A 56,895-nucleotide genomic window follows, 5' to 3' on the forward strand; every position below is an offset into this window, starting at 1 on the left:
CCGGAGCGAGGTTCCCGGGCGAAATCCGGGTGCCCTTCTTTGGGTCCTTTCTTGGGCAAGCAAGAAAGGACCTCGCGGCGCGCTGGCGAGTCAGCGCAAGGCAGTATGTGGACCGGAGCCACCGTAAACACCGGATGCAGAACCAGGACCAGCCACCACAGGGCAGGCGGCCGGACGAAGGCACCTTAAACTCCGGAGGCCGAACCAGGGCCAGCCACAAAAAGGCAAGCAGCCGAATCGGAAGCTACTGCACACCCGCGGCGGAACCGGTGCCAGCCGGTCCGCGGTGAGTAAAACCCCGATAGCGGTCAGGCCGGGCGGTGGGGACAGGCGTGGTCGTTACAGTCGCCGTACAGGACCAGGGCATGATCCTTGATGGAAAAACCGTGGTGCTGGGCCACCTCGCGCTGGCGCCGCTCGATCGTCTCGTCGAAAAACTCCTCGACCCGCCCGCACTGGTTGCACACGATATGGTCATGGTGGCCACCACGCTCCAGCTCGAACACCGCCTGATTGCCCTCCAGGTGCAGACGACAGACCAGCCCGGCCGCCTCGAACTGGGTCAGCACGCGATACACCGTGGCCAGGCCGATCTCCTCGCCGGATTCGAGCAGCTCGCGATAGATCGCCTCGGCCGTCAGATGCCGGGTCTCCGAAGTCTCGAGGATCTCGAGGATCTTCATCCGCGGCAGCGTGACCTTGAGTCCCGCCTTCTTGAGATTACTGGTTTCCATTGCCTGTTTTCCCGGTCCGATCCGCTTGAGAGCGGCGGGACGCTTTGGTGTACCATGCGCGTTCACGGCCCACCAGACGCCGAGGACCGCCCGCTCAGATGATCAAGATTCTCATTTCTATCGCCGTGGCCGCAAGCCTGCTGAGCGCCTGCGGCGGCCTCAACCAGTTCCGTCTGGATGTACAACAGGGCAACGTGATCGACCCCGTCCAGGTGGCGCAGATCCAGCCCGGCATGACGCCGCAGCAGGTCCGCTTCCTGATGGGGTCGCCCCAGCTGGAGCCCGCCTTCCGCGCCGATGAGCGCTGGGACTACGTCTACTACCGCCGCCCGGGCTTCGGGGCGACCGAGCGCCAGCGGGTCACAGTGCATTTTGCGAACGGCGTGGTCAGCCACGTGGATGCCGACATCCCGCAGCCGGTCGCGCTGGACGAGCACCCGGTGGACATGGACAACGACTGACGCTCGCCCGCATCCCCGAAGTGCCGCGGGCTCACAGGGCTCTCGCTATTCCTCCGCGTTCTCCGGCCCTGCGTCCTTCTTCGATTCGCCCCCGGCTTCCGCATCGCCCTTGCCCGGCTTCTTCTTGCGCCCCTTTCCGGCGCGCTGGCGGCGCACCTCCTTCGGGTCCGCGATCAGCGGACGGTAGATCTCGATACGGTCACGCGGCCGCAGCACGGTGTCGCGCCGGGTAATCTTGCCGAAGATCCCGACCTTCGCATTCTCCAGATCAATCTCCGGAAACTGCAGCTCGATCTCGGACTGGCGCAGCGCGGTATCCACCGTGGTGCCCTCGGGCACCACCAGTGGCAGGATCACCTGGCGGTCGGGCCGCGCATAGGCCACCTCCACGCGGATCATGCCGTCCGCGGCGGCCGGGGCCACGGGACTATCCGGCACCGTGGACCTCGCGCGCGCGCTGGACAAAGGCATCGACCAGCGAATTGGCAATCTGGTTGAACACCGGCCCGATCGCGAAGGCCATGATGCGGTTGGCGAACTCGAATTCCAGCTCCAGGGCGATACGGGTCTTGCCGCCCTCCACCTGGCTGAAGGTCCAGGTCCCGTGCAGTCGCCGGAACGGCCCGGAGACCAGGCGCATGTCGATGCTCTCCGGGCGTTTCAGGGTATTGCGGGTGGTAAATGACTTGTGCAACGCGCCCTTGGCCAGTTCGATCGTGCCTTCCACCTCGTGCTCGCCGCGCGGGCGCGCCGACGCACTGCGACAGCCCGGCAGGAATTCCGGATAGGCATCGACGTCGTTCACGAGATTGAACATCTGCTCCTGGGTGTAGGGCACATCCGCGTAGCGGCGAATCCTCGAGGCCATCAAATCAACTCCACCGCACGCAGGAAGACAAACAGGATCGCGACCGGAGCAACGAAGCGCACCAGGAAGTACCAGACCTGATACAGAGCCGGGTGCTTCATGCGCAGCTCGGACTGCACCGAGCGCTCGGTCATCCGCCAGCCCACGAAGATCGCGATCAGGAAGCCGCCCAGCGGCAGCAGGATGTTGGCCGTCACGTAGTCCAGCAGGTCCAGGATGCCCATGTCGAACAGGGTGTAGTCGGACCAGACGTTCAGCGACAGCAGCGCGCCAATCCCCAGGAACCAGGCCCCGATGGCGATCATCGCGGTCGCCATCACCCGGGTCAGACCCATGTTCTCGACCAGGAAGGCGACCGCCGGCTCGATGATGGAGATCGCCGAGGTCCAGGCCGCGAACACCAGCAGCACGAAGAACATGGTGCCGAAGTACAGTCCGCCCGGCATATCGGCGAACGCCAGCGGCAGGGTCACGAAGATCAGCCCCGGCCCCTGCTCGGCCGACAGCCCGGCCCCGAGCACGATGGGGAAGATCGCCAGCCCGGCCATGATCGCCACCAGGGTATCCGCCCCGACCACCGCCGCCGAGGTGCGCGCGATGGACGCCTCACTCTGCAGGTAGCTGCCGTAGATCATGATCGCGCCCATCCCGAGACTGAGCGTGAAGAAGGCCTGGCCCATCGCCAGCAGCACCGCGTTCGCCGACAGCGCGGAGAAATCGGGATACAGCAGGAACTGCAGGCCGGCGAAGAACTGCCCCTCGACCATTGCATAGCCGACCATCACCACCAGCATCACGAACAGCAGTGGCATCAGGATCGTCACCGCCTTCTCCAGGCCCGACTGCACCCCGCGCGCGACCACCATCGCCGTCATCACCATGAAGATGGTGTGCCAGGCCAGCAGCGCCTCCGGGTCCGCCAGCATGTTGCCGAACATCGACTCCGATCCGTCCGCGTCCAGCCCGAGGAAGCCGCCGGTGCCCGACTTGAAGACGTACGACAGCGACCAGCCGGCCACCACGCTGTAGAAGGACAGGATCAGGAACCCGGCGAGCACCCCGATCCAGCCGATCATCCCCCAGGCGCGCGTGAGCCCCTCCTCGCGCGCCAGGGCGGACATCGTGTTGATCGGGCTCTGGCGCCCGCGCCGCCCCAGCAGGATCTCCGCCATCATCACCGGCAGGCCGATCAGCAGGATGCAGCCCAGATACACCAGCACGAAGGCCCCGCCGCCGTTCTCGCCGGCGATATAGGGGAAGCGCCAGATATTGCCGAGGCCGACGGCCGAACCGGTGGCCGCCAGGATGAAGGCCAGGCGGGTCGTCCATTGCCCGTGGATCGAGGTCGTGGCAGGCATCAGTGGCTCCTTTGTGAGCGGAGACGGAAGGCGTGTGCGCGGCCATCGCGCCCGGGCAGCGCCCGGGCCCGGGCGCACAGCGCGTCGCCGAGTCCGCCGGAATTGTGGGGCAGCGGGTCCTCAGGCTCAACTTTCACCACGGATGCAGGCCCATGCCGACTGCTTCGCCGCGCCGCCTGCAGTACACTGCGCGGGTTATGGGAAAGAAGAAGAAACAAGGCGGCGACAACTCCAGCACCATCGCGCTCAACCGCAAGGCGCGCCACGATTTCTTTATCGAGGACCGCCTGGAGGCGGGGCTGGAGCTGGAGGGCTGGGAGGTCAAGTCCATGCGCGCCGGGCGCGCGCAGCTGAGCGAGGCCTACGTGCTGCTGCGCAACGGCGAGGCCTTCCTGTTCGGGGCCCACGTCACCCCGCTGCCCACTGCCTCCACCCATATCAACCCCGACCCCAGCCGCACGCGCAAGCTCCTGCTCCACCGCTCCGAGATCAACCGCCTGGTCGGCGCGGTGGAACGCAAGGGCTACACCCTGGTACCGATGGCCCTGTACTGGAAGCGTGGCCGCGCCAAGCTCGAGATCGGGCTGGCCAAGGGCAAGAAGGAATTCGACAAGCGCGCCGCCAAGAAGGACAAGGACTGGGAGCGCGAGCGGGCGCGGATTTTGAAGCACAACTAACGCCGCGGCACCCCGCCCGCCGTCCCCGTTCCGGCTCGCGCCGGTCGCCCCGGCCCCGTCCCTCGCCGTTTACGGTCCCTTCGTCCGGCCGCCTGCCTCGTGGTGGCTGGTCCTGGTTCGTCCTCCGGTGTTTACGTGCCTTCGGTCCGTCGCCTGCCATGTGGTGGCTGGCCCCGGTTCGGCATCGGGTGTTTACGGTGGCTTCTGTCCACATACTGCCCGGCGCTGACTCGCCAGCGCGCCCCGAGTGACTTCTTTGCTCGTGCAAAGAAGTCACCAAGAAACACGCCCGACTGCCGCGACCCCGGCCCGCTGTGCGGGCCGGGGTTTCCCTCGCTCCGAGGATTTTCGCGGGCGGCGCTGAACTCGCTACGCCTGCGGCTCCGCTCAGACATCCAGCGCCTTTTCTCCCGCGAAAACCCTCTCCACTCGGCGCGACGACAACGGGGGGATCAAGGTCAAGACAACGGCCATCCACAGGTTCGTGGTAATGGAAGAAGGCTGGGTCTTCGGACATCCTGGGCACGCTCGGCCGTTGGCCGTTGCGTGCCGCGCCCGCGAGCGGGCGCCTGGGGGGCTTTCAGGCGGCAGGGCTGTTGTGGTGTCGTGGGGCTGGAATACCTTCTGTCTTGACCTTCTCCTCCCGTATGGAGCCCCTCGTGGAGGGCGTGATGGGCCGGGAGAAGGCGCTGGATGTCTGAGCGGAGCCGCAGGCGCAGCGAGTTCAGCGCCGCCGGCCCAGCACGTCCGGAGCGAGGTTCCCGGGCGGAATCCGGGTGCCCTTCTTTGGGTACTTTCTTGGGCAAGCAAGAAAGTGCCTCGGGGCGCGCTGGCGAGTCAGCGCCGGGCAGTATGCGGACAGAAGCCACCGTAAACACCCGATGCTGAACCAGGCCTAGCCACAACAGGGCAGGCGGCCGAGCGAAGGCACCAGAAGGCCGGAAAAGCTCCGCCGCCGGACGACGGAATCAGGCGTTGGCGCGCCAGCGGCAGGTGCCGCCGGCTGCCTCGTCGAGGGTCTGCAGGAGCGCCTCGTGCGCCGCCTGCTCCTCCGGCGTCGGCTCGATCACCGGAAGCGGCTTGCCCGAACGCCGCGCCTGGACGGGCCCGGCCGCGGCGTCGCCGTCACCCCCGGCATCCAGCGTCAGCGCCACCTGCCCCCCGGTCATCGCCAGATAGACATCCGCCAGCAGCTCGGCATCGAGCAGCGCCCCGTGCAGGGTGCGCCCGGAACCGTCCACCTCGTAGCGCTTGCACAGCGCATCCAGGGAGTTGCGCGCCCCGGGATGCATGCGCCGCGCCATCACCAGCGAATCCAGTACGGTGCAGACCTCGGCCACCTCGGTCGCCGGCGCCGCATCACCCAGCAGACGCAGTTCATGGTTGATGAAGCCGACATCGAACGGCGCGTTGTGGATGATCAGTTCCGCACCACGGATGAAATCGACGAACTCACCGGCCACGTCGGCAAAGCGTGGCTTGTCGGCGAGGAATTCGTTGGTGATCCCGTGGACCTCGACAGCGCCGGCGTCGATCTCGCGGTCCGGCTGCAGGTACTCGTGGAGCTTGCGCCCGGTCGGACGGCGGTTGTCCAGCTCCAGACAGCCGATCTCGATGATGCGGTGGCCGTCGGCAGGCTCCAGGCCCGTGGTCTCGGTATCCAGCACGATCTGGCGCATCGCGTTACCCCTCAGTTCTCGATCGGTTCACCGGCCAGCAGGGCGTCGATGCCCGCATTGGCCAGTTCATCGGCACGTTCGTTCTCCGGATGGCCGCTGTGGCCGCGCACCCAGTACCACTCGATATCGTGACGCTGGGCCTGCGCGTCCAGCGCCTCCCACAGGTCGCGGTTCTTGACCGGGGATCCGCTGGCGGACTTCCAGTTGCGCCGTTTCCACCCGGGCAGCCACTCGGTCACGCCCTGCTTCACATACTTGGAATCCGTGACCAGTTCCACCTTGCAGGAGCGTTTCAGGGCCTCCAGCGCGCGGATGGCGGCGGTCAGTTCCATGCGGTTGTTGGTGGTCTCCGCCTCGGCGCCGTAGAGCTCGCGCTCGCGCCCACCGAAGCGCAGGATCGCGCCCCAGCCGCCGGGACCGGGATTGCCGCGGCAGGCCCCGTCGGTATAGATGTACACACGTTCGTCAGCCATGCGTTCGGCGGGCTCCGGAATGATCGGTGCGCGAGGATACCAGCCCCGGCCGCATCGCGGGGTTGGGCATCGCAAAGCGGAACCGCTGTGCCGGGCGCAGGGGCATGTCCACACGTTTGTGGGCGACGGTCAGGATCATGCTGGCCAGCGGTGGCAGGCCGCGCAGGGTCCAGGCGTCCATGGTCGCCAGGCGCTTTTGCCAGGCGGCGGGCAGCCCCGGCGGGAGCAGGCTCAGGCTCCACTGATCGAGGACCTCCAGATCCGCCGCCTCCAGTAGCTCGCGATACTGGCGCCGGCGCAGTCCCTCGGGCACCGGTGAGGCGCGCACGCCGTTGCGCCCAACGTGCTGCAGGCGGTTGCCCTCCAGCAGAAACACGCGCCCCTCGGGTTCCAGCACGCGGGCCGCCTCGGCCACAACCGCCTCCGGATGGTCGCTCTGCGCGCAGGGATGGGCCAGCACGATGCGCCGGGCGCAGTCGGACTCCAGCGGCCAGGCCTCCGGATCCATGCGCAACACCGGATGCGTCGAGGCAATGCGGACCAGCGGCGCCTGCAGGGCGTCGCTGTCCTCCAGGATCGGCACCGGGGCCAGCTCCACGGCCAGGTCGCCGGGGCCCGGGTCACCGTAGCGACGAATGCGTTCCAGAAAGCGCTCGCGGACCCTGCGCCCCTGGGGCTGGGCGTACCAGTGCGCCAACCAGTTCAGGAACGGGTCTTGGTGATCCCCCATCTCTGGTTTATCCTCCAGCGCCATGAAACTACGCCTCCACTCGCGGCTGACCACCGCCATGACCCTGGGCCTGACGGCACTCTTCGCCTCTGCCTGTAGCCTACACGACTCCGAGCGCACGCTGGATACCTCGGCGGCGGATCAGCCCATCGTGGAACCGCGCACCACCGAGGATGTGCAGGCCGCGATGGAACGCCAGAGCCGCGACGCCGCACAGCGCGCCGCCGAGACGGATGACCTGTGGGAGCGCGCGCGCCTGGGCTTCGGCTTCAACGATGCGCTGGACCACGAACGAGTGGAGCGCTACATCCAGCACTACCGCGACCACCCGCGGATCATCGAACACAGCACCCGGCGGGCGGAGCCCTTCGCCTACTTCATCCTGTCGGAGATCGAGGCGCGCGACATGCCTGCCGAGCTCCTGCTGTTACCGATCGTCGAGAGCGGCTTCGTCGCCCAGGCGACCTCGCGCAGCCGCGCGGCCGGGATCTGGCAGTTCATGCCGGCCACCGGCGACTACTTCGACCTCGCGCGCGACCACTGGTACGACGGGCGCCGCGATGTCTACAAGTCCACGCTGGCCGCGCTGGATTACCTCCAGGCCCTGCACCGCCGGTTCGACGACTGGTACCTGGCCCTAGCCGCCTACAACTACGGCCAGGGCAACATCCAGCGCGCGATCGACCGCAACGCCGCACGCGGCGAGCCCACCGACTACTGGAGCCTGGACCTGCCCGCCGAGCCCACCGCCTACATCCCGCGGCTGCTGGCCCTGCGCCACCTGTTCCTGGACCCGGACAGCCACGACATCGCCATCACGCCCATTGCCAACGAGCCGGCCCTGGAGATGATCGAACCCGGTCGCCAGGCGGACTTCTCGCTGATCGCGGAACTCGCCGACCTGGACACCGAGACCCTGAAGCAGCTCAACCCGGGCTATCACCGGCACGCCACCCACCCCGGCGGCGCGCAGCACCTGTTCGTCCCGCGCGAGGCCCTTCCGGTCCTCGAGACCGCGCTGGAGACACGCGATGACGAACCTCTGATCCGGTTCCGGGAGTACACCGTGCGCATGGGCGACAACCTGGGCCGGATTGCCGAACGCACCGGCACCCGGGTGGCGGTGCTGCGCGACATGAACAACCTGAACGGCGACCTGATCCGCGCCGGGCAGACGCTGCGCCTGCCAGCCAGCGCCTCCGGCGAGGACACCCCGGTACAAGTCGCCGGCGACAACGGCCAGCCCGCCGAGGATTACGAGGTCCAGCCGGGTGACAGCCTGTGGCATATCAGCCAGCGCACCGGCATGTCCATCGGGGCGCTGCGCGCCGCCAACGGTCTGGAGCCAGACGCGATCCTGCGCCCGGGCGACACGCTGAAGGTCGTGCGCGCCGATCCGGAGCGTGGCCCCGATGGCCGGCGCGTCGAGTACGAGGTCCGCCCCGGCGACTCCCTGTCGACCATCGCCCGTCGCCACCAGGTCAGCATCGGGGATCTGCGCCGCTGGAACGGGCTGAACGGCGACGGCATCCGCGCCGGCGAGACCCTGACCCTGTACCTGGCCAGCGCCGACCGGGAGACCCTGGCCCAGGGCGACGCCTGAAACAAGGCGCCCCACGAAAAAGCCCCGGGCAGGACCCGGGGCTTTTTTCGTGGGGAAGCGGGCGGCGCCTGCTGCCCGCGCGACACTCGGGATCAGGCGGCCCGGCGATCGTCCTCGCCCGTGGCGGCCGCCCGGTCCCAGGCCTGCATACCGCCCACCACGTTGTACACCTGGTGGTAACCCAAGCGCTGGAGGATGGATCCCGCCACGGTGGAGCGGTAGCCACTGCCGCAGACCACCGCCACCGGCTCGGCCTTGTCGATCCCGGGGATGCCGGTGCGGGTATCGGCCACCGGCTGATTGACCGCGGCCTCCGCATGGCCGGCCTCGAACTCGGAGACGGCCCGAACATCGACCAGGCGCAGGCGCCCGTCGGCGATCGCGGTCTGCGCCGCCGGGGCATCCAGCTGGGCAAGCGTGGCCAGGGGCAGCCCGGCACTGGCGTATGCCGCCATGCCGCCGCGGACAAAGCCCTCGATATAGTCACGGCCGGTGCGTACCAGCTGGCGCACGGCCTGCTCGATCACCGCGGGATCCCCGTTCCGGTCCACCAGCACGATCGGGGTATCGTCCGGCGTGACCCAGCCGGCCCAGTTGGCAAAACCACCGTCGATGCCGATACCCAGGGCCCCGGGGATATGACCGCCGCCAAAGGCCAGCGGATCGCGCAGGTCGATCACCGTCACCTCGCCGGCGGCGGCACGGCTCGAAACCGCGTCCGGGTCCAGGGCCGTCATGCCAGGCAGCGGGATCACCGCCTTCGGCCCCTCGGAGTTGATCCGCTTGTTGCGCGGATAGAAATCGGGGATCGGCGGCAGCCCGTTCAACAGCTGGTGCACAAAGGCGTCCTCGTCCAGCGACGGGTCCAGGTACGGGTTGGTCCGACGCTCGTAGCCGAGCGTGGAGACCGGCCGACCGGCCATCCCGGCGCCACAGGCCGAGCCCGCACCGTGGCCCGGATGCACCTCGACCCCGTCAGGCAGATCCGCCAGCTTCTCGCGCACGCTGTGGAACATCTGCCGCGCCAGCGCCTGCTTGGCCTCCTCGCCGAGCAGGTCCGGCCGACCCAAGGAGCCTACGAACAGGAAGTCGCCGGTGATGATGGCGATCGGATCCTTACTGGAGCGGGCCCCGTCATAGACCACGAACATCAGGTGTTCCGGGGTGTGCCCCGGTACATGGCGGGTCTCGATGCGCACATTGCCGAGCTGGACCGCATCCCCCTCGACCAGGTCCTCGTGCGGGAACTGCACCTGAAAATGCTCGCCCGCATCGTGCCCGGACAGCAGCAGACGGGCGCCGGTCTTGTCCGCGAGTTCGCGGGCGCCGGAGGCGAAATCGGCGTGGATGTGGGTATCCATCACGCGGGTGATGCGATAGCCGTTGCGCTCGGCGTACTCCAGGTATACGTCGACGTCGCGCTGCGGATCGATCACGGCGATCTCGCCGCTGCCCTGACAGCCGACCACGAAGGAATGCTGGGACAGGCCGGGATCGACAAAGCGTTCAAATATCATGCGGACCTCCTCGCGTTGGCTTTTGCATGAATGTCTGACTATTTTGGTCAGGCATTAGCGCAAAAGTTCCTGGCCACGCGACCCCGCACACCGGGAGCGCCCTCGATCCGCCGGCTGTATCCACCACGAAGCTCACGAAGGCACGAAGGAGGTCAAGGTCAAAAGCGTATTAACCACAGAGGACACGGAGTTCACGGAGAAAATCGAAAGATCTTCAGCCGATTAGATGGGAGCCGGTGTGTTCAACCCCGCTCGGGTGAGCGGCGAAGCCCCTGAGTCATGCTTGACCAGAATGGCCCCTTCTCTGTGTCCTCCGTGCCCTCCGTGGTGCAATCGCCCTTGACCTTCTTCGTGCCTTCGTGAGCTTCGTGGTGACTCTTGCTGATCGACAGAAGAGGAAGCGCTTGGCGATGGCGATCGGTGCCGAGGGCCGCGACTGGGTTACGCGGGGGTATCGGATTCCCGAGGTTCCAGGCGGGTCGCCTCCGGGTCCAGGCCCGCGGCGCGGAAGAGCTGTTCGAAGCGGCGTTGCGGCAGGTGCAGGCGGAGCTGGATCGATCCGTCCGGCGTGGTCTGTTCGGCCTCCACGGCCTTTTCCTCGTAGAGCTGGGCACGCAGCCGACCGGCCGCGGCCGGCAACTCGAACCAGCCCTGGGTCATGGACTCGGTGAAGGTCTCGGCCAGGCGCTGTTCCAGGCGCGCCACGCCCTCGCCGGTACGGGCCGACAGCCAGAAGGCGTCATCCGCCAGGCCGAAGCGCTCGTCCGGATCCTCGGCCGGGTTCTCCAGCTGGTCGATCTTGTTGTAGACCCGCCAGCAGGGCACGTCCTCGGCCCCGATCTCCGCGAGGACCTCCTCCACCTGGCGGATGCGCGTATCGCGCTCCGGGTCGGCGGCGTCGATCACGTGCAGCAACAGGGCCGCCTCGCGGGTCTCGGTCAGGGTCGCCTTGAAGGCGGCGACCAGCTCGTGCGGCAGGTCGCGCACGAAGCCCACGGTGTCGGCCAGGATCAGCGACTGGTGCGGCGCCAGGTCCAGGCGCCGCAGGGTCGGGTCCAGGGTCGCGAACAGCTGGTCCGCCTGATAGACGTCGGAATGCGTCAGACGATTGAACAGGGTGGACTTGCCGGCGTTGGTGTAGCCCACCAGAGAGACCGTGGGGATCTCGTTGCGCAGGCGCGCCTGACGGCCCTGTTCACGGGTGCGCTCCACTTTCTCCAGACGCCGCTCGATATGCTTGATGCGCCCGGCCAGCAGACGCCGGTCAGTCTCCAGTTGGGTCTCCCCCGGGCCACGCAGGCCGATCCCGCCCTTTTGCCGCTCCAGGTGGGTCCAGCCGCGCACCAGGCGCGTGGACATGTGACGCAGCTGCGCCAGCTCCACCTGGAGCTTGCCCTCGTGGGAACGGGCGCGCTGGGCGAAGATGTCGAGAATCAGCCCGGAGCGGTCCAGCACCCGGCACTTCAGGTGGGCCTCGAGGTTGCGTTCCTGGCTGGGCGACAGGGCGTGGTTGAAGATCACCACGTCGGCGCCGGTGGCCTCCACCGCCTCGCGGATCTCGTCGGCCTTGCCGGCCCCGACAAACAGTTTCGGGTGCGGCCGGTCGCGGGAACCCCGCACCACCGCCTGGATCTCGGCCCCGGCGGAACGCACGAGCTCGTCGAACTCCTGGACCTGGGCCTCGATATCGGGGTTGTCCCCGATGTTCAGCGCGACCAGGACGGCCGCGTTGCCAACGGCGGCCTCGCCGCCGCTCTCCGGACGCTCAAACAAGCCGGGGACCCGTCGTCATCAGGACTCGGCCTCCGCGGAGGCGGCCGCCTCGCCCTCGAGATTCATGTTCACCTGCCGGGCCGGGACGATCGTGGAGATGGCGTGCTTGTACACCATCTGCGAGACCGTACTGCGCAGCAACACCACGAACTGGTCGAAGGATTCGATCTGCCCCTGCAGCTTGATCCCGTTCACCAGGTAGATGGAGACCGGGATGCGGTCCCGGCGCAGCGCATTCAGGAAGGGTTCCTGCAACATTTGCCCTTTGGCCATCGGTGCGTTCCTTGATCGTTATTATTGGTTCGCGAGCCGTGCGAACGACTCTTTGCCGGCCCGCCGGTCGGCTTACCTGAAGCGTAGCATACCGGCTGCGGGTCGCCGTTCAACGCCCGGTCCGGCGTTATCCGGACGTCACCGCCGTCGCCGGCGCAGTACGAGCCGCGTCGATCGCCTCCAGAGCCTGCGACAGATCCGCGTGCTCCGCGTTCAGCCGCGCATGCAGCGGAAAGCGCCGCAAGCCGGTGAGCTGGCGCTTGGCCAGTTGCCGGGTCGCGGCGACGGCGCGTTCGCGAAAGGTCGCAAAGTCGTACTCCCCCGCCAGCCACTGCCAGCCCTGGCGATAGCCCACGGCCCGCTGCGACGGGTGCTCTGCGGTCAGTCCGGGCCGCCGGGTCAGGGCCATCAGCTCGTCGACGAATCCCGCCTCCAGCATCGCGTCGAAGCGCTGGGCGATCCGCGCCCGCAGGCGCTCCCGGTCCTCCGGCCACAGCGCCAGCGAAACCCAGCCGGACGGGACCTGCGCCGCCGCCCCCTGCTGGAAGCTCGACAGCGCACGCCCGGTCGCCGCGTAGACCTCCAGCGCGCGCAGGATGCGTTGCGGATCGTTCGGGTGGATGCGCGCGGCGGCGGCCGGGTCCACATGGGCCAGTTCGGCATGCAGGGCCGCGGCGCCCTCGTGCGCCAGGCGGGCACGCACGGACGCGCGCACCGTGTCCGGCACCGGCGGGATCGGGTCGAAGCCGTCCAGCAACGCGCGCAGGTAGAGCAGCGTCCCGCCCGCCAGCAGGGCGATCCGGCCGCGCGCATGGATCGCGTCGATTGCGGCGCGGGCATCGCGGGCGAAATCGGAGGCGTTGTAGGTGTCCTCCGGGTCGCGGATATCCAGCAAGTGGTGCGGGACCCGGACCTGCTCGGCCGCATCGGGCTTCGCCGTGCCGATATCCATACCGCGGTAGACCAGCGCCGAATCCACGCTGACGATCTCCGCGTCCAGGGCCTCGGCCAGCGCCAGAGACAGCGCGGTCTTGCCGCTCGCGGTGGGGCCGGCCAGCAGCACGACTGGCGGCCGCCCCCCCTCCAGTCCGGCCATCAGCGTCCTCTCAGGAACAGGCGATCCAGCGCCGAGTGGTCCAGTTCCACCCAGGTTGGGCGACCGTGATTGCACTGGCCGGAGCGCTCGGTGGCCTCCATGTCGCGCAGCAGCTGGTTCATCTCGGGCAAGGTCAGGCGCCGCCCCGAGCGCACGGAACCGTGGCAGGCGATGGTGCCCAGCACCGCGTTCATCGCGCCCTCGGCCCGATGGCTGTAGCCCACCGCGGCCAGGTCGGCCAGCACGTCGCGCACCAGCTGGGCCGTATCCTGCCCGCGCAGCAGGGCCGGCGCCGCACGCAGGGTCAGGGCCTCCGGGCCGGCCCGATCCAGCTCGAAGCCGAGCCCGGCCAGGAGGTCGGCGCGTTCCTCGGCCAGTTCCGCCTCGGCCGGGGTGACCTCCAGGGTCTCCGGTACCAGCAGCGGCTGCGAGGTCACTCGCGCCCCCTCCCACTCGCGCTTGAGGCGCTCGTAGGTGATGCGCTCGTGGGCCGCGTGCATGTCCACCACGATCAGGCCACGGGCGTTCTCGGCCAGGATGAAGGTCTCGGCCACCTGGCCCAGTGCGAACCCGAGCGGCGGCATGGAGTCGGCATCCGGGTCCGTCGCGGTTGCCGTCGGCGCGGCGGCCGACGGCTGTTCGTAGGCGGCTGGTCGGGCCTCGGCCACCGCCGACGCCCCGCGGAACTCGGCCCAGGCCGCACCGAAGCCCGGATCGCGCCCGGATGGCTCCGGTCGCGCTTCGCGGGGCGGCGCGTACCCGCCATACCCGCCACCGGCGCCCGGCACGCCGAGCCCGGACAACGGGCGGTCCGTCGGTACCGGGCGGGACGCCTCCTGGCCCGCGAAGGCCGGCGCACCCCGCGACTCGGGCACCGCGGCGGCATGCCCGGCGTCCCCCGGGCGCAGGGCCGCCAGCGCCTTGTGCAGGCTGTGGAAGATGAAGTCGTGGACCATGCGCGATTCGCGAAAACGCACCTCCTGCTTGGTCGGGTGCGCGTTCACGTCCACCTGGGTCGGATCCAGCTCCAGATCCAGCACGAACATGGGATGGCGCCCATGGTAGAGCACGTCCTGGTAGGCCTTGCGCACGGCCGCGGCCAGCACGCGATCACGGATCGCACGGCCGTTGACGAAGAAGAACTGCTGGTCGGGCTGGGCCCGTGACTGGGTCGGCGAGCCGAGCCAGCCGGACAGCGCCAGGCCGGCGCGCTGCTCGTCCACCGGCGTCGCGTGCTCCAGGAAGGCATCGCCCAGCAGGGCGCGCACCCGTTCGGCGGGCTCTTCGGTGGCCGGGAGATCCAGGGTCACGCGATCATTGTGGCGCAGGGTGAAGGCCACCTCGGGGCAGGCGACGGCCTGGGTGCGAATCACGTTCTCGCAGTGGTTGTATTCGGTGCGTTCGGTGCGCACGAATTTGCGCCGCGCCGGGACGTTGAAGAACAGGTCGCGTACCTCTACCGTCGTGCCCACCGGGTGCGCCGCCGGTGCGGCCTCGCGAAAGACGTCGGAGCCGTCCCCGGTCAGGCGCCAGCCATTGCGCTCGCCGTCGACCATGGAGGTCAGCGATAGCCTGGACACGGAGGCAATGGACGGCAGGGCCTCGCCGCGGAACCCCAGGGTGTGCAGGGCCTCGAGGTCGTCCATGCAGGCGATCTTGCTGGTGGCGTGGCGCGACAGGGCCAGCGGCATCTCGTCGCGATAGACCCCGCTGCCGTTGTCGCTGATCTGGATCAGCCGGACACCACCCTGCTCCAGGCGCACGTCCACCCGCGTCGCGCCGGCGTCCAGGGCGTTCTCGAGCAGTTCCTTGACGACCGAGGCCGGGCGCTCGATCACCTCGCCGGCCGCGATCTGGTTGATCAGTTGTTCGGAGAGCTTTGCGATCGCCACGGGCGACACCTGGGGACAGAAAACCGGGTGCCTAGCCTAACCGGGGCGGCGCCGGAGTGCCTAGCCGACGACCAGCCGCTACCCGCAAGACGTGACAGGTTGCCCGGGGAAGGGGCTTACGAATCGCGCGGGATCTGCAGGATCTGCCCGGCGTAGATGCGGTCGTCGCGCACATTGTTGGCGGAGCGCAGGTCCGCCAGTGACAGGCTGTAGCGATCGGCGATCCCGGAGAGGGTCTCGCCGGGGCGGATGATGTGCTGGTCCGGCTGGCCGTCGGCGATCAGGGTACCGGGACGGGCATGGGTGGAGAAATACGAACGCAGGCCGGTCAGCAGGGCATCCGCCAGCGAATTCTGGAAGCTGGCGCTGCGCAGCTTGCGCTCTTCGGAGGGGTTGGAGATGAATGCCGCCTCGACCAGGATCGACGGCACATCCGGCGAGCGCAGCACCGCGAAGTTGGCGCGTTCCACTTCCGGCTTGCGCACCTTGCCCACGCGGTGCAGCTCCGCAATCATCCGCTCGGCCAGGGTGTTGCTGGCCTCCAGGCTGCCGCTCTGGGCCAGGTCCAGCAGGACATTGGCCAGGGAATCGTCCTTGCCGTTGATCGGCACGCCGCCCAGGCTCAGGTCCGCCTGGTTCTCGCGCTGGGCGAGGAAGCGCGCCGCCTCGCTGGAGGCCCCGCGCTCGGACAGCATGTACACCGAGGAACCCTGCACGCTGCGATTGGCGATGGCATCGGCGTGGATGGAGACGAAGACGTCCGCGTCTGCCTTGCGCGCCCGCTCGATGCGTTCGCGCAGGGGCAGGAAGTAGTCGCCGCTGCGGATCATCACCGCCTGCATGCCGCGCTCGTTGTCTACGCGCTCGGCAAGGCGCTTGGAGATCTGCAGCACCACATCCTTCTCGCGGGTGCCGGCCGGGCCGATCGCGCCCGGGTCGTGCCCGCCATGGCCGGCGTCGATGGCCACCACGACATCGCGCAGGTTCTCCTGTGAGCGCCCGCGGCGGGAGGCCCCGTTGTTCTCGGCCGCACGCGGGGCCGCGGGGGCATCCCCGGCCGTCAGGTCCAGCACCAGGCGGTGCGGGGCCCCCTGCGCCGGCATCAGCACGAAGCTGCGCGGCTCCACCGGCTTGCGCAGGTCGAAGACCACGCGCAGGTCGGAGCCGTTGCGCGCGGCATGGCGTACCGCCTTGATCGCCGAGCGCGGGTTGTCGCTGACCGCCAGATCCTCCACCGCCCGCGCGTTTTCGAGGTCCACCACCAGGCGGTCGGGGGACTGCAGGCGGAACATGGAGTACTCGGCCTCGCCATCCATGTCGAACACCAGGCGCGTGGTGTCGCCATCCACCGACATGCGGACCCGCTGCACGCCGGTACGGGCCAGGGCGGGCAACGGCATCCCGACCAGCCCCAGGGCAGTCATGGCGCGCAGCAGCTGGCGGCGGCGCAGATCCGGCAATGTTGGTTGGCCCACGGCGATTCCCTTTGTAATCAGGGGTTCTGACTACATTGTGGACGCTTTTTCTGGAAAAGCAATAGCGGTTTTCGTTCTTTATGAGCGAGATATCGCTCATTTTGCGCGTGGAGGGCCAACTCTGGAGCCCGCTCCCCCTGGGTGCGATCTCTCAACAGGCGGTTTACGAGGCAACGCCCTGGTCGCGCAGGGCCTGGCGATAGGCCTCGGCGAGCGGGCCCTCCAGGCGGAGTTCGCGCCCTTCCTCCCCGGCCGTGCGGTGCGCCAGACGCACGACCAGATCCGGCGCCGGCAGCCAGCCGGCACCGCGTTCCGGCCACTCCACCAGCCACAGGCCCTCGCCCCCGAAGGCCTCGCGCACGCCCAGGTATTCCAGTTCCTCGGGGTCGCCCAGGCGGTAAAGATCGAAGTGCAGGACCTCGCGATCCGCCAGCCGGTACGGCTCCACCAGGGTGTAGGTAGGGCTGCGCACGGCACCCGCATGCCCCAGCCGGTGCAGCAGTCCGCGTACCCAGGTGGTCTTGCCCGCGCCAAGATCCCCCTCGAGAAACACGATGTTCGGGTGATCCAGCGCCGCCAGGGCCGCCCCGGCCGCCTCGGTGGCCTCCAGGTGCGGCAGTACCAGCGGGTCGGATGCCGCGCTCATTGCCCACCCCCGGCGGCGGCCGGCAGGGCATCGGCCAGGTCCCCGGCCAGCATGCCGCGGGCCCCGCCCAGACGATCGCGCGCCACCCGGGCGGCGGCACAGTGCCAGGCCGCCCCGGTCTCGGCCGCGCCGCGCGCATCCGCGCCCTGCGCCCGCAGCGCCGCGATGATGCCGGTCAGGACATCGCCACTGCCGGCGGTGGCCATACCCGGATGCCCCCCGGTCACGCAGGCCAGCGGCCCGGCATCCGAGGCGGCCGCCACCAGCGTGCCGGCCCCTTTCAGCAGCACCACGCCGCCCAGGCGTTCGGCCAGGGCCCGGACCTGCCCCGGCCGATCGGCCTCGATCGCCGCGCGGTCCGTCCCCTGCAGGCGGGCCGCCTCGCCCGGGTGCGGCGTCAGCACCCAGTCCGCGGCCCGACGCGGCGCCTCGGCCAGGAGGTTCAGGGCATCGGCATCCACCACCCGGGGCATCTCGGCATCGGCCACGGCCAGCCACAGGCCCCGGCCCCAGGCGTCCAGCCCCAGCCCCGGACCCACGGCGACCACATCGACCCGGCGCATCAGCGCCTGCAGTTCGCCCGCATCGCGGACGCCCTGCACCATCAGTTCGGGGCGCTCCAGATTGGCCCAGGCCGCGTGTTCCGGGTGAGTGGCCAGGGTCACTCGCCCGGCGCCGGCGCGCAATGCCGCGGTCGCGGTCAGCCGGGCCGCGCCGGAATACCCCGGCGCGCCGCCCACGACCAGCACATGCCCGCAATCCCCCTTGTGCGCCCCCGGGCGTCGGGGTGGCAGCCCCCGGGACCAGTCCGAGGGGCCGACACGGCGCGCCACCGGGGCCACGCCGTCGAAGATCGCAGGGGGCAGGTCCAGCGGCGCGACCTCCACGGCGCCGACCACGTCCACCGCGGGGCCCGTATGCAGCCCCAGCTTGTCCGCGATCATGGTGAGGGTGCGCTCGGCCCGCACCGCGCGTCCCAGCACCCGGCCGCTGTCGATGTCCACGCCCGAGGGCGCATCGGCCGCCAGGATCGGGGCGCCGTTCGTGTTCAGCCGCTCGATCAGTTCGCCGTAGGCATCCGTCAGCGGGCGCTCCAGGCCGATCCCGAACAGGCAGTCCACCCAGACCTCCGCGGCCGCCGGGTCGAACGATTCCAGCGTGTGGACTTCGCCCCCACCATCACGCCAGCGGGCGTGGGCACGGCGGCCATCGGAATCGGGGCGGGCCCGCGACGGCCCGCCATGGACCCGGACCTGCAGCCCCGCCTCGGCCGCCAGCCGGGCCAGGACGTAGCCATCGCCCCCGTTGTTGCCGGGCCCGCAGACAATGCCGATACGACGGGCCTGCGGCCAGTGACGGCGCAGGGTGTCCAGCAGGGCCTGGCCGGCCCGCTCCATCAGCTCGCCCGGCGCCATCCCGGGCAGGGCCAAACCGGCGGCATCCAGGGCGCGCATGCCCGCGTTGTCGAACAGTGCGCTGGTCAATGCTTGTGGGTCGGGTTCATGATTCACGCCATTACCTCCGTCGCGGAAGCCAAATCGTGCCTCAGCGCCTCGATCCACGCCAATGCACCGAACTGGCCGAACGTATCCGTACGTGGGGCGGCGAGTTGGGCTTTCAGGCCGTGCGCATCGCCCCCGCCGAGGTCCCCGCGGAGGATCGCCGGCACCTGGATGAATGGCTCGCGCAGGGTTCGCACGGCGAGATGGGCTGGATGGCCGAGCGGGCGGCCCTGCGCCACGCCCCGGATGCCCTGGTCCCGGGCGTACAGCGCATCATCAGTGTCCGCATGGACTACTTCCCGCCGGCCAGCCGGCGTCCGGCCATCCAGCTGGCCGGGCAGGACCGCGCATATATCTCCCGCTACGCCCTGGGACGCGACTATCACAAGCTGCTGCGCAAGCGCCTGACCACTCTCGCACACCGCATCGAGGCCGAGGCGGGCCCGTTTGGCTATCGCGCCTTCACCGACAGTGCCCCGATCCTCGAGAAGGCCCTGGCCGCCCGGGCCGGGCTCGGCTGGATCGGCAAGAACACCAATCTGCTCGCGCGCGAGAGCGGTTCCTGGTTCTTTCTCGGGGAGCTGTTCACCGACCTGCCGCTGCCGGTGGACGAGCCGGCGGGCGAGCACTGCGGCCAGTGCACCGCCTGCCTGGAGGTCTGTCCCACGCAGGCCTTCCGCGGCCCGTATGACCTGGACGCCCGGCGCTGCATCTCCTACCTGACCATCGAGCTGAAGGGTTCCATCCCCGAGGATCTGCGCCCGTTGATCGGCAACCGCATCTACGGCTGCGACGACTGCCAGCTGGTCTGTCCGTGGAACCGCTTTGCCGAGGTCTCGGCGGAACCCGACTTCATCGCCCGCCACGGTCTCGACAGCGCCAGCCTGGTCGAGCTGTTCGCCTGGGACGAGGCGACCTTTCTCGCCCGCACCGAGGGCATGGCGATCCGCCGCATCGGCCATCCGCAGTGGCTGCGCAATCTCGCGGTGGCCCTGGGCAACGGCCCGGCAACCCCGGAGGCGGAGGCCGCCCTCGCCGCCCGTGCGGACCACCCGTCGGAACTCGTGCGCGAACACGTGGCCTGGGCCCGGGAACAGCTGCGCGCGCGCCGCGGCGCGGTGCCCCCGTCGCCGGAGACCCTGTCCCGGCTGACCCGCGCACCCCGGTAGCCGAGTACTCCGGTAGTCCGCTCGGCGCAGGTTGCCAGCATCGGCGCGACCGGCGACACTCGGGGGCCAAACGCAGCGTCCCCCCGGGCCCCGCCCACCACGAAAGGCTCCGTTCCACGCCATGCCCGACCACCCGGACACCACGCGCTACCAGCGGATCTTCGAACAGGCGCCCGAGGCCCATCTGGTCCTGGACCGGCGCGGCGGGATCGTCGCGGGCAACCAGGCCGCCTGCGAGCTGCTGGGCTACACCCGGGCCGAACTGACCGGCGGCGTGCACATCACCGACCTGGACCTGCAGGCCACCCAGGACGATGTGGACGCCGCCCATTCGGACCCGGACAACCGCCTTCCCACCCACTTCGAGAGCCGCTACCGGCGGCGCGACGGCAGCGAGTTCCCGGCCGAGGTCCACATCAATGCGATCCGCACCGACGGCGAGATCGAGGTCTTCACGACCTTCCGCGACATCACTCGCGAACGTCAGTCGGAACAGAACCTCCGGCGCCTCGAGACCCAGCTCGGGGCGACCGTACGGCATGCCCCGCTGATCCTGTTCGCGCTGGACGCCGACGGCCGATTCACCCTCTCGGAGGGGGCCGGCCTGCACGCCCTGGGCCTGAGCCCCGGCGAGGTCGTCGGTCGCGACTTCCGCGAGGTCTATGCCGATCACCCCGACACCCTCGCGGCCGCCGAGCGGGCCCTGGCGGGCGAGGCCTTCCAGTTCGAGGACTCGGTCAACGGGACCCACCTGAGCGTTTCCTGGATCCCGCTGAAAGACAGCGACGGCGTACTCGGCGTCGCCTGGGACATCACCTCGCTGCGCGCCGCCGAGGCGGCTACCGGGGCCGAGCGCGACCGCCTGCTGACCACCCTGCAGTCAATCAGCGACGGCGTCATCACCACCGATACCGCCGGACGCCTGACCTACCTCAATCCCGCGGCCCAGGTCCTTCTGGGGGTCGACGCGACCGCCGCCCAGGGCCAGCGCGTGGACGAACTGCTGGATCTCGAGGACACCCGCACCGGGGCGAGCGTGCACCACCCGGTGGAACAGTGCCTGAAGCTCGGCGCGAGTACGGAGTCGCCCGAGCGCATCCTGCACCGGGCCGACGGCGCGATCCGCGTGGTGCGCATGCTGGCGTCTCCCTTGCAGCGACCGGACCGGGCCTCCCAGGGCGTCGTGATCGTGCTCCACGACCACACCGAACTGTGGCAGATGACCCAGCAGCTCAATCATCAGGCGAGCCACGACGACCTGACCGGCCTGTGCAACCGGCGCGAATTCGAGCGACGTCTGGAGGAGGCCCTGCGCACCCTGCAGGGGGACCAGACCCCGCACGTGGTGTTCTACATGGACCTCGACCAGTTCAAGATCATCAACGACACCTGCGGGCACCAGGCCGGCGACGAGCTCCTGCGCGAGCTGTCCGAACGCCTGCTGCACCTGATCCGCGAGAACGACACCCTGGCCCGCCTCGGCGGCGACGAGTTTGGCCTGCTGCTGTGTCACTGTCCGCTGGAGCGCGCGGAGGCGATCGCCCAGCGAATACTGGAGACCGTCCAGGCCCTGCGCTTCCAGTGGGAGGGCCGGCGCTTCGATGTCAGGGTCAGCATCGGCCTGGTCCCGGTCGGCGGCCCAGAACAGACCCTGCCCGAGGTCCTCAGCCAGGCGGATTCCGCCTGCTATGCCGCCAAGGAGAATGGCCGCAACCGGATCTACGTCTGGCAGCCCACCGACCAGGCCCTGCGCCGGCGGCGCGGGGAGATGGAATGGGTTGGCCGCATCCGCGCGGCGCTGGACGAAGGGCGCTTCGAGTTGTTCGGCCAGGCGGTGCATCCGCTGGGGCCCACCGATCCGGACCTGGCCCATGTCGAGGTGCTGATGCGCCTGCGCGACGAGGAGGACCGGTTGATCCCGCCGGGCACCTTCATCCCCGCCGCCGAGCGCTATCACCTGATGCCGGACATCGACCGCCACGTAATCGACAGCGCCTTCGCGATGCTGTCGCGGCATCGCGCGGCGCACGCTGACGGCCCCCGCTGCGACCCGACCGTCGCGATCAACCTCTCGGGCCAGTCGCTGGCCCAGGAGAGCATGCTCGAGTTCGTCACGGAGCGCCTGCAGCACTACGCGATCCCGCCTCAGTGCATCATCTTCGAGATCACCGAGACCGCGGCGATCAGCCACCACGAGCGGGCCCAGAGCCTGATCCGCACCCTGCGCTACATGGGCTGCCGCTTCTCCCTGGACGACTTCGGCAGCGGGCTGTCGTCCTTCGGCTACCTGAAAAACCTGCCGGTGGACTTCATCAAGATCGACGGCAGCTTCGTGCGCGACATCGCCCACAACGCGGTGGACTCGGCCATGGTCACGGCCATCCACCGTGTCGGCCACGTCCTCGGTCTGCGCACCATCGCCGAATGCGTGGAGTCCGAGGCCACCATGGAACGCCTGCGCGAGATCGGCCTGGACTTCGTGCAGGGCTTCTACCTGTCGCAACCCACGCCCCTGGAGCAGCACCTGGAACCCGCGGACAACGCCAGCCACTGACCCCTTATTTCTGAGTGTTTTCCTTGGTTTTTGCCGGCGCTTTCGCGGCCGCGGCCGCGACTTGCTAGCGTATCGACAAACCAGAAACGGAAAGCCACGCACCCATGCCGTACTCGGAAGAACGCATTACCTCCACGCACCGCTGGTCGGACAAGACCTTCAGCTTCACCACCACGCGACCGGAGGGGCTGGAGTTCAAGAACGGGCAGTTCGTGACCCTGGGCCTGCGCCCCGAGGGCAAGTTGATCCCGCGTGCCTACTCGATCGTCTCCGAGCCCGAGGCCGAGGAACTGGAGTTCCTGAGCATCCATGTGCCGGATGGCGCGCTGACCAGTCGCCTGGCCGAGGCCGGCCCGGGCGACTCGATCTGGATCAACACCAAGGTCACCGGCTCGCTCACCTTCGACTACGTGCAGCCAGGCCGCACCCTGTACATGCTGGCCACCGGCACCGGTCTGGCCCCGTTCATCTCGCTGATCCGCAGCCCGGAGCTGTTCGAACACTTCGAGAACGCGGTGCTGGTGCACAGCGTGCGCACGGTGGAAGAACTGGCCTACCGCCAGGAGATCGAGTCGCGCATCAGCGACCGCCTGCGCTACGTGCCCACCGTGACCCGCGAAAACCACGACTTCGCCTGCCCGATCGCGCAGCAGCCGTACGACAACAACCAGCGCGGGGCCGACATGTTCCGCTCCGGCGAACTGAGCCGTATCCTCGACCTGCCCCCGGCCGATCCGGAGCAGGACCGCGTGATGCTGTGCGGCAACCCGGCCATGAACCGCGAGATGAGCGAATGGCTCACCGAGCACGGCTGGACCCAGACCAACTACAAGGGCGTCGGGACCTTCACCGTCGAGCAGGCCTTCGTGACCACCATGTCCGACTCGGACGACTGAGTCCGCGACGGGCGGCGCTCAGGCCCCCGCCAGCAGGATCCAGCGCGCCTCGTTTATCCGCTGCAGGGTTGCCGTGTCGCCCCCGCGATCCGGGTGGTGGCGCTGCGCCATCCGGCGGTACTGATGGCGGACCGTGTCGGCGTCCACGGGATCGGCCAGCTCCAGCACCGCCAGCGCCTGGTCGCGCCGCTCATCCCGCCCCATGCGGGCCCAGAACTCGCCCAGAAGCGCCTCCACCGCGGCCGCATCCATCCGCTCCAGCTGGGTCAGGTCCAGATAGTAGGCACGCAGCGGATCGTGTTGCGCCGGCAGGCCCGCCGCCCCCGGTCGTGACCCGCCCTCCGCCGGTTCGATCCCGATATCCAGACAGTGGATGCGCACCCACTCGCCTTGCGGCAGCAACCCGTCGCGCAGCCGGTACAGGCAGTGAAACAGCAGGAAGTGAGTCTGGAACAGGCTCAACGGTTCGCGCAGCCGCGCGGCGGCAAAAGGTGCCACCCCCGCGTCGCGCAACTGCGCGATCAGGGCATGCTCGGTCAGCCCGGACGGCCGCGCCCGCAGGCACTCCAGTACCGGTTCCAGCAGCGCCGCCGCCACCGGCGCCCCGGTCGTCTCATCCGCCTCGATCATGCGCCCGGAAACTCGCCGTCGACATACACCCAGCGCCCATCCTCGCGGCGAAAGCGGCTGCGTTCGTGCAGGCGCACCCCCTGGCCACGCACCCGCGAGCGGGCAACGAACTCGACCCAGCCCTCCCGGTCCTCCGGCCCCCCGGCCCCGGTCGCGCGGATCGTCAGCCCCAGCCAGCGCTGGTCCGGCTCCAGCATCAGGGATTCCGGTCGCGTCTCCGGGGCCCAGGTGGCCAGAAGATAGTCCTCGCGCCCCTCCACGAAGGCGGCATAGCGCGAACGCATCAGCGCCTCCGCCGTTGGGGCCGCGGCCGCACCGTCCAGAAACGCCCCGCAGCAGGCCGGCCGGTCCCGCCCGGACCCACAGGCGCATGTACCCCCCTTCCTGCGGCTGGCCTTGCCCAAGCGATACCCCCCTCATCGAAGTCCCCGCCAGCATGCCCGAGCCATCGCCCGGGGTCGAACCCTCACATTGGGGCTGGTCTTTCACCTGTGGAAACGTTAGGTTGCGAAAGCACCCAAGGGAACGCTGATTCATGGCCAACATCCTGATCATGGGCTGCGGCGATCTCGGCTGCGGCGTCGGAGAACAGCTCGCCGCGGCCGGCCACACGGTCTGGGGCCTGCGCCGCCAGCCGGAGCGCATCCCGGAACCGATCCAGCCGCTGGCCGGCGACTTCGCCCGCGCGGACGCGCTGCCGCCGCTGCCCCCGGCGCTGGACACCGTCTATTTCATCGCCACCCCGGGCGAGTTCACCGAGGCCGCGTACCGCCGCGCCTATATCGACGGCCTGCGCAACACCCTGACCGCGCTGGAGCAGGCCCGCCAGCAACCGCGCCGCGTCGTGTTCGTCTCCAGCACCTCGGTCTTTGGCGCCGACGACGGGCGCTGGGTGGACGAAACCACCCCGGCCGAGCCCACCCGCTTCTCCGGGCGCTGCCTGCTGGAGGCCGAGCAGTTGCTGGCCGACAGTCCGTTGGCCGGCGTGGTCGTGCGCTTTGGCGGCATCTATGGTCCGGGGCGCGAGTACCACCTGCGCAAGGTTCGCGAGGGCGTGCGTGGCCAGCACGAAGCACCGGTCTGGACCAACCGCATCCACCGTGAGGACTGCGTGGGCCTGCTGACCCACCTGTTTCATCTGGACAACCCCGAGCCGCTTTATCTGGGCGTCGATGACGAACCGGCCCTTCGCCACGAGCTGCTCGGCTGGCTGGCGCAGGAGATGGAGCTCGATCCGCCGGGGACGCCGCCGATGCCGGCCGGCGAGGTCTGCGGCAAGCGCTGCCGCAACGAGCGGCTGCATGCCAGCGGGTATCGCCTGCGCTATCCCGACTACCGCACCGGCTATCGCGCCCTGCTCGACCAGATCGCCACCACCTGAGCCAAGCCCTCACGCCTTGCAGGCTGAGCCCCGTCGTCCCTTGATGTTTAGTGCTTCGTCTGGCCGCCTGCCCTGTTGTGGCTAGGCCTGGTTCGTCCTCTGGTGTTTACGGTGGCTTCGGTCCACGTACTGCCGTGCGCTGACTCGCCAGCGCGCCGCGAGGTACTTCTTTGCTCGTGCAAAGAAGTACCCAAGAAACACGCCCGACTGCCGCGACCCCGGCCCGCTGTGCGGGCCGGGGTTTCCCTCGCTCCGAGGCTTTTCGCGGGCGGCGCTGAACTCGCTACGCTGCGCTTCGCTCAGACATCCAGCGCCTCTGATCCCGCGAAAACCCTCTCCACTCGGCGCGACGACAACGGGGAGGCAGGTCAAAACAACGGCGGTCCCGACGGTCTAGCCAGTGGATAAAGGCTGGGTCTTCGCACATCTTGGGCACGCTCGGCCTTCGGCCATAGCGTGCCGCGCCCGCATGCGGGCGCCGGGGGGCTGTCGGACGGCTAGGCCGTTGTTGTGTCGTGGGGTCGGAGTGCCTTCTGTCTTGACCTTCCTCCCCCGTATGGAGCCCCTCGCGGAGGGCGTGATGGTCCGGCCCGTTTTCCATAAATTCGGGGCGCTGGATGTCTGAGCGAAGCCGAAGGCGCAGCGAGTTCAGCGCCGCCGGCCCGAGGGCCCTGGAGCAAGGTTCCCAGGCGGAATCCGGGTGCCCTTCTTTGGGTACTTTCTTCGGCAAGCAAGAAAGCCAGTTGTTGATCAAAAACGGGCGCGGCGCGCTGGCGAGTCAGCGCACGGCAGTACGTGGACCGAAGCCACCGTAAACACCAGAGGACGAACCAGGCCTAGCCACAACAGGGCAGGCGGCCAGACATAACCAACGTAAAGACGATAGCGGACAGCGGGCGATGAGCGCGCCGCGCCGTTATAATGCGCGGCTTTCGCCCATTCCGACCCGAGCGCGCCCGCGATCATGGACAAGAGCTTCGACCCCAAGAGCATCGAGCAGACCCAGTACGAACGCTGGGAGGCCGCGAACATCTTCGCGCCGCCGGAGTCGGGCGAGGCCGGCTACTGCATCCTGCTGCCGCCGCCGAACGTGACCGGCACGCTGCACATGGGGCACGCGTTCCAGCACACGCTGATGGACACCCTGATCCGCTACCGGCGCATGCACGGCGACCGCACCCTGTGGCAGGGCGGCACCGACCACGCCGGGATCGCCACCCAGATGGTGGTCGAGCGCCAGCTCGCCGCCGACGGCAAGAGCCGTCACGACCTCGGGCGCGAGCAGTTCCTCGAGGCCGTCTGGGACTGGAAGGGCCAGTCCGGCGGCACCATCACCCGCCAGATGCGCCGGCTGGGCGACTCGGTGGACTGGTCGCGCGAGCGCTTCACCATGGACGACGGGCTCTCCGCGGCGGTGCGCGAGGTCTTCGTGCGCCTGCATGAAGAGGGCCTGATCTACCGCGGCAAGCGCCTGGTCAACTGGGACCCGGTGCTACACACCGCGCTGTCCGACCTGGAGGTGCTGTCGGAGGAGGAAAGCGGCCACCTGTGGCACTTCCGCTACCCGCTGGCGGACGGCTCGGGCCACCTGACCGTCGCGACCACGCGCCCCGAGACCATGCTGGGCGATACCGCCGTGGCCGTACACCCGGAGGACGAGCGCTACCAGCACCTGATCGGCCAGACCATCCGCCTGCCGCTGGTCGGGCGCGAGATCCCGATCATCGCCGACGACTACGTCGAGGCCGAGTTCGGCTCCGGCTGCGTAAAGATCACCCCGGCGCACGACTTCAACGACTATGCGATGGGTCAGCGCCACGACCTGCCGGTCATCAACATCCTGACCATCGACGCCTGCCTGAACGAAAACGTGCCGGAGGCCTACCAGGGCCTGGACCGCTATGAGGCCCGCAAGCAGGTGGTCGCGGATCTCGAGGCCGAAGGCCTGCTGGAGAAGATCGACGATCACAAGCTGATGGTCCCGCGCGGCGACCGCTCCGGCACCGTGGTCGAGCCCTACCTGACCGACCAGTGGTATGTGAAGGCCGGCCCGCTGGCCGACCCCGCGATCAAGGCGGTGGAGGACGGCCGCATCCGCTTCGTGCCGGAGAACTGGTCGAAGACCTACTTCGAGTGGATGCGCAACATCGAGGACTGGTGCATCTCGCGCCAGATCTGGTGGGGCCACCGCATCCCGGCCTGGTACGACAGCGATGGCAATGTCTTTGTGGGCCGTTCCGAGGACGAGGTACGCGAGAAGCACGGCCTGGCGGCCGATGTGGTGCTGACCCAGGACGAGGACGTGCTCGACACCTGGTTCTCCTCCGCGCTGTGGCCGTTCTCCACCCTCGGCTGGCCGGAGCAGACGCCGGAGCTGCGCGACTTCTACCCGACCAGCGTGCTGGTTACCGGCTTCGACATAATCTTCTTCTGGGTCGCCCGCATGATCATGATGGGCGAGCACTTCATGGGGGATGTGCCGTTCCGCGAGGTCTACGTCACCGGCCTGATCCGCGATTCGGAAGGCCAGAAGATGTCCAAGTCCAAGGGCAACGTGATCGACCCGATCGACCTGATCGACGGCATCAGCGCCGACGACCTGGTGGCCAAGCGCACCCAGGGCCTGATGCAGCCGCAGATGGCGAAGAAGATCGAGAAGACCACTCGCAAGGCCTTCCCCGACGGCTTCCCCGCGTTCGGAACCGATGCTCTGCGCTTCACCCTGGCGGCACTGGCCACCACCGGGCGCGACATCAAGTTCGACCTTGGTCGCATCGAGGGCTACCGCAACTTCTGCAACAAGCTGTGGAACGCCTCGCGCTTCGTGCTGATGAACGTCGAGGGCCACGACTGCTCGGCCGCGGACGACACGGCGGAGCACCGCACCCTGGCCGATCGCTGGATCCTCGACCGCCTGGCCGAAACCGCCGCGACCGCCACGCAACAGTTCGATGCCTACCGCTTCGACCTCGCCGCGCAGACGCTCTACGAGTTCACCTGGCACGACTACTGCGACTGGTACCTGGAGCTGACCAAGCCGGTCCTGAACGACGACGCCACACCGGATGCGGTCAAGCGCGCCACGCGCAATACGCTGGTCACCGTGCTCGAGGCCCTGCTGCGCCTGCTGCACCCGGTGATGCCGTTCATCACCGAGGCGATCTGGACCAGTGTGAAGCCACACGCCGGGATCGGCGACGACGTCGAGTTCCTGGTGCAGTGCCGCTGGCCGGCGCAGGACGGCTTCCCGCGTGATGCCACCGCCACCGCCGAGCTCGACTGGGTCAAGGACTTCATCACCGGGCTGCGCCGCATCCGCGCGGAGATGGACATCGCTCCGGGCAAGCCGCTGCCCGTGCTGGTGAAGAACTGGACCGACGCCGACCAGGAACGCTACACCCGCCACCGCGGCCTTCTGGAATTCCTGGCCAAGCCGGAAAGCGTCACCTGGCTGGACGCCGCCGACGAGGCCCCGGAGTCCGCGATGGCCCTGGTCGACGACATGCAGCTGCTGATCCCGCTGGCCGGGCTGATCGACAAGGATGCCGAGCTGGCACGCCTGGACAAGGAGATCGGCAAACTCGACAAGAACCTCGAGCAGAGCGAAAAGCGCCTTGCCAACGCGAGCTTCGTCGACCGCGCCCCGGCCGACGTGGTGCAAAAAGAACGCGACCGCGTCGCCGAGATGAACGCCACCCGCGACCAGCTCGCCGCCCAGCGCGAACGCATCCGCGCGATGTAAGGGCCTGTATTCACCACGAAGCACACGAAGGCACGAAGAAGGTCAAGGGCGAAGGGCGTTTAACAGGAAGTCGGGAAGACCGGAAGAACGAACAGGGACTAAAGGCGCTGTCCAGATGCCACCGCCTTGGGCGCAGCCCGCTGCACAGCTAGGCCAACCACCGTAAACCCTTCCCGTCTTCCCATCTTCCTGTAGATGTTTTTCCGGTTTTCTTCGTGCCTTCGTGCGCTTCGTGGTGAACAACTCAGCTAATGCGTTCGAGCATGCCGCGGTGGCGGATGAGGCGGGCAAAGCCGCGGCCCACGTGGTACCAGTGCAGCATCCAGGCCTCCCGTGCCAGCCGGGCCGCGGACACCCGCGAGCCCAGCTCGGCCGGACAGGGGCAGATGCGCAACCCCATGCCACGCGCCATCGCCGCCGACCGGGCGAGATGGAAGCGGCTGGTAATCAGCACCAGCGGCGCGTCGTCATGCGGCTCCCGCGCCAGCAGGTCACGCGCGTTGCGCAGGTTCTCCAGGGTGTGCCGGGAGGCATCCTCCGTCTGGATACGCTCGGCCGCAATGCCGTGGCGGCGCAGAAATGCGGCGCCCGCGGCGGCCTCGGTCGGGCCCTGCGGGGACGTCTGCCCGCCCAGCACGAGGATCCGGGCCTCGGGGTTGCGCCGCGCCAGCCGCACCGCGCGCAACAGGCGCAGACGGTACCCCGGACCTGGCGCCCCGGCCTCCAGTTGCTGCCCCAGCACGAGGATGCACCGGCCCCTTCCGGGGCAGCGAAGCTGTCGTGACCAGCGCAGGGCATGGGTCCACAGCAGCAGCCAGGAGAGGCCGCCGGTTGCCAGGATGATCAGGTTCGACAGCGCGAAGGTCGCCAGGCCATCCGCGCCGATGCGCCCCAGTCCGACCCGTGCCGCACCCACGCGAGTCCGCTCAGGCCTCGTCTTCGGGGGTCGTGCCGCCGGTGAAACGCAGCCGCGCGTTGCGCCGGCGCCGCGCCCAGAAGTGCAGGGCCCGCGGCAGATTCAGCGCTATCTGGGTGTAGTACACGGCCTTGAAGGCGCGCAGCGACCACTGCACGCGGGTGTTGCGGTAGACATCGCCGGCCAGCAGGGAGATCACCGCCTGCTCCATGCCCAGGGTGTTGCGCGGCCCCATGAACAGCTTGCGCATCACCGGGCTGTTGAAGCGGTAGATCAGCCAGGAGAAGCGGCGTACGCCCCGGCGAACGTCGCGCTCGAACGCCCGCAGGTAGCGCCCGGCGCGCGCCGGACGCGCGAGGCAGCGGTCCACCGCGTCCGCGGCGCGGAAGCCCCCCGACATCGCGATATAGACCCCGCTGGAGAACACCGGGTCGACAAAGGTAAAGGCATCGCCCACCAGCAGGTAGCCCGGCCCGTGGGCCTGACGCGAGCGGTAGGAGAAATTGCCGGTGGCATTCACCGGACCGGCCAGTTCCGCGCCCTGCATGCGCTCGAACGCCGGGGGACACAGCTTCAGCGTCTCCCACAGGAACGCCTCCGGCTTGGTCCTGCGCGTCTTCAGGTATTCCGGAAAGCACACCGCGCCCACGCTCATCGCACCGTCACGCAGCGGGATCATCCAGATCCAGCCATGCTGGAACCAGTAGATACTGATGTTGCCGGCATCTCTTCCGGGACGCCGCGGCACATTATTGAAGTGGCCGAAGATGGCCGCGCTGTTGTGCTCCGCGTTGCGCGTCTTCAGATCGAGGCGGCGCGCCAGGAAGGTATCGCGCCCGGAGGCATCGACCACGAAGTCGGCCTCGAACTCCAGCGTGTTCCCGGCCGCGTCGCGCGCGGTCACCTGCTGGGTCCCGCCGTTCGCCGGGTCGGCCAGGGCCACATCCGAGACCGTCACCTCCTCCAGCACCCGGACCCCCAGGCGCGCGCTGTTCTCCAGCAGCAGGTGATCGAACTCCGAACGCCGCACCTCGTAGGCCGAGGCGGGGGTATCTTCGTTCAGGGCACGTTCGAAGTAGTAGGTGCGCGGCGCATCGGGCGCCTCGGGGATGGTGAATTCGGCCCCGTGCTTGGGGATGCCGAGGGTCGCGACCGCGTCGGCAATCCCCAGCTCCTCGAACAGCGGCATGTTCATCGGCAGCAGGGATTCGCCGATGTGGAAACGCGGATGCCGGGCCTTCTCCAGCAGCACCACGTCGCGACCCTTCTGCGCCAGCCGGGAGGCAACGGTGGAACCGGCCGGACCGCCGCCAATGACCAGTACCTGACAGCGACCGTCCGTTCCCGCGTTCTCTACCGCTTGTTTCAAATGCTGTCTCCACTGGCCATCCGGGCGCCCAAAACGGCGACCCGAACCGGTCGCGAGGGTACCACGACCCCCAAGGTGTGGGTATCATCGGCGCCCAGCAGGGTGACCGCCACGCGAAGTGGAAGTTCGCGGGCGGTCACAAAACCGCACATCACGACACCCCGGGGGAACACGTGGCATCGCAAACAGCGTTCGAACAGGAAGTCGCCCAACTGATCGTCGACACTCTCAATCTGGAGGACGTGACGGCGGGGGAGATCGAGCCGGAAGACGCCCTGTTCCGCGACGGGCTGGGTCTGGACTCCATCGACGCCCTGGAACTGGCCCTGGCGATCTCGCGCGCCTACGGCGTCCAGATCCGTTCCGACGACGAGAACAACCGCCAGATCTTTGCATCCCTGCGCGCCCTGAGCGCCCACATCGAGGCGAACCGAGCCGCGTCGTGAACACCCCCCTCGCCGCCAGCGTGGCCCTGTGCTATCCGGTCGCGGTCGTGCTCGGCGTGGCCTTCGAGGTCCCCTTGCTGCCGCTGGCGATCCTGGCCGTGCTGATCCTGGTGGCGAGCTGGGGGGCCCTGGGGCCCGCCGGGCGGGCCGCGCTGGTCCTGGCGCAGGCCGCCACCGTCGCCCTGTTACTGACCCTTGGCGCCGGAACCTGGCTGCTGTACACCATCCCGGTCCTGATCATGGGGCTGCTGGCGTGGCTGTTCGCGCGCTCGCTGCGCCCCGGCTCCACGCCGCTGATCACCCGCTACGCCCTGGCCATGGGCGCCTCCGACACCCCCGCGGTGCATCGCTACACGCGCAATCTGACCATCGCCTGGGCGCTGCTGTGCGGTGTCCTCGCCCTGGTCTCCGCCTGGCTGGCGCTGTTCGCCTCCGCAACGACCTGGGCGCTGTTCGCCAACGGAATCAACTACCTGCTGCTGGCCAGCCTGTTCCTGCTGGAGTACCCGCTGCGCCTCTGGCTGCTGCGCGACGAGCCGCGCAGCGGTTTCCTGGCCTACCTGATCGAGCTCGCGCGGGTCGATCACCACCGGATGCTGAGGCACCCGTGACGGACCCGACAACGGACATGCGGCCGCTGATCGCCGAAGCCCCGGAACCGCTGGCCCGGATCGGGGATCGCCGGGTCTCGCGCGCGGCGTTCCTCGCCGACGTGCAGGCACTGGCCGCGCAACTGCCGCCGGCCCGCGCGGCCTTCAATCTGTGCCAGGACCGCTACCACTTCGCGGTCGCCTTTGCCGCGATCCTGCTGCGGGGTCAGACCAACCTGCTGCCGCCCAACCGCGGCCGCACGACCCTGGCCGAGATCGCCGGCCAGTATCCGGATGCCATCGCCCTGGTGGACGGCCCGGACGCCGAGATCGCCATCCCGGTCCTGCGCGTCGCCGCCCGCGGCGAGGCGGGCGAGGCCGTGGGCCCCGTGCCCGCGATCCCTGGCGAGCAGACCGCCGTCCTGGCGTTCTCCTCCGGCAGTACTGGCACGCCCACGGCGCACGCCCGCAGCTGGACGGCCCTGCATGCGGTCACCGCCCAGGCCCTGGAGGCCCTCGACCTGGCGGGCAACCCCGGCCCCACCCTGGTCGGCACGGTACCGCCACAGCATATGTACGGCCTGGAATCGACCGTGCTGTGTGCCCTGCTGGGGCACACCACGCTGCTGGCCGGGCGCCCGTTCTACCCCGAGGACGTGCGCACGGCGCTGGCCGACAGCGCCCCGGCGGTGCTGGTGACCACGCCCTTCCACCTGAAGGCCTGCCTGCGCGCCGGCCTCGAATGGCCGTCACCGACCCGCATCCTCTGCGCCACTGCGCCGCTGTCCCCGGATACCGCCGCTCAGGCCGAGCGGGTCTTCGGCTGCCCCCTCGACGAGATCTACGGCTGCACCGAGGCGGGGGCCATCGCCACGCGCCGCACGACCCGCGAGTCCGCCTGGACCACCTATCCCGGGGTGGAGATCCATCCCGGAGACACTGGGCGCGCGTGGGTCCAGGGCCCGCAGCACCCTGTTCCGGTGCCGCTCCCGGACCATATCGAGGTGCAGGACACGGGCCTTTTCCGCATGGAAGGCCGTCTCGCCGATCAACTGAATATCGCCGGCAAGCGCGCCTCGCTGGCCGATCTGAACCGGCGCCTGAATGCCATCCCCGGGGTGCTCGACGGCGTCTTCATCCCGCCGGATCCCGAGTCGGACACGCACGGCGTCACCCGCCTGGCGGCCCTGGTGGTCGCACCGGAATGCAGCGAGGCCGAGATCCAGGCGGCACTGGCCGACTGCCTGGACCCGCTGTTCCTGCCGCGCCCACTGGTGCGGGTCGACCACCTGCCGCGCTCGGCCACCGGCAAGCTGCCGCGTCAGGTCCTGCTGGACCTGCTCGCCCACCACGGCCAGTGCGCCTGACGGCGCGCCGCCCCATGCAACCGACGGCCGTCCAGTCCACCATCCGCCGCATCGGGGCCGAGCACCCGTCCCTGCCCGGGCATTTCCCCGGCCACCCGGTGGTCCCCGGCGTGGTAATCCTCGATCAGGTGGCAGCGGTCGCGCGGGCCCACGGTCTCGGACCGGTCGCGGCCCTCCCGCAGGTCAAGTTCCTCGCGCCGCTGACACCGGAGGCCGCGTTTCGCATCGAGATCGACCCGCCCGGTCGTGGCGGGCGACAGGGGTTTCGCGTCGTGGCCGCCGAGGGCGAGCCACCGGTCACCTTCTGTTCCGGCCAGCTGGTCACGCTCCACGACACCCCGGACCCATGAGCCGCGCCTGGTTCCAGCAGGCGGAACGGGGCTCGCCGCTGGCCCTGCGCATCATCCTGTGGGTGGCCCTCAATCTCGGGCGCCGGGCCAGCCGCGCGCTGCTGTACCCGATTACCGCGTATTTCCTGCTGTTCGCGCCGCAGTCGCGGCGGCACAGTCGCAATTACCTGCGCCGGGCGCTGCAGCGCGAGCCGCGGCTGGCGGACCTGGCGCGCCACCTGCACAGCTTCGCCGCGGTGATCCTCGACCGGGTCTTCCTGCTCGCCGGGCAGGATGCCTGCCTCGATATCCGGGTCCACAACCGCGAGACCTTCCTCGAACACGTGGACAGCGGCCGCGGCGCGATCCTGCTGGGCGCGCACCTCGGCAGCTTCGAGGCCCTGCGCGCCCTGGCGGTGGGCAAGTACGACTTCCCGGTGCGGGTCCTGATGTACAGCGACCACAACCAGAGCATCACCCAGGTCCTGGAGGCGCTGAATCCCGAGGTGGCCGCATCGGTAATACCGCTGGGCCGCACCGAGACCCTGATCCAGGCCCGCGAGTGCCTGGACCGCGGAGAGCTGATCGCCACTCTGGGCGACCGCGTCGCCGAGAGCGACAAGATGGTCGCCTGCGACTTCCTCGGCGACACCGCGCTGTTCCCGCAGGGACCGCTTCTGCTGGCCGCGGTACTCAAGGTCCCGGTGATCCTGTGCTTCGGGCTCTATCGCGGCGGCAACCGCTACGATATCGTCTTCGAACCCTTCGCCGAGACCCTCGACGCCCCGCGCGGGCAGCGTGACGAGATCCTGGCCCAGTGGGTACAGCGCTATGCCGACCGCCTCGCGGCGCGGGTACGCGAGGCCCCCTACAACTGGTTCAATTTCTATGACTTCTGGGACGATGCATCCAAATAGGCGAGGCCACGGCCTTGGCCCGCGTATCCGCCAGTCCGGCATCACGCTGATCCTGGCCTTGGGTCTTCTCGCCCCTGTATCGGCCTTGGCCAACGACACCCTCGGCGCATTGCTGGAAGCCCTGACCACCGAGCGGGAAGCGACCCTCGCGTTCGAGGAGCGCCGCGACGATCCGATGCTGGAATTCCCGGAGACACGTTCGGGCTCGCTTGCCTTCGAGCCCCCCGATACCCTTACCCGCCAGGTCGACGGCCCGCGTGGCGAGACCGTGCACATCGAGGGCGACACCCTCACCCTGGAACGGCGTGGCTCCAGCCGCGAGATCGACCTGAACGAACAGCCCGCCCTGGCCACCCTGACCGGCCTGTTCCGCGCCCTGCTGAACGGCGACCGCGAGCAACTGGAGGCCGATTTCGAGATCGAGCTGACGGGCGACATGGAGGCCTGGACCCTGGAGCTCGTCCCACGGGACCGCGCCCTGCGCCGCATGGTCCCCGAACTGACCCTGACCGGCGCCGGCGACGAACTACGCGAACTGATCACGGTCGAGTCCGGCGGACACCAAAGCCACATGCGCTTCGAGCCGCCACAGTACGCGGACTAGGGAAACACTGATTGATGTGCCCGTCCCGCATCGCCCTGGGCCTGTGGCTGGCCGCGCTCACGCTGGCCACGCTCACGCTGGCCCTGCGCGGCGAACTGGTTACCGACCTGCAGGGCTTTGCCCCGGACCCGGTCAGCGCCGACGGCATCGTGCTGGATCCCGGGGCCGGCCCGGCCGGACGTATGTTGCTGCTGGCGATCGCCGGGGGCGAGGCACGCGATCGGGCCGCGGCCAGCGATGCCCTGGTCGCCGCTCTGGAGGATGTCCCGGACGTGGCGGGCGTCCACAACGGCCGCCTGGACCCCGACGACCCGGCCCTGGAATTCCTGATCGAACATCGCTACCTGCTGAGCCCGCGAATCCATGCCGATGCCTTCAGCCAGGATGCCCTGCGCGAACACCTGCAGGCGCGCCGCGATGACCTCTCCAGCGCCGTCCCGGAGCTGCCCCGGGAACTGATCCCGCGCGACCCCACCGCCGAGACCCGCGTCGTTCTGGAGCAGCTCGCCGCCACCGGCAGCCGGGCGACGACCGGGCCGGACGGGGTCTGGGTAACCCCCGATCGTGAACGGGCGCTGCTGGTCCTGCGCAGCGCCGCCGATGGCATGGACCTGGACGCCCAGGCAGCCCTGATCGACCGCACGCGCGCCGCCTTCGCCGACCTCGACCCGCCCGAGCTGCGCCTGCAGATTGCCGGTCCCGCGGTCATCGCGGTGGAATCGCGGGCCACCATCCGTGGCGAGGTCACCTGGATCACCACCGGCGCCAGTATCGCCCTGGCCCTCCTGCTGCTGGCGGTGTTCCGCCACCCGCATCCGGTCTGGCTGGCGGCCGTGCCACTGGCGAGCGGTATCCTCATCGCGGCGGCGGTGGTCACCGCGGTCTTCGGGCACCTGCACGGGATCGCGCTGGCCTTCGGCATCACCGTACTGGGGATCGCCCTGGACTACCCCTTGCACCTGTTCGCCCACGCCCAGCGGCAGGACAGCCCGCACCCCGGGGACGCACGCCTGGCGCAGGCCGCGCGCGAACTGGGGCCCGTGATCGCCCTGGGCGCCGGCAGCACCGTGCTGGTATTTGCCCTGATGGCCCTGACCGGCTTCTCCGGCATGGCACAGCTGGGGCTCTTCGTGCTGACCGGTGTGGCCGTGGCCGCCGTGACCACCCGCTGGGTCCTGCCGGTCCTGGTTCCCGCCCGGTTGCAGCGCGAGGGCCTGCCGGCCCTGCGCCTGCCGCTGCCGGCCGCACTCGCCCGGCCCCCGGCCCTCGCTCGCTGGGGCGTGGCCCTGCTGGCCCTGGCCGCGGTCGCCGTGGTGGCGAGCGCCGACCCCTTTCCCTGGGAAGACCGCCTGTCCGCGCTGCACCCGGTGCCGGAGGAGCAGGTCGCGCTGGATCAGGACCTGCGTGGCGCACTCGGACTACCGGACGTCCGCCACGCCCTGCTGATCACCGCCGACTCCGCGGAGCAGGCCCTGCGCGCCAGCGAGGCCCTGGGCCCGGGGCTGGACGCCCTGCGCGCATCCGGGCTCGTGGACGGCTTCGGCCACCCCGCCGAGGTACTGCCAAGCCGGCAGCGCCAGCAACAACGCCAGGCCGCGCTGCCGCACCCCGATGACCTGCGCGAACGCCTGGCAGCGGCGAGCGCGGATCTCGGGTTCCGCGAGGGGGCCTTCGCACCCTTTGTGGAGGACATCTCGGCGGCTCGCGAGCAGGCACTTCTGGCCCCGGAGACCCTGCCGGACGGCCCCCTGCGCAACGCGCTCGACCCCCTGCTTCAGCCACACGAGGAGGGCCAGGGCTGGACCGCCTGGGTCCGCCTGCAAGGGGTCCGGGATGACGAGGCCCTGGCGCGCTGGGCCGCAGACATCCCGCGGGCCGACCTGTCGGAACGGGAGGGGACCGGCGCAGGCGTGCACCACATCGATTTCTTCCGGGCCTCCGAGGAACTGGTCATCGGCTTCCGCGACGAGGCCCTGCAGCGCCTGGCGCTGGGTCTTGTGGCCGTCGCGCTCCTGCTGCTGGTCGCCACTCGGGCCCCGGGGCGCAGCCTGCGCATCCTGACGGCCGTCGGCACCGGCTTGCTGCTGACCCTGGCCGCGCTGATCCTGCTGGGCGTCCGGCTGTCGCTGTTCCACCTGATCGCGCTGCTGCTGATCGCCGGGCTGTGTCTGGACTACGCGGTGTTCTTCAGCCGCCCCCTGCGGGATGCCGCGGCGCGCCTGCGCAACCTGCGCTCGGTCGGCGTCTGCGCGCTGTCGACCCTGGTGGTGTTCGGGCTGCTGGCCCTTTCCAGCCTTCCGGTCCTGCAGGCCCTGGGCCTCACCGTGGTGCTGGGCGTGGTATTTTCCTTCCTCGCGGCGGCCCTGCTGGCGCCCGAGGTCAACCCAGGAAAACACTGATCCAGGCGATGCCGCCTGACACCCATCCACCCGGAATCGCCTCCGGCCACTATCCACAGAACACGCCCCATGGACCCACTGGTCATCACCGCCCACACCCTGACAAGCGCTGCCGGAACCGGGATCGCCGCCAACGCCGAGGCCCTGCGCAACGGGGTCAGCGGGCTGCGCCCCTGCGATCTGGAAAGCGTGAGTCTGGACACCCACATCGGCCGCGTGCCCGGCGTGGAGGCCATCACCCTGAAAGGCGAGCTCGCCCCGTTTCAGTGCCGCAACAACCAGCTCGCCGAACTGGGCCTGCGCCAGGATGGCTTCGCCGACGCGGTGGCGGCCGCCGTTGCGCGCTACGGCGCCGACCGGGTGGCCGTGCTGCTGGGCACCAGCACCTCGGGCATCGCCGCCACCGAGGCCGCCTACCACCGGCGCGACCCGCAGACCAGGGCCCTGCCCCCGGATTACGACTACCAGCACACCCAGAACATGTTCTCGCTGGCCGATTTCGTCGCCACCCGCTTCGGCCTGTCGGGGCCGGCCCTGGTGGTCTCCACCGCCTGCTCGTCCAGCGCCAAGGTCTTCGCCGATGCCCGTCGCTACATGGCCGCGGGGCTTTGCGACGCGGCCGTGGTCGGCGGTGTCGACAGCCTGTGCGGCATGACGCTGTATGGCTTCAATGCCCTGCAACTGGTGGCCGCGCAGCCCTGCACCCCGCTGGACCGCGACCGCGCCGGGATCTCGATCGGCGAGGCCGCCGGCTTCTTCCTGCTGGAACGCCCCTCGCCGGATACCACGGGACCACGGCTGACCGGTCACGGCGAATCCAGCGACGCCCACCACATGTCCGCCCCGCACCCCGAGGGCCTGGGGGCCGCGACCGCCTTGCAACAGGCGCTGGAGCGCGGCGGACGTCGGGGCGACGAGATCGACTACGTGCTGATGCATGCCACCGCAACCCCGGCCAACGACGGCGCCGAGGCCCGCGCCCTGGTGCGCAGCCTGGGGCCGCGCCCGCGCGCCGTAGGCACCAAGGGTCTGACCGGACACACCCTGGGCGCCGCCGGCGCGGTGGGCGTGGCCCAGGCCCTGGCCAGTCTGGACGGCGGCTTTGTGCCACCCACGGCCGGCCTGAAGATGCTGGATCCGCAACTGGACCTCGAGGCCCGCGGCGAGGCGGAACCGCGCCCGGTACAACGGGTACTGGTGAATGCCTTCGGCTTTGGCGGCAACAACTGCAGCCTGCTGCTGGAGGCCGCGCCATGAAGGCCATTGGACTCCATGCCGTGGGGCTGCTGGGCCCGGGACTGGACGACTTCGACAGTGCCCGCCCCGTGCTGGCCGGCGAGACCCCGCTGGCGAGCCGCGAGGTCCACGTCCCTCCGCCCGGGCTGCTTCCGGCCAACGAGCGCCGACGCACCACCGCCACCATCCGCCTCGCCCTGAAGGTCGCGGAAGAGGCCACCGAAGGGGCCGATCGCAGCCGGCTGCGCAGCGTGTTCGCGTCATCCTCCGGCGACATGGACATCATCGACCGCATCTGCGATGCCCTGACCCAGCCGGAGCCGGTAGTGTCGCCGGTGCAGTTTCACAACTCGGTGCACAATGCCCCGGCCGGCAACTGGTCGATCGCGACCCGCAACCCGGCGCCGGCCACGGCGCTGTCCGGCTACAACGCCAGCCTGGCCGCGGGGCTGCTGGAGGCCGCGACACTGCAGCTGGACGAGGGCGGCGACGTGCTGCTGGCCTGCTACGACGTGCCGTCCATGGACAGCTTCATCCACGTGCGGCCCATCCATCACCCCTTTGCCGTGGCCCTGCGCCTGGGCCCGGTGGACGGCGCACCCTGGCAGCTGCAGCTCGACCTCGGAGGGCCGGCCGCGGCCGACCCCTGCCACAGTGATGACCTGGAGGCGCTGCGCGGGAGCAATCCGGCCGCGCGCGCCCTGCCCCTGCTGGAACGGCTGGTCCGGGGCACGCCCGGAAATGTTACGCTTGAGGCGCCGCTGGGCCGGTCCCTGAACATCCGGGTCGGGCCCTGAACCATCCGCCCGGATCAGGAAGATCCCGCGCATGTCATCCCGACCCGAGACCCTGGATCACGAGGCCATCTGCCGGCTGCTGCCGCATGCCGGCGCGATGTGTCTGCTGGATACGGTGGAGGCCTGGTCCGACACCACCATCCATTGCCGTGCCGAAAGCCACCGCGACCCGGCCAACCCGCTGCGCGGCGAGGCCGGGCTGCATGCCTTGGCGGCGCTGGAATACGGCGCCCAGGGCATGGCCGTGCACGGCGCCCTGCTGGCCGATGCCGGGCCGGCGCGCGCCGGCTATCTGGCGGCGGTGCGGGATCTGCAGCTGCAGACCCGTCGCCTCGACAGCCTGGGAGCGGCACTGGAGATCCACGCGGACTGCATCCTGTCGGACCGCAACAGCTCCATCTACGACCTGCGCGTAAGCGCGGGCGCACAGCCGGTGCTGAGCGCCCGCGCGACCGTCATCCTGCAACCCGCCGACGACGAGGACAGCCCGTGACTGCACGCGCCCTGATTACCGGCGGCAGTGGCGCCATCGGCGCCGCCATCGGCCACGCCCTGGCCATGGCCGGCCACGAGGTCATCCTGCATGCCCATCGCAACGCCGCCGCGGCCGAGGCGACCGCCGATGCCATCCGGGCCGATGGCGGCCAGGCCCGGGTGCTGGTATTCGACATCACCGACGAGGGGGCCTGCCGCGAGACGCTGGACCCCCTCGCGGCCGAGCAGCCGGTACAGATCCTCGTCCACAACGCCGGCATCCACGACGACGCGCCACTGGCCGGGATGCGCCGCGAACAATGGGACCGCCCGATCGATGTCGGCCTCAACGGCTTCTACAACGTGACCCAGCCGCTGCTGCTGCCGATGATCACCACCCGCTGGGGCCGGGTGATCGCGATCTCCTCGGTAGCCGGGCAGATCGGCAATCGCGGCCAGACCAATTACGCGGCGGCCAAGGCCGGCCTGCACGGCGCCATTCGCTCGCTGGCCCAGGAGGTCGCCTCGCGCGGCATTACCGCCAACGCGGTCGCCCCCGGCATCATCGAGAGCCCCATGAGCGAGGGCAGCTTTGATGCCGAACATATCCGCAATCTGGTGCCGATGCGCCGCGCCGGCCGGCCCGAGGAGGTCGCGGGCGTGGTCGGCTTCCTGGCCAGCGACGCGGCCAGTTACGTCTCCGGCCAGGTGATCGGTGTCAACGGCGCCCTCGCCTGATGCGCCCATGAGCACGGTCGTCGCGCTGATCCCCGCCCACAACGAGGCGGCCACCATCGAAGCGGTGGTGGCCGGCGCCCGCGCGCAGGTGGACCGGGTGATCGTAGTGGACGACGGCTCCGAGGACGCCACCGCCCGCCTGATCGAGGATCAGGCCGAAGTCCTGCGCATGGACGAGAACAGTGGCAAGGCCGCCGCCCTGTGGGCCGGGATGCAGCATGCCCTGGCCACCGGCGCCGATGCGGTGGTGACCCTGGATGCCGACGGCCAGCACGACACCACCGAGATCCCCGCGCTGATCGCCGCGTGGCACGAGACGCCGAACCGGCTGGTCCTGGGCGCACGCCTCAAGGGCCGCGAACACACCCCGCCGCTGCGCCTGTTCGGCAACCGCATGGCCGACTTCTGGATTGCCTGGGCCTCCGGGCAACCCCTACGGGACTCCCAATCCGGTTTCCGCCTCTATCCGGCCGCCCTGCTGCGGCGCCTGGACCTGGCCCACCACCGGGCCCGCGGCTTCGTATTCGAGAGCGAGGCCCTGATCGTCGCCGAACGGCTGGGATTCCCGGCACGGGTGGTCCCGGTACGCTGCATCTACCCGGAAAACCACCGCCCCAGCCACTACCGGCCGACCGCGGATACCCTGCGGATCATCGCCATGGTTGCCGGCCACCTGCTGCGCCGTGGAATGCGCCCGCTGGGGCTGCTGCGTTCGCTGGGTGTGATCCGCCGTTAGGGAGACGCTGATTGAATCGCACGTCCGCGTTGGTGCCCCCTGTTTTCCGAGACAAGGCGCGTCGTGCAGCGGGTAGTGGTTCTACCCGCAAGCGGCGCAACGCAGGATCGGGGAACAGGGGGCACCAACCCCACAAGCCATTGAAAGCAGGGGCTCGGCCGCTTTTGCGTGGGAACGGCGTTGCGGTTCCCTTGTGCAGAATGACTGCACGGCAGTCACCGCGCCTTGTTCGCACGCAAAAGCGACTCGAGCGCGGACGTGCGATTCAATCAGCGTCTCCCTAGACGCACGCCCCGGTGCCCTTGGAAACGACGCTTCCGCAGGTCTACACTCCCCGCGCATCCATTAAGGGAAACACTATGAATACCAAGACGTTGCTGGTGATCATCTTCGCCGCCCTGATCGCGCTGGCGGGCTGCCGCGGCACGGTTCCCGTGCAGGACATCAGCGATACCACGGTCACGAATGTCGACGGCGACCGTCCGAGCGCCGAGCAGATGGAACGCGCGATCCGCACCGCCGGGGCTTCGCTGGGCTGGCGCATGGAAGAGGCCGAGCCCGGGCTGCTGGAAGGCCGGCTCAGCCTGCGCGACCACGTCGCCGTGGTGGAGATCCCGTTCGCTGCGGGCGAATACAGCATCCGCTACAAGGACAGCGCCAACCTGAACTACGAAGACGGCAACATCCACCCGAACTACAACAACTGGATCCAGAACCTGGACAACCAGATCCGCGCCCAGATCTCCGCCCTCTGATCCCGCCCCGCGTCGGGCACACCCCGGCGCGGAGGGCTCCAAGGGCAAGGGCCTTTGTTCACCACGAAGCCCACGAAGGCACGAAGAACACCCGCTCTGAAGAACCGCTACAGGAAGGGGAGAAGGTCGGAAGGACTGCGAGGGCACGCAACCCATGTGTACGTTGCCTTGCGAGCCACCTTCCCGTCTTCGCGTCTTCCTGTGAGCGCTACTCGGCTTTTCTTCGTGCCTTCGTGGGCTTCGTGGTGATAACAGGTTTTTTCAGTAGCGGCGGTCAGTCGGGGCGCGGGCGGTCGTCCGGCTTGCGGGGCTCTTCCCCCGAACCCTTGGCGGCGGGCTCGTCGTCCTGGGCGTCCGATTCGTTGGCGCCGCCGGCCGCCTCGCCCGGGCCGGTCCCGTAATCGCGGCGTGTCATGTGCGACAGCAGCTGGCCGGCGCGGTCCTCGAGGCGGTCGCGGGTCGGTTTGTCCGCCAGCTCCTCGGCGCTCTGGGCCAGGTGGTGATAGAGGTCGCGGTAGGACCCGGCCATGGTCGCGAACAACGTGGCCGTGCGGTCGAAGTGGTCGTTGACCTGGCTGCGGTAGCGCGTCAGTTCCTGCATGCGCCGATCCAGTTCCTCTTCCAGCTCGCGGATCAGCTTGCGTTCGTCACTGGTCACGCGGCCCACCCAGAAACCCACCAGGGCGGCAATCACGATGGCCAGGATCCCGAGGGCCACCCACAGCCCCACTGCTGTCTGCTCTTCCACCACGACATCCTCTGCAAATGGAGGGGCCATTGTGCCGCAGGCCCCGGTCGAACGCACTTCCGGGCATGCTAACCTCGCCACACAGCCAGGAACCCGGAAGACCCGCATGATCGATCCACAACACGCGCAACAGATCCGCCAGGCCCAGGCCGGCCTGATCAACCTGGTGGTCCAGGCCACCCAGAACCCGGAAACCCGCCGCGAGCTGGAGCCGGTCCTGAACCAGGCCCACGAGGCTGGCTGGGGCGAACTGATCCAGCGCATTCGCCGGGTACTCGACGGCGAGCGCGACCCTTCCCTGCTGCAGGGTCTGGACGACGAGGACACGGTGATCCTGACGGCCATCCTGAACGGGCTGCAGGACCCCTCCACCCTGCCCGACCCGGAGCAAAGCGGAGACCCGGCCCAGGCGGCCCCGGGACTGGCGCAGATGATCCACGGAGCCGCCCGCGGCGATGCCCAGTCGCTGCACTGGCTGTCCCAGATGGCCGAGCAGATGAGCCGCGCCGGGGGCGACATGGCCCGCCTGGGCGGCATTACCAAGCGCCTGGTGGACGGCGAGCGCGACCCCGACGTGCTGTGTCGCGGCATGGGCTCGCAAGGCGAATCGCTGGTGCTGTCCATCCTGTCGGAACTGGGCAAGCTCGAACGCCACTGACCCGACATGCGCCGTCGCAGCGACAACGCGGCCCCGCTACGGCGCCGCTTCCGCCTCCCGCCCTGGCTCCTTGCGGTACTCAGTCTGTGGCTGCTGCAGGGCTGCGCGGCCGTGACGCTGCAACCACCGGACGACCCGGAAGGCCCGGTTACCGTGGCCCTGCTGGACCATGGACGACACTCCAGCCTGATCCTGCCAGCCGGGAGACCGGGGGCCTGGCTGCGCTACTCCTACGGCGACTGGGTCTTCTATGTCGAACGCCGGACCGGGCCGCTCCAGGGGATCTCCGGGTTGCTCGTACCGACCCGCGCCGCGCTCGGACGCCAGGTACTGACCGGCCACGAGCTCGGGCCATCCACGCTGGGGCAACTTCGCGTACCACTGGCGGACTTTTACCTGCTGACGGTTCCGGGGGCACGGGTCGAGGTCCTGCGCGAGGAGCTGGAAGGCATCTGGCAAGCGGGATACGAGGAACGCAAGACCTCGCCGGAATGGGACATGGCCTTCGTCGAGCATCCGGAGGCCTACACCCTGCGCAACAACTCCAATCGCATGGTCGCGCGCTGGCTGACGGCGCTGGACGTCGAGGTCTCCCGCGCGCCGATCCTGTCCAACTGGCAGACCGAGTCCCCCTGAGTTCGCAAGGCACTTTTCACCACGAAGCACACGAAGGCACGAAGAAAATTCAGAAAGCGCCAACAGGAAGACGCGAAGATCGGAAGACTCCTGAAAGGCTGCGCAAGCCACAAGGATTGCGCACCCTCTCGCCCCCTGCTGACCTTCGCATCTTCCTGTAAATGCTCTTGCGGGTTTCTTCGTGCCTTCGTGTGCTTCGTGGTGAACAAACGGGGTGCACCCGTCAGAGGTCGTGGGCCCACTCGAGGACGGCGTCCTGCAGGTTGCGCCCCATGCCGCGGTGGGCGCGTGGATCGTTGACCAGCACGACCACCGCCAGGTCATCGCCACCCCGCGTCCGTACATAGCCGGCCACCGCGGACACCTCGTTGAGATGCCCGGTCTTCAGATGCATCCGCCCGCGCAGATCGCGCTGGCTGCCGTTACGGAAGCGGTTGCGCAGGGTCCCGTCCAGCCCGGCCAGGGCCAGCGAGGACTGGAACTCGGGCCGGTGCGGGTGCTGCCAGCCCGCCTCCAGGATGCGGCCCAGCTGGCGCGAGGTCATCCGCGAGTCGCGGCTCAGGCCCGAGCCGTTGTCGACCACCATGCCCGCAACATCGACATCCAGCCCGCGCAGGGACTCCAGCAGGGCCTGCTGCCCCTTCTCCAGCGTCGCCGGCGGGGTGAAGTGACGCGCCCCCAGGGTCAGCAGCAGGTGCCGGGTCATCACGTTGGAGCTCCACTTGTTGGAGACCCGGATCAGATCCGACAACGGGCGCGAGGTGTGGCGCAGGATCGGTTCGTCGTACAGCACCGGCAGCACGCCGGGGCGGATGTCCCCGGTCAGCTCGCCGCCCCACTGCGACCAATGCAGGCGGAACATCTCGGCATGGTTGGCCTCCGGCGCGAGCACCGAGCGCAGCAGTTCATAGTCGCCACAATTCACCGGGTATTCGCCGGCCAGGGTCACGCGCTGCGCCTCGGGATCGGCATCGAAACGGATCCCGCGCTGCCAGGCGCCGCAGCTGCCCCGCGTCGGCTGCAGGCGATTGACGACATCCAACCCCGGCAGGGGCGGATCCACCGTCACGTCGATCCCGTTCCCGTGCCGCTCCGGTCGCACGCGAAAGCGCTGCGCGTTGGCGTTCACATGCAGGGCATAGGGCAGCTGGTTGTAGGCCCGCAGCGGCTGGTCGTTGAAGGCGGCAGGGTCCCCGGATGGCAGTTCGAAATGCGAGGCGTCGAGGATCACGTTGCCCTCGATACGACGCAGGCCGGTCTGGCGCAGCTGCCCCAGCATACGCCAGTGTTCCTCGCTGACCATGCCGGGATCGCCCGTGCCGCGGATCACCAGGTCTCCCGCCAACACGCCGCCGCGCACCGGGCGCGTCGCCCAGACCTCGGTGGTCCAGGTGTAGTCCGGGCCCAGCTCGTTCAGGGCCGCCAGCGAGGTGGCCAGTTTCATGGTCGAGGCCGGGTTGTACGGCTGATCGGCGTTCAGGCGCGCGAGCACCGCCCCGTCCGACATCCGCTGGACCCAGAGACCGACATTGTCCGGCGGCAGGCGCTGACTTTCGATCGCCCGCTGCAGCGGCTGCGGGAGGTGTTCGAACTGGGCCTGCGCCGTCAGCGGCGCAAGCCAGAGCGACAGCATCAGACAGAGGGCAATGGCCCACCCGGAACGAACCGGAAGGGGGCCCGGGCGGCGCGCAAAAAGACGAGGGGGCATAGGGGTCCGACCATCCTGCAAACGTGCGGGGCAACAGTCCCTATAGTGTGCCGGCACCCCGGCCGGGACAAGCCCTTCGCGTCACGCTCTCGACCAGGGAAAATCGAGTACCTGATCGAGGCTGGAAACCCCCAGCAACCGCATCAGCAGCCGGTCCACGCCCAGGGCCACCCCGGCGCAGTCGGGCAGTCCGGCGTCCAGCGCCGCCTCCAGGTAGTCATCGGGGGGCGGCAGGGGCTGTCCGCGCGCACGCCGGATGGCGATGTCGCGTTCGCGGCGGCGGCGAAACAGCTCGGGATCGGTCAGTTCGTGATAGCCGTTGGCCAGCTCCAGGTCGCCCCAGTACAACTCGAAGCGCGCGGCGTACCCCGGGGATTCCGGACAGGGACGCGCCAGCACGGCCTGGCTCTCCGGATAGTCGACCACGACGGTCAGCCGGTCCGGCGGGAAACCCGGGGCAATCACCAGGCTGATCAGCGCATCCAGCCAGCCATCCCGGTCAAGCTCGCCCGCCACCGCGAGCCCGCGGGCCGCCGCGGCCCGTTCCAGCTCCTTGGCGTCCGCGGTGGCCGGGTCCAGTCCGAGGGTCGACCGGAACAGCTCGGCATAGGGGATCACCACAAAGCCGCGGGGTGCGTGCCACTCGCGGGATTGCGCGGCCTGATCCGCGATCAGGGCCACCACCTCGCGCGCCAGATCCCGATGGTCCAGCCCGTGGCGATACCACTCCAGCAGGGTAAATTCCGGGTTGTGGCACGGCCCGGACTCGCCGCCCCGGAAGACCCGGGCGATCTGGTAGATATCCGGGGCCCCATCCGCGAGCAGGCGCTTCATCGGGTACTCCGGAGAGGTCTGCAGGTAGCCCTGCTCGCCGCCGGGGGCGCGTGCCTCCCAGCTTTCCAGCATCGGATCCTGCGGGGCACCCCGGCCCAGGATCGGGGTCTCGACCTCGAGCACCCCGCGATCCGCGAAGAAGGCCCGCAGACCCGCCAGCAGACGGGCCCGCGCCGCGCGGGCCGGCGCCGCGCCCGGCCGCCAGTCACTCACCTCCGAACCCGGGGGCAGATGCGATCAGACGCGGGAGACGTATTCGCCGTTGCGGGTGTCGACCTTCACGGTCTCGCCTTCCTCGACGAACAGCGGGACCTTGACCACCGCACCGGTCTCCAGGGTCGCCGGCTTGGTACCGCCCTGAGCGGTATCGCCGCGCACGCCCGGATCGCACTGGGTAATCTTCAGCTCGGTGAAGGCCGGCGACACCACCGACAGCGGCTCGCCGTTCCACAGGGTCACGGTGCAGATATCCTGCTCCTTCAGCCACTGCCCGGAATCGCCCAGCGCGGCCTCGCTCACGGCATACTGCTCGAAGGTGTCCGGCACCATGAAGTGCCAGAATTCGCCATCGTTGTAGAGATACTGCATCTCGGTGTCCATCACGTCGGCCGCCTCCACCGACTCGCCGGACTTGAAGGTCTTCTCCAGCACCCGGCCCGTGCGCAGATTGCGCAGCTTGACCCGGTTGAAGGCCTGGCCCTTGCCCGGCTTGACGAACTCGTTTTCCACGATGGCCTGCGGATCGCCGTCCAGCAGCAGCTTGAGACCGGCCTTGAATTCGTTGGTACTGTAGGTTGCCATTGCGTGCTGTTCCTCGATGATGCGTGGCGCGGGCATACCGCCCCGTCCGGAAACGATTCATGCCCACAAAGCCCGTCATGATAACGCGCGAGCCGCGCGGAACCCAGCCACCCGCGCCGCGTGCCACGCCGGCCTGGCAGCAGGCGCTGGCGCGCGCGGTCGCCGATCCCGAGGCCCTGGCCGCACGCCTCGGGCTGCCGCTCGACGACCTGCCGGGCATGCAGACCGGGCACCGGCTGTTTCGCACCCGCATCCCGGAGAGCTATCTGGCGCGCGTGCACCCGGGGGACCCGCGCGACCCGCTGCTGCTGCAGGCCCTCCCGGATGCCCGCGAGGCCCTGGAGGCCCCGGGCTTCGTCAGCGACCCGGTCGGCGATCACGACGCCCTGGCCGCGCCCGGCGTGGTGCACAAGTACCACGGCCGCGTGCTGCTGCTGACCACCGGGGCCTGCGCCATCCACTGCCGGTACTGCTTTCGCCGCGAATTCGACTACGCCGAGCACAATCCGGCCCGGGACGACTGGACGCCCGCGCTGGAGTACATCGCGGCGCATCCGGACATCCGCGAGGTCATCCTCAGCGGCGGCGATCCGCTGAGCCTCTCCGATACCCGCCTGGCCCGACTGGCCCAGCGGCTGGACGCCATCCCGCACCTGGAACGCCTGCGCATCCATTCGCGCCTGCCGGTCGTCCTGCCGGAGCGGGTCGACGACCGCCTGCTGGATTGGCTCGGTCAGGGGCGGCTGCAGCACATCCTGGTGCTGCACGCGAACCACCCGCGCGAATTCGCCGCCCCGGCCGACGCGGCACTCGTCCGCCTGCGCGCCGCCGGCGTCACGCTGCTCAACCAGGCGGTCCTGCTGGCCGGGATCAACGACGATGCCGAGACCCTGAGCGAACTGCAGGAGGCCGGCTTCCGCCTGGGTGTCCTGCCCTACTACCTGCACCAGCTCGACCGCACCCGCGGCACGGCCCATTTCGAGGTTTCGGATCGCCGCGCACAAGAACTCCACCGGGCCCTTCATGCACGGCTGCCGGGCTACCTGGTTCCACGCCTGGCGCGCGAGATCCCGGGTGCATCCGGGAAGACCCTGCAAGCCCCGTAGGCCGGGCGTGAGCAAAGGCCGACGCCTCCCACACCAAAAACACGGTTTGCTGCTACAGTAGCGCCAGACCCGGGGCGTGAACGCGTTCTCCGGAGAGTCCCACGCAACCGGCCCAGCGACCACTGGACACGCCCATGCTGCACGCCCTGCCCGAGCTGCCCGCCCAACCGGCCGGCCCTGCCAGCTTCCCGCACCGGACGCCGCAGGCTCTGCGGGCCTGGTGCGCGGAACTGCCCGGCAGCGAGCCCGAGCTCGGCATGCAGCAACTCGGCAAGGCCCTCGAAGGGCTCAACCAGATCGCGCTGCGGCCCGGGGTCCGCGCCAGCCTGCTGCGCATACTGGAAGACCACCTCCTGCCCCTGTTCCCCGTGCTGGAGCGCCTGCTGCGCCAGCGCCCCCTGCCACTGGGGCGCCGCAGCCGCGATCGTGCCGAGGTCCTCGGCAGCGCCCTGCGCGCTCTGCTCCAGGCTGAACTGCTGGTGGTCCGGGAGCGCATCGACGCCGACGACACCCGGCACGCGGAACGCCTGACCGCGCCCCTGCAGGCCGCCGTCGCGCTGCTGGGCGCGCTCGCCGTGCACCACTGGCGGCTGTATCAGAACCTGCCCTCCGGTCACTGGCAGCAGCTCTACGACCTGCTGCGCCTGGCACGGGCCCAGCACATCGCCGACCACGGCCCCGCCACCGACCAGCGCTTCGGGCCGCTGCATACGGATCGTATCGAGGCCATGAGCGCGCGCCTCATGGTGCTGGGGAGCACCGACCCGAACGCCCTGAAGATGGGCGAGATGGACTTGCTGGTTCGCTGGATCAACGCGATCGCGCTGACCTGCACCGCCGCTCCCGACCCGGACCCGCATCCCGACCTGCCGGTGCTGCGCTGCGAGCTCGAGCGCGACCATGCGCCGGGACTGGTCCTGCGCGACCAGCCCGCCGGCGACCTGGCCTGCTTCGTGGAGCTGGGCCCGGCCCTGGCCGCACTGCGCGACGCCCCGGAAAACCTCGAGCCGGTGCAGACCGGCAATGCACAGGCCCTGGCCGAGCATCTCCTGCGCCTGTGGTCGCACCTGCCCACCCGGCGGCACAGTCGCGAGCGCGCGGGCGACCTGCAGCAGGTCTGCGTCATGGGACTGGAGCGCATCCATGACTTTCTGCTGGCGGAGATGGAGCGTCGCCGTGACGCCAGCGCCCGGGAACTCGACACGGACGAGAACGGCGAGGCCGGCCTGAAGTCCGTGCAGCAGCGTGATCGCGGCGTCAGCGTCTTCGAGATGTCGCCCGCGGCACTGCGGGGGTCGGATCTCGCTCTGGTCGACAGCCCGCCCGCCGCCGGTCGCGACAGCGATCTCCGGCCGCTCGCGGACGACACCCCCGGCCCCGCCGCGACCGCCTGGGAAGACGTCGGGCGCGGCCTCGAGATCGCCGGCCACGACGAACCGACAGGGCCCATCACCAAGCGCCATCCGCCGGAACACTGGCAGGTGGACGACATCGGCGCCGGGGGCGTCCGCCTGTGCCTGGACGCACCACAGCAGCCCTTGTTGATTGGCGACCTGGTCGGGCTGCGCGCCGTGGACGGCCACCGCTGGACGGTCGGGGTGCTGCGCTGGATTCGCTTCGACGATCAGGTCGGCGAACGCATCAGCATCGGCGTGGAGTTTCTTGCCAATCGCTGCCTCCCCATGCAGATCCAGGATTTTCGCAACGGGGTCGCCGCCGGGGTCCCGCAGCCGGGCCTGTTTGCGCCACAACGAACGGATGCCGACGGGGCCGCCCTGTTCCTGCCGGCCCAGGTCTTCGACCACGAAAAACGGGTGGTCTGCTGGCTGAACGACCGCGCCCGCGTTCTGGAACTGGACAGCGAGCGCACGGGGACTACCCTGTTCACCGAGGTGGGCTGCCGCATGACTGCGCTCGAGGTCGGCAGCCCGACCGCGGAATCCCCCGGCACGGAGGCGGACCCCGGCCTCGCGAATGACAACGGACTGTCCCTCACCACCCGCAACCGCGACGACCAGGCCCCATGAACGAGACCATTCGTACCCTCTTCGTTACCAGTAATCCGAACCGGGCGGAAGAGGTCATCAGCAGCATCCGAACCCGCGGCAGTGCGATCCGCCCGGAGCAGGTTTCGACCACCGACGCCCTCGCCGAGGCGCTGGAGAACCGGCGCTTCGACGTGATCGTACTGATCGAACCCGGCCTGAGCCTGGCCCGCGAGCACGTGGACGAGGCCCAGCATGCCTCCGGCCGGCGGATCCCGGTCGTGATCCTGACCGAACGCCCGGAAGCGGAACGCGTGGACGACTACGAGGCCGGTGCGTACGCGGTGGTGGATCACGAACTGCACGAACTGGCCAGCCTCCTCACCATTCGCGCCGCCGAACAGTTCCAGCTGCGCCAGCGACTGGGTCGCATGGACGCGTCGCTGCAGGAGTCCGAGCGCCGCTGCCAGCTGTTGCTGGACAACTCGCGCGACGCCATCGCCTACGTCCACGAGGGCATGCACATCTACGCCAACGCCTCCTGGCGCGAACGCTTCGGCATCGGCGACCCGGAGGACGTTGACGGCCTGCCGCTGATGGATCTGGTCGCGCCGGAGAGCCGCGACGAACTGAAGGGCCTGCTGCGACGCTTCCAGAACGGCGAGGAGGGCGAACAGACCCATCAGGCCTTCCAGCTGCAGGCCTTCGACGGCACTCCGTTCGAGGCCAACCTGCGCCTGTCCACCGCCAGCGTCGAGGGCGAGGCCTGCACTCAGGTCCTGCTGGATTCGGCCCAGGAGGATCCGGAACTGGCGGAGAAGATCGATTACCTGTCGCAGCGCGATCTGGTCACCGGCCTCTACAACCGCCAGCACTTCACCGGCATGATCGAGACCGCGCAGGGCCAGGCCGCGCAGTCGGAGAAGCCCTTCGCCCTGATCACGCTGGCGGTGGACCGCTTCGCGGAAATTCGCGCCAACGTCGGGATGTCCGCCAGCGACCTGCTGCTGGCCGACATCGGCAAGCTGATCGAGGACCAGTTCCCCGAGCCGGCCATCACCGCGCGCCTGGAGGCCGAGCACTTCGGCATCCTGGTGCCGGATACCCGCCGCAACGAGGTGGAGAGCCGCGTCCACGGTCTGATGGAGGCGGTCACCGGGCGCGTGTTCGAGCTCGGCAACGCCTCCACCAACTGCACCCTGTCCGCCGGCATCGTGATCGCCGACGAGACTGCGGTGGATACCGAGGAGCTACTGTCGCAGGCCGACCGCGCACTGCAGGAAGCGGTGGAAGCCGGCGGCGGGACCCACTGCTTCTTCCGCCCGGCCGAGGGCGAGATGACCCAGGCACAGGCCGACCAGCAATGGCGGCTACGCATCCAGGACGCCCTCGATCACGACCGTCTGGAGCTGCTGTACCAACCGATCGTGAACCTGCACGGGGCCGACCGGGCGCGCTATTCGGTGTTCGTGCGGCTGCGCGATGCCGAGGGTCATATCCACGAACCGGAGGCCTTCCTGCCCAGCGCCGAGCGCACGGAGATGGCCCAGCCCATCGACCGCTGGATCCTGAAGACCGCCCTGGGCGTCCTCGCGGAACAGCTGAAGAAGGACCCCGGTACCCAGTTCTTCCTCAAGCTGACCAATGGCTCGCTCGGCGATCCCTCGGTGGTCAGCTGGCTGCACGACGACCTGCACGCCCTGCGCATCCCCGCCGACAACGTGGTGGTGGAGCTGAAGGAACCCACCGTGGTAACCCACCTGAAGCCGGCGATCCACGTGGCCCGGGGCCTGCAGGAGATGCACGGCCACCTGTGCATCGACGACTTCGGCAACGGCCTGAACCCGTTCCAGCTGCTGCAGCACCTGGAGGCGGACCACATCAAGCTGGACCCGTCCTACGTGAAGAACCTGGCCGAGAGCGAGGAAAACCAGCAGCTGATCCGCGAGCATACCGAGGCCGCGCACGCCAAGGGCAAGCAGGTGATCGTGCCGTATGTCGAGGACGCCAGTGTGCTCGCCGTGCTCTACAGCCTGAACGTCAACCTCGTGCAGGGCTACTTCCTGCAGGCGCCGATGCCGGCCCCCACCTTCGACTTCGCCTCGACCTGAGCCCCGCGCGCCCGCGCTCCATTTTTCACCACAGAGCGCACAGAGAACACGGAGAAGGGCAAAGGACTGTTCACCACGAAGCACACGAAGGCACGAAGAACATCCTGTGCGGGTTCTTGAACATAGGGCGAGTCGTGGCGGTCAACGTTCCCGTATCCGACACGACACTGACCACGAGCACTCACCCACAATCCCTGCCTTTCTCCGTGAACCCTGTGGCCTGCGTGGTGACCCCGCCCTCAGTCTTTCCTTCGTGTCTTCGTGCGCTTCGTGGTCAGCCAACCGCCCTTGACCTGACACGCCGGAACCGCCTGTCCCTGATGCACCCCCAACGCTCAGAAGGCCGCATTGCCACGAGCACAGGTGCGGGAATCACCACGCGGCAAGAGGGAGCGCGCGAGTGAGCGGTCGGGGCTGGCCGTCGTTCTAACGCAACAGGCCGCGGTTTACGCCGGGGCCTGTGCGGAACAGCGAACGCGTTTCGGGAAGGGGCTATTTCGACCAGAAGTTCAGGTCCTCGAAGAAGCCCTTCACCCCGTCCACCCAGGACTGCGCCTGCGGACTGTGCTTGGTCCCACCGGCCTGAGTGGATTCCTCGAACTGGCGCAGGAGCTGCTTCTGCTCCTTGGTCAGGTTGATCGGCGTCTCCACCACCACGCGGCAGATCAGGTCGCCGACGGCACCGCCGTGCACCGACTTCACGCCCTTGCCGCTGACCCGGAACTGCTTGCCGGTCTGCGTCTCCGCGGGGACCTTCAGCTTGACCCGGCCGTCCAGCGACGGGACCTCCAGCTCGCCGCCAAGGGCGGCGGTCGCGAACGACACCGGAACCTCGCAGTGCAGGTCCGAGCCCTCGCGCCGGAACAGCTTGTGCGGCTTGACCCGCACCTGCACGTAGAGATCACCCGGCGGGCCACCATTCATGCCGGCCTCGCCCTGGCCGGCCAGACGGATGCGGTCGCCCGAGTCCACACCGGCCGGGATCTTCACGTCCAGCGTGTTCTGCTCCTGCACCCGACCCTTGCCGTGGCAGGACTTGCAGGGGCTGGAGACGATCTTGCCGGAGCCCTCGCAGCGCGGGCAGGTCTGCTGCACCGAGAAGAAGCCCTGCTGGATGCGTACCTGCCCGACCCCGTTGCAGGTCGGGCAGGTCTCCGGCGAGGTCCCCGGTTCGGCGCCGGAGCCGTCGCAGGCCTCGCAGGACACCGTGGTCGGGATGCGGATCTTGACCTCGGTGCCGAACACGGCTTCCTCGAGCGTCAGGTCCAGGTTGTACTGCAGGTCGGAGCCCCGGTAGGCGCGCTGACCGCGGCCGCCTCCACCACCCCCGAAGATATCGCCAAAGATATCCTCGAAGATGTCGCTGAAGTTGGAGGCCCCGGCCCCGCCGCCGAAGCCGCCGGCCGAACCGTCCACACCGGCATGGCCATAGCGGTCGTAGGCCGCCCGCTTCTGATCGTCGCTGAGGACGTCGTAGGCGGCGCGCGCCTCCTTGAACTTGGCCTCGGCCTCCTCGTCCCCCGGATTGCGGTCGGGATGGTACTTCATTGCCAGGCGGCGAAAGGCCTTCTTGATATCGGCGGCCGAGGCGTCCTTGGCGACGCCCAGTACCTCGTAATAGTCGCGTTGTGACATGGTCATTTCCAGGTAGATCGTTCGCGCGAACGCGGAGTGCCTTCACGCAAACGCCCGGAGGTACCGTGTACCCCGGGCGTGGCGTGTGGTCGAAGTCTGGCGGCGCCAAGGCGCCGCCGGACGGGCATCAGCCCTGCTTCTTCTGGTCGTCGTCGACTTCCTCGAACTCGGCGTCCACGACATCGTCACCCTGCTGGCCACTGTCGGCCTGCTCGGCACCGGCCTCGCCCGCGGCGTCCGCGCCCTGGGCATAGGCCTTCTCGGCCAGCTTGCCGGAGGCCTCGGCCAGCTTCTGCGTGGCCTGTTCGATGGCGTCGGCGTCCTCGCCTTCCATCGCGGTCTTGACCTCGGCCACCGCCGACTCGATCGCGGAGCGCTCGTCGTCGGAGACCTGGTCGCCCAGATCCTTCAGCGACTTCTCGGCGGAGTGCACCAGGGCATCGGCCTGGTTGCGTGCCTGGACCAGCTGCTGGAACTTCTTGTCTTCCTCGGCATGCGCCTCGGCGTCCTTGACCATCTGTTCGACTTCCTCTTCGGACAGACCGGAGGAGGCCTTGATCACGATCTTGTTCTCCTTGCCGGTCGCCTTGTCCTTGGCCGAGACGTTCAGGATGCCGTTGGAGTCGATGTCGAAAGTGACCTCGATCTGCGGCACACCGCGCGGCGCGGCCGGGATGTCCTGCAGGTCGAAGCGGCCCAGCGACTTGTTGGCGCTGGCCATCTCGCGCTCGCCCTGCAGCACATGCACGGTCACCGCGGTCTGGTTGTCCTCGGCGGTGGAGAACACCTGGTTGGCCCGGGTCGGGATGGTGGTGTTCTTCTCGATCAGCTTGGTCATCACACCGCCCATCGTCTCGATCCCGAGCGACAGCGGGGTCACGTCCAGCAGCAGCACGTCCTTCACGTCGCCGCCCAGCACACCGGCCTGCACCGCGGCGCCGACCGCAACGGCCTCGTCCGGGTTCACGTCCTTGCGCGGCTCCTTGCCGAAGAACTCCTGCACCGCTTCCTGCACCTTGGGCATGCGGGTCTGGCCGCCGACGAGGATCACGTCGTCCACCTCGGAGGCGGACAGGCCGGCGTCCTTCAGCGCGACCTTGCACGGCTCGATGGAGCGCTTGACCAGGTCCTCGACCAGGCTCTCCAGCTTGGCGCGGGTGATCTTCAGCGCCAGGTGCTTCGGCCCGGTGTTGTCGGCCGTGATGTACGGCAGGTTGACCTCGGTCTGCTGGCTGGAGGACAGCTCGATCTTGGCCTTCTCGGCAGCCTCCTTCACGCGCTGCATCGCCAGCGGATCGCCCTTGATGTCGATGCCCTGGTCCTTCTTGAACTCGTCGACCAGGTAGTCGATCAGGCGATTGTCGAAGTCCTCGCCACCCAGGAAGGTGTCGCCGTTGGTCGCCAGCACCTCGAACTGGTGCTCGCCGTCGACCTCGGCGATCTCGATGATGGAGATATCGAAGGTACCGCCACCGAGGTCATACACGGCGATCTTGCGATCCCCGCGCTTCTTGTCCATGCCGTAGGCCAGCGCGGCCGCGGTCGGCTCGTTGATGATGCGCTTGACCTCGAGCCCGGCGATCTTGCCGGCGTCCTTGGTCGCCTGACGCTGGGAGTCGTTGAAGTAGGCCGGGACGGTGATCACCGCCTCGGTGACTTCTTCGCCGAGGTAGTCCTCGGCGGTCTTCTTCATCTTCTGCAGTACGCGCGCGGAGATCTCCGGCGGGGCCATCTTCTTGCCCTGCACCTCGACCCACGCATCGCCGTTGTCGGCCTTCACGATGCTGTAGGAGACGAGCTTGATGTCCTTCTGAACCTCGTCTTCCTCGAACTTGCGGCCGATCAGTCGCTTGGCCGCAAACACAGTGTTC

At 69.1% G+C, this 56,895-nt stretch carries 52 protein-coding genes (1 of these 52 only partly in view); 27 read left to right on the forward strand and 25 right to left on the reverse strand.

What is annotated here, in order from left to right; all coding sequences use genetic code 11:
• Nucleotides 1–308: 308 nt before the first annotated feature.
• Complete coding sequence (gene fur, locus D107_RS0107790; protein WP_017940353.1) at nt 309–734, reverse strand: ferric iron uptake transcriptional regulator; 426 nt, start codon at nt 732–734, stop codon at nt 309–311.
• Nucleotides 735–832: 98 nt separating this feature from the next.
• Between fur and D107_RS0107795 the strand changes: the two genes are divergently transcribed.
• Complete coding sequence (locus D107_RS0107795) at nt 833–1,195, forward strand: outer membrane protein assembly factor BamE (RefSeq protein ID WP_017940352.1); 363 nt, start codon at nt 833–835, stop codon at nt 1,193–1,195.
• Between the two features lie 45 nt (nt 1,196–1,240).
• On the opposite strand, the gene D107_RS0107800 is transcribed toward D107_RS0107795, so the two are convergent.
• From D107_RS0107800 to D107_RS0107810, 3 genes are read right to left on the reverse strand one after another with little or no spacing between them, the layout of a single operon-like run.
• Nucleotides 1,241–1,594: an RnfH family protein gene (locus D107_RS0107800; protein WP_051074742.1), complete on the reverse strand. Its 354-nt coding sequence runs from the start codon at nt 1,592–1,594 to the stop codon at nt 1,241–1,243.
• A gap of 28 nt (nt 1,595–1,622) precedes the next feature.
• Entirely contained in the window at nt 1,623–2,063 is a 441-nt protein-coding gene (locus tag D107_RS0107805) for a type II toxin-antitoxin system RatA family toxin (RefSeq protein WP_018879901.1), read from the reverse strand.
• Nucleotides 2,063–3,421 carry a sodium-dependent transporter gene (locus D107_RS0107810; protein ID WP_017940349.1) on the reverse strand — a complete coding sequence of 453 codons (1,359 nt, stop codon included), beginning with the start codon at nt 3,419–3,421 and terminating at the stop codon, nt 2,063–2,065. The genes D107_RS0107805 and D107_RS0107810 overlap by 1 nt, the downstream gene beginning before the upstream one ends.
• A gap of 197 nt (nt 3,422–3,618) precedes the next feature.
• Here D107_RS0107810 and smpB point away from each other — a divergent pair, with 197 nt between their 5' ends.
• Both smpB and D107_RS14180 read left to right on the forward strand, forming a co-directional pair.
• Entirely contained in the window at nt 3,619–4,098 is a 480-nt protein-coding gene (gene smpB / locus D107_RS0107815) for an SsrA-binding protein SmpB (RefSeq protein ID WP_018879902.1), read from the forward strand.
• 515 nt (nt 4,099–4,613) lie between these two features.
• Entirely contained in the window at nt 4,614–4,799 is a 186-nt protein-coding gene (locus D107_RS14180) for a hypothetical protein (protein WP_081619371.1), read from the forward strand.
• Nucleotides 4,800–5,066: 267 nt separating this feature from the next.
• Here the strand turns inward: D107_RS14180 and dnaQ are convergent, their stop codons facing one another.
• Genes dnaQ through D107_RS0107835 form a run of 3 tightly spaced genes read right to left on the reverse strand, consistent with a single transcriptional unit; the run spans nt 5,067 to nt 7,004 of the window.
• Entirely contained in the window at nt 5,067–5,777 is a 711-nt protein-coding gene (gene dnaQ, locus D107_RS0107825) for a DNA polymerase III subunit epsilon (RefSeq protein WP_018879903.1), read from the reverse strand.
• Between the two features lie 11 nt (nt 5,778–5,788).
• The gene (gene rnhA / locus D107_RS0107830) at nt 5,789–6,250 is read right to left on the reverse strand and encodes a ribonuclease HI (protein WP_018867128.1); all 462 of its coding nucleotides are present in this window, start codon (nt 6,248–6,250) and stop codon (nt 5,789–5,791) included.
• Nucleotides 6,243–7,004: a hypothetical protein gene (locus D107_RS0107835; protein ID WP_028485091.1), complete on the reverse strand. Its 762-nt coding sequence runs from the start codon at nt 7,002–7,004 to the stop codon at nt 6,243–6,245. Before D107_RS0107835 ends, rnhA begins: the two co-directional genes overlap by 8 nt.
• Between D107_RS0107835 and D107_RS0107840 the strand changes: the two genes are divergently transcribed.
• Complete coding sequence (locus D107_RS0107840; RefSeq protein ID WP_026280509.1) at nt 7,003–8,583, forward strand: LysM peptidoglycan-binding domain-containing protein; 1,581 nt, start codon at nt 7,003–7,005, stop codon at nt 8,581–8,583. The genes D107_RS0107835 and D107_RS0107840 overlap by 2 nt on opposite strands.
• 92 nt (nt 8,584–8,675) lie before the next feature.
• Here D107_RS0107840 and D107_RS0107845 read toward each other — a convergent pair whose 3' ends face one another.
• From D107_RS0107845 to D107_RS0107880, 8 genes are all read right to left on the reverse strand, one after another.
• The gene (locus D107_RS0107845) at nt 8,676–10,100 is read right to left on the reverse strand and encodes a rhodanese-like domain-containing protein (protein ID WP_018881190.1); all 1,425 of its coding nucleotides are present in this window, start codon (nt 10,098–10,100) and stop codon (nt 8,676–8,678) included.
• Between the two features lie 441 nt (nt 10,101–10,541).
• Entirely contained in the window at nt 10,542–11,873 is a 1,332-nt protein-coding gene (hflX, locus tag D107_RS0107850) for a ribosome rescue GTPase HflX (RefSeq protein WP_018881191.1), read from the reverse strand.
• Between the two features lie 18 nt (nt 11,874–11,891).
• Nucleotides 11,892–12,146: an RNA chaperone Hfq gene (gene hfq, locus D107_RS0107855; RefSeq protein ID WP_018141991.1), complete on the reverse strand. Its 255-nt coding sequence runs from the start codon at nt 12,144–12,146 to the stop codon at nt 11,892–11,894.
• Nucleotides 12,147–12,273: 127 nt separating this feature from the next.
• Nucleotides 12,274–13,242, reverse strand: a complete 969-nt coding sequence (gene miaA, locus D107_RS0107860; RefSeq protein WP_018881192.1) for a tRNA (adenosine(37)-N6)-dimethylallyltransferase MiaA — start codon at nt 13,240–13,242, stop codon at nt 12,274–12,276.
• Nucleotides 13,242–15,134: a DNA mismatch repair endonuclease MutL gene (gene mutL, locus D107_RS0107865; protein ID WP_018881193.1), complete on the reverse strand. Its 1,893-nt coding sequence runs from the start codon at nt 15,132–15,134 to the stop codon at nt 13,242–13,244. Before mutL ends, miaA begins: the two co-directional genes overlap by 1 nt.
• 116 nt (nt 15,135–15,250) lie before the next feature.
• Nucleotides 15,251–16,558 carry an N-acetylmuramoyl-L-alanine amidase gene (locus tag D107_RS0107870; protein ID WP_051074880.1) on the reverse strand — a complete coding sequence of 436 codons (1,308 nt, stop codon included), beginning with the start codon at nt 16,556–16,558 and terminating at the stop codon, nt 15,251–15,253.
• 214 nt (nt 16,559–16,772) lie between these two features.
• Complete coding sequence (tsaE, locus tag D107_RS0107875; RefSeq protein ID WP_018881195.1) at nt 16,773–17,255, reverse strand: tRNA (adenosine(37)-N6)-threonylcarbamoyltransferase complex ATPase subunit type 1 TsaE; 483 nt, start codon at nt 17,253–17,255, stop codon at nt 16,773–16,775.
• Complete coding sequence (locus tag D107_RS0107880; RefSeq protein WP_018881196.1) at nt 17,252–18,739, reverse strand: bifunctional ADP-dependent NAD(P)H-hydrate dehydratase/NAD(P)H-hydrate epimerase; 1,488 nt, start codon at nt 18,737–18,739, stop codon at nt 17,252–17,254. The genes tsaE and D107_RS0107880 overlap by 4 nt, the downstream gene beginning before the upstream one ends.
• Here D107_RS0107880 and queG point away from each other — a divergent pair.
• The 3 genes from queG (at nt 18,739) to D107_RS0107895 (ending at nt 23,376) form a co-directional block, all read left to right on the forward strand.
• On the forward strand, nt 18,739–19,926 hold the full coding sequence (queG, locus tag D107_RS0107885; protein WP_196799925.1) for a tRNA epoxyqueuosine(34) reductase QueG: 1,188 nt from the start codon (nt 18,739–18,741) through the stop codon (nt 19,924–19,926). The genes D107_RS0107880 and queG overlap by 1 nt on opposite strands.
• Before the next feature lie 121 nt (nt 19,927–20,047).
• Nucleotides 20,048–22,480, forward strand: a complete 2,433-nt coding sequence (locus tag D107_RS0107890; protein WP_018881198.1) for an EAL domain-containing protein — start codon at nt 20,048–20,050, stop codon at nt 22,478–22,480.
• 104 nt (nt 22,481–22,584) lie between these two features.
• Complete coding sequence (locus D107_RS0107895; RefSeq protein ID WP_018876122.1) at nt 22,585–23,376, forward strand: ferredoxin--NADP reductase; 792 nt, start codon at nt 22,585–22,587, stop codon at nt 23,374–23,376.
• Between the two features lie 18 nt (nt 23,377–23,394).
• On the opposite strand, the gene D107_RS0107900 is transcribed toward D107_RS0107895, so the two are convergent.
• Nucleotides 23,395–24,006 carry a DNA-J related domain-containing protein gene (locus D107_RS0107900; RefSeq protein ID WP_018881199.1) on the reverse strand — a complete coding sequence of 204 codons (612 nt, stop codon included), beginning with the start codon at nt 24,004–24,006 and terminating at the stop codon, nt 23,395–23,397.
• The gene (locus tag D107_RS0107905) at nt 24,003–24,410 is read right to left on the reverse strand and encodes a YchJ family protein (RefSeq protein ID WP_369771501.1); all 408 of its coding nucleotides are present in this window, start codon (nt 24,408–24,410) and stop codon (nt 24,003–24,005) included. Before D107_RS0107905 ends, D107_RS0107900 begins: the two co-directional genes overlap by 4 nt.
• 131 nt (nt 24,411–24,541) lie before the next feature.
• Here D107_RS0107905 and D107_RS0107910 point away from each other — a divergent pair, with 131 nt between their 5' ends.
• Both D107_RS0107910 and D107_RS0107915 read left to right on the forward strand, forming a co-directional pair.
• Complete coding sequence (locus tag D107_RS0107910; RefSeq protein ID WP_018867112.1) at nt 24,542–25,387, forward strand: SDR family oxidoreductase; 846 nt, start codon at nt 24,542–24,544, stop codon at nt 25,385–25,387.
• A gap of 964 nt (nt 25,388–26,351) precedes the next feature.
• Nucleotides 26,352–29,129 carry a valine--tRNA ligase gene (locus D107_RS0107915; protein WP_018881200.1) on the forward strand — a complete coding sequence of 926 codons (2,778 nt, stop codon included), beginning with the start codon at nt 26,352–26,354 and terminating at the stop codon, nt 29,127–29,129.
• 244 nt (nt 29,130–29,373) lie between these two features.
• Here the strand turns inward: D107_RS0107915 and D107_RS0107920 are convergent, their stop codons facing one another.
• Together D107_RS0107920 and D107_RS0107925 are read right to left on the reverse strand one after the other, a co-directional pair.
• Entirely contained in the window at nt 29,374–30,045 is a 672-nt protein-coding gene (locus D107_RS0107920; protein ID WP_018865742.1) for a YdcF family protein, read from the reverse strand.
• 10 nt (nt 30,046–30,055) lie between these two features.
• Nucleotides 30,056–31,414 carry an NAD(P)/FAD-dependent oxidoreductase gene (locus D107_RS0107925; RefSeq protein ID WP_018881201.1) on the reverse strand — a complete coding sequence of 453 codons (1,359 nt, stop codon included), beginning with the start codon at nt 31,412–31,414 and terminating at the stop codon, nt 30,056–30,058.
• A 173-nt stretch (nt 31,415–31,587) separates the two neighbouring features.
• Between D107_RS0107925 and D107_RS0107930 the strand changes: the two genes are divergently transcribed.
• The 13 genes from D107_RS0107930 (at nt 31,588) to D107_RS0107990 (ending at nt 42,802) form a co-directional block, all read left to right on the forward strand.
• Complete coding sequence (locus D107_RS0107930) at nt 31,588–31,860, forward strand: phosphopantetheine-binding protein (protein WP_026280776.1); 273 nt, start codon at nt 31,588–31,590, stop codon at nt 31,858–31,860.
• Nucleotides 31,857–32,471, forward strand: a complete 615-nt coding sequence (locus tag D107_RS0107935; protein WP_018879918.1) for a hypothetical protein — start codon at nt 31,857–31,859, stop codon at nt 32,469–32,471. Before D107_RS0107930 ends, D107_RS0107935 begins: the two co-directional genes overlap by 4 nt.
• Nucleotides 32,472–32,488: 17 nt before the next feature.
• A complete protein-coding gene (locus D107_RS0107940; RefSeq protein ID WP_018881203.1) occupies nt 32,489–33,817 on the forward strand; it encodes an AMP-binding protein in 1,329 nt (442 codons plus the stop codon).
• A gap of 14 nt (nt 33,818–33,831) precedes the next feature.
• Nucleotides 33,832–34,167, forward strand: a complete 336-nt coding sequence (locus tag D107_RS0107945) for a hypothetical protein (RefSeq protein WP_026280777.1) — start codon at nt 33,832–33,834, stop codon at nt 34,165–34,167.
• Entirely contained in the window at nt 34,164–35,063 is a 900-nt protein-coding gene (locus D107_RS0107950) for a lipid A biosynthesis acyltransferase (protein ID WP_018865748.1), read from the forward strand. The genes D107_RS0107945 and D107_RS0107950 overlap by 4 nt, the downstream gene beginning before the upstream one ends.
• A 58-nt stretch (nt 35,064–35,121) precedes the next feature.
• Complete coding sequence (locus D107_RS0107955) at nt 35,122–35,667, forward strand: LolA-related protein (protein WP_038035260.1); 546 nt, start codon at nt 35,122–35,124, stop codon at nt 35,665–35,667.
• A 14-nt stretch (nt 35,668–35,681) separates the two neighbouring features.
• Entirely contained in the window at nt 35,682–38,066 is a 2,385-nt protein-coding gene (locus D107_RS0107960; RefSeq protein ID WP_018881205.1) for an MMPL family transporter, read from the forward strand.
• Between the two features lie 69 nt (nt 38,067–38,135).
• The gene (locus D107_RS0107965; protein ID WP_018881206.1) at nt 38,136–39,323 is read left to right on the forward strand and encodes a beta-ketoacyl-ACP synthase; all 1,188 of its coding nucleotides are present in this window, start codon (nt 38,136–38,138) and stop codon (nt 39,321–39,323) included.
• Entirely contained in the window at nt 39,320–40,099 is a 780-nt protein-coding gene (locus tag D107_RS0107970) for a beta-ketoacyl synthase chain length factor (protein WP_018865752.1), read from the forward strand. Before D107_RS0107965 ends, D107_RS0107970 begins: the two co-directional genes overlap by 4 nt.
• Before the next feature lie 31 nt (nt 40,100–40,130).
• The gene (locus tag D107_RS0107975) at nt 40,131–40,592 is read left to right on the forward strand and encodes a hypothetical protein (protein WP_018865753.1); all 462 of its coding nucleotides are present in this window, start codon (nt 40,131–40,133) and stop codon (nt 40,590–40,592) included.
• Nucleotides 40,589–41,311: a 3-oxoacyl-ACP reductase FabG gene (gene fabG, locus D107_RS0107980; RefSeq protein ID WP_018865754.1), complete on the forward strand. Its 723-nt coding sequence runs from the start codon at nt 40,589–40,591 to the stop codon at nt 41,309–41,311. Before D107_RS0107975 ends, fabG begins: the two co-directional genes overlap by 4 nt.
• Before the next feature lie 7 nt (nt 41,312–41,318).
• Entirely contained in the window at nt 41,319–42,047 is a 729-nt protein-coding gene (locus D107_RS0107985) for a glycosyltransferase family 2 protein (protein ID WP_018881207.1), read from the forward strand.
• A gap of 359 nt (nt 42,048–42,406) precedes the next feature.
• Nucleotides 42,407–42,802 (forward strand): hypothetical protein, encoded by a 396-nt coding sequence (locus tag D107_RS0107990; RefSeq protein WP_018865756.1) that lies wholly within the window; start codon nt 42,407–42,409, stop codon nt 42,800–42,802.
• A gap of 274 nt (nt 42,803–43,076) precedes the next feature.
• Here D107_RS0107990 and D107_RS0107995 read toward each other — a convergent pair whose 3' ends face one another.
• On the reverse strand, nt 43,077–43,550 hold the full coding sequence (locus D107_RS0107995) for a YhcB family protein (RefSeq protein WP_026279162.1): 474 nt from the start codon (nt 43,548–43,550) through the stop codon (nt 43,077–43,079).
• A 106-nt stretch (nt 43,551–43,656) separates the two neighbouring features.
• Here D107_RS0107995 and D107_RS0108000 point away from each other — a divergent pair, with 106 nt between their 5' ends.
• On the forward strand, nt 43,657–44,208 hold the full coding sequence (locus D107_RS0108000; RefSeq protein ID WP_018879928.1) for a hypothetical protein: 552 nt from the start codon (nt 43,657–43,659) through the stop codon (nt 44,206–44,208).
• Between the two features lie 6 nt (nt 44,209–44,214).
• Nucleotides 44,215–44,844, forward strand: a complete 630-nt coding sequence (locus tag D107_RS0108005) for a hypothetical protein (RefSeq protein WP_018881208.1) — start codon at nt 44,215–44,217, stop codon at nt 44,842–44,844.
• 223 nt (nt 44,845–45,067) lie between these two features.
• On the opposite strand, the gene dacB is transcribed toward D107_RS0108005, so the two are convergent.
• The 3 genes from dacB to efp form a co-directional block, all read right to left on the reverse strand.
• Nucleotides 45,068–46,477, reverse strand: a complete 1,410-nt coding sequence (gene dacB, locus D107_RS0108010) for a D-alanyl-D-alanine carboxypeptidase/D-alanyl-D-alanine-endopeptidase (protein ID WP_018881209.1) — start codon at nt 46,475–46,477, stop codon at nt 45,068–45,070.
• A gap of 156 nt (nt 46,478–46,633) precedes the next feature.
• The gene (gene epmA / locus D107_RS0108015) at nt 46,634–47,599 is read right to left on the reverse strand and encodes an EF-P lysine aminoacylase EpmA (protein WP_018881210.1); all 966 of its coding nucleotides are present in this window, start codon (nt 47,597–47,599) and stop codon (nt 46,634–46,636) included.
• Nucleotides 47,600–47,623: 24 nt separating this feature from the next.
• Nucleotides 47,624–48,187 (reverse strand): elongation factor P, encoded by a 564-nt coding sequence (gene efp / locus D107_RS0108020; protein WP_026279163.1) that lies wholly within the window; start codon nt 48,185–48,187, stop codon nt 47,624–47,626.
• A 77-nt stretch (nt 48,188–48,264) separates the two neighbouring features.
• Here efp and epmB point away from each other — a divergent pair, with 77 nt between their 5' ends.
• The 3 genes from epmB to D107_RS0108035 all read left to right on the forward strand — a co-directional run bounded on the left by epmB (nt 48,265) and on the right by D107_RS0108035 (nt 53,389).
• Nucleotides 48,265–49,293, forward strand: coding sequence for an EF-P beta-lysylation protein EpmB (epmB, locus tag D107_RS0108025; protein ID WP_018881211.1), 1,029 nt, complete (start codon nt 48,265–48,267; stop codon nt 49,291–49,293).
• Nucleotides 49,294–49,427: 134 nt separating this feature from the next.
• Nucleotides 49,428–51,320, forward strand: a complete 1,893-nt coding sequence (locus tag D107_RS0108030) for a hypothetical protein (RefSeq protein WP_018881212.1) — start codon at nt 49,428–49,430, stop codon at nt 51,318–51,320.
• Nucleotides 51,317–53,389 (forward strand): EAL domain-containing protein, encoded by a 2,073-nt coding sequence (locus D107_RS0108035; protein WP_018881213.1) that lies wholly within the window; start codon nt 51,317–51,319, stop codon nt 53,387–53,389. The genes D107_RS0108030 and D107_RS0108035 overlap by 4 nt, the downstream gene beginning before the upstream one ends.
• Nucleotides 53,390–53,881: 492 nt before the next feature.
• Here D107_RS0108035 and dnaJ read toward each other — a convergent pair whose 3' ends face one another.
• Together dnaJ and dnaK are read right to left on the reverse strand one after the other, a co-directional pair.
• On the reverse strand, nt 53,882–55,030 hold the full coding sequence (gene dnaJ, locus D107_RS0108040) for a molecular chaperone DnaJ (RefSeq protein ID WP_018876097.1): 1,149 nt from the start codon (nt 55,028–55,030) through the stop codon (nt 53,882–53,884).
• Nucleotides 55,031–55,151: 121 nt separating this feature from the next.
• Nucleotides 55,152–56,895, reverse strand: the 3' portion of a protein-coding gene (gene dnaK, locus D107_RS0108045) for a molecular chaperone DnaK (protein ID WP_018881214.1). The gene runs 188 nt beyond the window's last position; the window shows 1,744 of its 1,932 coding nt (coding positions 189–1,932); its start codon lies beyond the right edge, outside the window — the gene reads right to left on this strand; it ends in the stop codon at nt 55,152–55,154.

It is taken from the genome of Thioalkalivibrio sp. ALE30, from assembly GCF_000377465.1.
GTDB lineage: Bacteria > Pseudomonadota > Gammaproteobacteria > Ectothiorhodospirales > Ectothiorhodospiraceae > Thioalkalivibrio.

Coding starts and splice junctions, on each gene's coding strand:
- fur (WP_017940353.1), bottom strand. CDS start 734: ATGGAAACCAGTAATCTCAAGAAGGCGGGACTCAAGGTCACGCTGCCG.
- D107_RS0107795 (WP_017940352.1), top strand. CDS start 833: ATGATCAAGATTCTCATTTCTATCGCCGTGGCCGCAAGCCTGCTGAGC.
- D107_RS0107800 (WP_051074742.1), bottom strand. CDS start 1,594: ATGATCCGCGTGGAGGTGGCCTATGCGCGGCCCGACCGCCAGGTGATC.
- D107_RS0107805 (WP_018879901.1), bottom strand. CDS start 2,063: ATGGCCTCGAGGATTCGCCGCTACGCGGATGTGCCCTACACCCAGGAG.
- D107_RS0107810 (WP_017940349.1), bottom strand. CDS start 3,421: ATGCCTGCCACGACCTCGATCCACGGGCAATGGACGACCCGCCTGGCC.
- smpB (WP_018879902.1), top strand. CDS start 3,619: ATGGGAAAGAAGAAGAAACAAGGCGGCGACAACTCCAGCACCATCGCG.
- dnaQ (WP_018879903.1), bottom strand. CDS start 5,777: ATGCGCCAGATCGTGCTGGATACCGAGACCACGGGCCTGGAGCCTGCC.
- rnhA (WP_018867128.1), bottom strand. CDS start 6,250: ATGGCTGACGAACGTGTGTACATCTATACCGACGGGGCCTGCCGCGGC.
- D107_RS0107840 (WP_026280509.1), top strand. CDS start 7,003: ATGAAACTACGCCTCCACTCGCGGCTGACCACCGCCATGACCCTGGGC.
- D107_RS0107835 (WP_028485091.1), bottom strand. CDS start 7,004: ATGGCGCTGGAGGATAAACCAGAGATGGGGGATCACCAAGACCCGTTC.
- D107_RS0107845 (WP_018881190.1), bottom strand. CDS start 10,100: ATGATATTTGAACGCTTTGTCGATCCCGGCCTGTCCCAGCATTCCTTC.
- hfq (WP_018141991.1), bottom strand. CDS start 12,146: ATGGCCAAAGGGCAAATGTTGCAGGAACCCTTCCTGAATGCGCTGCGC.
- miaA (WP_018881192.1), bottom strand. CDS start 13,242: ATGGCCGGACTGGAGGGGGGGCGGCCGCCAGTCGTGCTGCTGGCCGGC.
- D107_RS0107870 (WP_051074880.1), bottom strand. CDS start 16,558: ATGACTGCCCTGGGGCTGGTCGGGATGCCGTTGCCCGCCCTGGCCCGT.
- tsaE (WP_018881195.1), bottom strand. CDS start 17,255: ATGAGCGCGGCATCCGACCCGCTGGTACTGCCGCACCTGGAGGCCACC.
- queG (WP_196799925.1), top strand. CDS start 18,739: ATGCTTGTGGGTCGGGTTCATGATTCACGCCATTACCTCCGTCGCGGA.
- D107_RS0107890 (WP_018881198.1), top strand. CDS start 20,048: ATGCCCGACCACCCGGACACCACGCGCTACCAGCGGATCTTCGAACAG.
- D107_RS0107895 (WP_018876122.1), top strand. CDS start 22,585: ATGCCGTACTCGGAAGAACGCATTACCTCCACGCACCGCTGGTCGGAC.
- D107_RS0107900 (WP_018881199.1), bottom strand. CDS start 24,006: ATGATCGAGGCGGATGAGACGACCGGGGCGCCGGTGGCGGCGGCGCTG.
- D107_RS0107910 (WP_018867112.1), top strand. CDS start 24,542: ATGGCCAACATCCTGATCATGGGCTGCGGCGATCTCGGCTGCGGCGTC.
- D107_RS0107915 (WP_018881200.1), top strand. CDS start 26,352: ATGGACAAGAGCTTCGACCCCAAGAGCATCGAGCAGACCCAGTACGAA.
- D107_RS0107940 (WP_018881203.1), top strand. CDS start 32,489: ATGCGGCCGCTGATCGCCGAAGCCCCGGAACCGCTGGCCCGGATCGGG.
- D107_RS0107945 (WP_026280777.1), top strand. CDS start 33,832: ATGCAACCGACGGCCGTCCAGTCCACCATCCGCCGCATCGGGGCCGAG.
- D107_RS0107950 (WP_018865748.1), top strand. CDS start 34,164: ATGAGCCGCGCCTGGTTCCAGCAGGCGGAACGGGGCTCGCCGCTGGCC.
- D107_RS0107960 (WP_018881205.1), top strand. CDS start 35,682: ATGTGCCCGTCCCGCATCGCCCTGGGCCTGTGGCTGGCCGCGCTCACG.
- D107_RS0107965 (WP_018881206.1), top strand. CDS start 38,136: ATGGACCCACTGGTCATCACCGCCCACACCCTGACAAGCGCTGCCGGA.
- D107_RS0107970 (WP_018865752.1), top strand. CDS start 39,320: ATGAAGGCCATTGGACTCCATGCCGTGGGGCTGCTGGGCCCGGGACTG.
- D107_RS0107975 (WP_018865753.1), top strand. CDS start 40,131: ATGTCATCCCGACCCGAGACCCTGGATCACGAGGCCATCTGCCGGCTG.
- D107_RS0107985 (WP_018881207.1), top strand. CDS start 41,319: ATGAGCACGGTCGTCGCGCTGATCCCCGCCCACAACGAGGCGGCCACC.
- D107_RS0107990 (WP_018865756.1), top strand. CDS start 42,407: ATGAATACCAAGACGTTGCTGGTGATCATCTTCGCCGCCCTGATCGCG.
- D107_RS0108000 (WP_018879928.1), top strand. CDS start 43,657: ATGATCGATCCACAACACGCGCAACAGATCCGCCAGGCCCAGGCCGGC.
- D107_RS0108005 (WP_018881208.1), top strand. CDS start 44,215: ATGCGCCGTCGCAGCGACAACGCGGCCCCGCTACGGCGCCGCTTCCGC.
- dacB (WP_018881209.1), bottom strand. CDS start 46,477: ATGCTGTCGCTCTGGCTTGCGCCGCTGACGGCGCAGGCCCAGTTCGAA.
- efp (WP_026279163.1), bottom strand. CDS start 48,187: ATGGCAACCTACAGTACCAACGAATTCAAGGCCGGTCTCAAGCTGCTG.
- epmB (WP_018881211.1), top strand. CDS start 48,265: ATGATAACGCGCGAGCCGCGCGGAACCCAGCCACCCGCGCCGCGTGCC.
- D107_RS0108030 (WP_018881212.1), top strand. CDS start 49,428: ATGCTGCACGCCCTGCCCGAGCTGCCCGCCCAACCGGCCGGCCCTGCC.
- D107_RS0108035 (WP_018881213.1), top strand. CDS start 51,317: ATGAACGAGACCATTCGTACCCTCTTCGTTACCAGTAATCCGAACCGG.
- dnaJ (WP_018876097.1), bottom strand. CDS start 55,030: ATGACCATGTCACAACGCGACTATTACGAGGTACTGGGCGTCGCCAAG.